Here is a 57,437-nt window from a genome sequence, read left to right as displayed (position 1 = left end):
CGCCCTGCCCGGCACGGCAATCCACGAGGCCTGCCTGATGTCCATGATCCGCACCATGCGCATTGTCGCTCCGGTCATGCGCAGGCAGAAACACGGCGCTATCGTGAACATGTCCCCGCCGCCGATGCCAGACTTCATGTCCTCGGGCGAAGACGCCTTCACCGCCAGTTTCATAACCGTCACACAGCGCTTTGCGGCCGATAATGCGGTGCATAACATCCGGATCAACAATGTCTTTCCCGGATGGCTCGAATATCTGCCCGAAGACGAGGTGATCTGCAGCGAAATACCGCTGGGGCGCTATGGCGAGATCGATGAGGTCGCCGCAACCGTGGCCTTTCTGCTTTCGGATGGCGCCGGGTATATTACCGGCCAGAATATTCATGTCGACGGCGGTATTTCCCGACCGACCCAAAACACCCCGAAGGCCGGGTTTGCATTTCTTCCGGAGGCGTAAGCGCAAACAGCGATGGACAGTCGGCCACCGGTGGACACCCACAGGACGGGGAAACCATAGATCTGGCCGCCGCGAACTTGCGGGTCTACTATCGCGCGCAAACGGACCTATAATCGCCGGGATGATGGCGAACCGTGTCGTGATCCATCGTCATCCATCGATGCACGGTTTGAATGAAGGCCTGCCTGGGGCTATGTGAGGTAATGGTCGTGATCGCCGGCTTCACCGTTGACGCTGCACCGGAGCCGAAAATCACGCCCAGAAACGCCGTGGCGCCTGTGACGCAAGGAGATGAATGATGGACAATAAAGCGGCTGTGCGCCGGGGCCGCCCCCGCAATTTTGACCGGGATGAAGCGTTGCAGCGGGCCATGCAGGTCTTCTGGGCGCATGGTTATGAGGGAACCTCGATGACCCAGCTGATCGAGGCCATGGGGATAGCTTCGCCCAGCATTTACGCGGCATTCGGCTCCAAGGAACAGCTGTTTCGTGAGGCGGTGGATCTTTACGTCACATCGGAAGCCGAACCCTCATGGGGGGCGCTGGACCGGATCGGCGATGTGCGCCAGGCGCTTCGCACAATGCTGTTCGCCTCGATCGACCTGTTCGTCGCCACCGACGCGCCGCGCGGCTGCCTCGTCATCCTCGGCGCGACCCATCTTGGCACTTCCAATATGACGGTCCGCACTATTCTGCGCAATCAGCGCGGACGCTTCCGTGACCGTCTCGTGAAACGCCTGACGCGGGCCATCGAAGACGGTGACCTATCCGGAGACACCGACCTGACCGCACTTGCCGATGCCATACTGGCATTTTTCAGCGGACTTGCGATCGAAGCCGTGGACGGGGCGACAAAGGCCAAACTGCGCGCTGCGGCCGATCTGTTTTGCCAGCGGCTGCTCGGCTGAGAACGATATTTATGTATTAATCGACAAATAATTCATTGCAGGCGCTCGATCGGCTATTTATATGTTGAGCATTACAGAATCCAGCATACAAAGGACAGCCATATGACGAGCGCCTCCAAGCACATCGTTCCACTATCGGGTTTCGGATCCGTCACCGATGTTCCGCGCCTTCCCGAAGGTTTCACCGAGACATTCACGAGCTGGCGTGTCGACACCGGCAAGATCAGGCTGCACGCGGTCATCGGCGGCAGCGGTGAACCGCTGTTGCTGCATTGCGGATGGCCGCAAAGCTGGTTTGCCTGGCGCTATCTGATGCTGCCGCTGAGCAGGCATTTCACGGTGATCGCCGTCGACCCGCGCGGGCTCGGCATTTCCGACAAACCCGCCGACGGCTTTGATGTCGATACGCTGGCCGATGACATGTTCAACCTGATGGACGTCCTCGGCCATCAACGTTTTGCGGTCGCAGGCCACGATATCGGCGTTATGGTCGGCTATGCGATGGCCGCCGCCCGTCCCGAAAGGATCACGCGCATGGCCCTTGGCGAAGGCACGATCCCCGGCGCCTCGCCCTCGCCGGAACTGGTTCCCGACGAACGCTGGATAAGCGACTTCCTCTGGCACTTCAATTTCAACCGCGCGCTCGATGTCAATGAACGGCTGGTCGAAGGTCGGGAAGACATCTACTTCAACTATCAGTTCGCATCCAAGGCGGCGTCGGAAGATGCCGTGCCGAAATATGCGCGCGACTTTTACATTGAAATGCTGCGCCGTGTGCCGGGCACGCTGAAGGCGAGTTTCGACTATTACCGCGCGATTGACGACACCATTCCGCAGGTTCGCCGTCATGCGGAGAAAAAGCATGACGTGCCCATGCTGGCCTTTTCCGGGGCGCTGGCCTGCGGCCCGATGGTGGAAAACGAACAGCGAACCCTCGCGACCAATGTTGAATCGCTGATCATCCCCGACTGCGGCCATTTTCCCGCCGAGGAAAAGCCGGAAGCCTTGCTTGCCGGGCTGCTGGAATTTTTCACGAAATAACGGGGCGTCTGCCACCGTTCGGCACGCGTTCCGGTTTGAATGCGTGCCGGCCAGGACCGGCTGAAACAACCGGTCTGCAACGACTTCAACACCTGAAGGAGGAAACGATGTCGAACCTTGAAAGCAAAGTACTGATCGTTACGGGAGCAGCGAGCGGGATCGGCCGCGCCGCCGCAAGACATTTCGCCAGAAGCGGCGCGAGCGTCGTTCTTGCCGACCTGGCCGATGGCGGCGAGGCCATCGCCGAGGAGATCCGCAATGACGGCGGCAAAAGCCTTTTCGTGAAAACCAATGTGGCAAAGGAGGCCGATGTCGAAAATCTGGTCGCCAGCGCCATCGAGACATTCGGGCAGCTTGACGGCGCCTTCAACAATGCCGGCATCGAACAGGCCATCAAGCCGCTGCACGAACTGGACGAAGCCCAGTGGGACAAGGTCATCAACATCGACCTGAAGGGCGTGTTCCTGTGCATGAAACACGAAATCGCGGCAATGCTCGCCTCGGGTCGCGGCGGCGCCATCGTCAACACCTCGTCAACCACGGCCATGGCGGCAATTCCCTTTGCATCCGAATATATCGCGGCCAAGGCCGGCGTGCTCGGCATGAGCCGAGCTGCCGCCGTCGACTATGCGCTAAAGGGCATTCGCGTGAATGCAGTGATGCCCGGCATGACCCAGACGGCGATGACAAGCCGGATGCCCGAAGACCCTGAACTGATCAAGATCTTCACCGCGATCCAGGCCGCCGTGCCGATGCAACGCTTCGGTCAGGCCGATGAAATCGCGCAAGCCGCGGGCTGGCTGCTTTCCGATGACGCAAGTTTCGTCACCGGCGCAGCGCTTCCCGTCGACGGCGGAACCATGGCCGTCTGAGTACGGACGACGGAACGGCGTTTGAAGAACAGGACCAGCGCATCAACTGCGCTGGTTCCCCCTATCGCATGGTTCGAATGAACCGATCGACCATCACTTCAGCCGACGGATAAGGCTCGACGTATCCCAACGGCCGCCGCCGGCTTTCTGGATATCCGAATAGAACTGATCGACCACGGCCGTGACAGGCAGCGAGGCGCCGTTGCGGCGCGCTTCGGCCAGGCAGATGTTCAGGTCCTTGCGCATCAGGTCGACGGCGAATCCGAAATCGAACTGATCGTCATTCATGGTCTTTCCGCGGTTTTCCATCTGCCATGAGCCGGCAGCACCCTTGGTGATGATTTCAAGCACCAGCTCGACATCGAGCTCAGCTTTCTGGGCAAAATGAATACCTTCGGAAAGCGCCTGCACCAGCCCGCCAATGCAGATCTGGTTGACCATCTTGGCAAGCTGGCCGCTGCCGGCCGCACCGACGAGCCGCACGGACTGGCCGTAGCACTCCATCACCGGCTGCGCGCGCGAAAAGGCGTCCTCATCGCCGCCGCACATCACCGTCAGAACGCCGTTCACCGCACCGGCCTCGCCGCCTGAAACCGGCGCGTCGATGAATGCAATCCCGCGTTCGGCGGCAGCGGCGTAGAGTTCGCGGGCGACTTCGGCGGAGGCGGTCGTATGATCCACGAACACCGATCCGGAAGACATGGTCGAAAATGCGCCGTCCTCGCCGAGCGTTACGGCGCGCAGGTCATCGTCATTGCCGACGCAGCAGAAAACGATTTCCTTGTCCGATGCGGCAGCAGCCGGTGTCGGCGCCGAGGCCCCGCCCTTTTCCTCCGACCATTTTCGGGCTTTCGCAGCGGTCCGGTTATAGACCGTCACGTCATGTCCCTTCGAGGCCAGATGCCCCGCCATCGGGTATCCCATGACCCCCAGACCGAGAAATGCAACATTCGCCATTGTTTTCGCCTTTCACTCTAAAACATTTGAAATCCGATGGTCCCGACCGGCGCCAGCCATCCCGCAATCAGCTTTGTGACGCGATCGAAACCGCTTCGAAAGCCCCGACCGGCCCCAGACGGTACCATAAGTATCCGTCTTCATCGGCCTGAGGGGAAAGCGGCTGCAATACGCTGCCTTCGCAAAGTGTCTTCGCATCTCCGGTCATTGAAATCAGGTATAGCGAATACGCGGATCGAGCCAGGCCAGAAGAATATCGGAAAGCAGGGTTCCGATTACAGTCAGGGCGCTCATCATCATGATGAAACTTCCGGCAAGATACATATCCTGGGTCAACAGCGAGTTCAGCAGCAAGGGCCCGGTCAATGGCAGGTTCAGGACGACCGCCGTAATCGTTGCGCCGGAAATCAGCGTCGGCAGAACCCACCCCACGGTCGAAATCAGCGGATTGAGCGCCACGCGCACCGGATACTTCCACAGCAGAGCCCGCTCGGTCAGGCCGTAGGCACGGGCCGTCACCACATAGGGACGGTTCAGTTCATCCAGCAGATTGGCCCTCAGGATACGGATCAGAGCCGCCGTTCCCGCCGAACCAAGAACGATTACCGGGATGATCATGTGCTGGAGGAAATCGGCAAGCTTGCCCATGCTCCATGCCGCGCGGGCATATTGCTGCGAATAAAGTCCACCGATATCCGCACCGAAATACTTGAACGAAATGAACAGCAGGATCAGCGCAAACAGGAAATTCGGTATTGCCAGCCCGAGAACCCCCAGAAACGTGACGAGGTAATCGCCCCAGGTATTGCGACGCACCGCCGAATAAATCCCGATCGGCACCGCGACAAGCCACATGAAGCCGAGCGTCAGGGCGGCAAGCACGAAGGTCAGGCCGAGGCGGTTCCACATCAGGTCGGCCACGGGCTGCCGCCATTCGAGCGAATAGCCGAAATCGCCGTGCAGCAGGATGTTCGATATCCATTTCCAGTATTGCACCCAGATCGGATCATCCAGTCCGTAACGTGCGCGAAATGCCTCCATCACGGCCGGATCGACGGTCTGCCCCTGAAGACTGAGCTGGGCGACCATCGATGTGACGAAATCGCCGGGCGGAAGCTGGATGATCGCAAACGACATCATCGAAATCGCGATCAGCGTAAAAATCATGTAGATGAGGCGACGTGTCAGAAAGGCCAGCATTGCAGAACTCCGATGGAAGCCGGGCACCCCGCCCGATAGTCCCGGCGGGGTGCACCTGACTGTTATTCGTCGGTGAAGTAGTACTGTTCGGGATTGGATGCGCCGGGATGCGCATACATTGTTGACGCCATCAGCACGTCCGGAACGTTCCGCAATCTGATATTGCGGATACCATAGTCTGCTGTGGGCTGCATGATCCCCAGCGTCCAGAACGACTCCTTGGCGATATCCATGATTTCATGAAACATTTCGATGCGTTTCTGCTGGTCCGGCTCTGCGAGAACCGCCCGGAAGAGTTCCTGCTGTCGCAGCGCATTCTCATCCGTCGGCTTTTCGCCGCCAGGCGCACCGTCAAAATACTGCCCCCAGGGAACCGCATAGAAGGCCTCCCAGCGGCTGGGCAGATAGTATTTCGGCGTAAAGAACGTATCGGCGCCCCCTGAAGCAGACCAGATCGCCGCGTCATGCTGGTTGGCCTGCACCCGTTCCCAAAGCGCTGTGCGCTCCATGGTATTGATAACCAGGTCGATACCGACATCGCGCCAGTAACCGCGGATCAGCTCGGCCGAATCGAGCCATGGCTGACGGACAACCGCGATATCGACAGTGATCTGGATCGGCTCGCCGTCAGGACCGAGGCGGATACCGTCGCCATTGCGCTCCGAATAACCCAGTTCGTCGAGCATATGGTTTGCCAGTTCCGGGTCGTATTCGGTGTACTGGGTTGCCATTTCCTCATCGAAAAGCGGGCTTTCCGGCCGTTCAACCACCTGATAGGGGCGGCCCTGACCGAGATAGACAAGCTCGATGATTTCCTCGCGGTTGATGGCGTGGCTGAGCGCGATACGGAAATCCTTGTTCGAGAATATTTCCCGCTTGACCGGGTCGGGATGGGTGATGTTGAGCGACAGAATGTTCAAACTGGCCCGGTTCGGAAGCACCGTGTAAAATTCATAGCCGCCCGATTCACGGTTATCATAGAAAGTGCCGCGGTTTTCCGGCGTCGCGACAAAGCCGATATAGCTGTCGAGCATGTCATAGGTGCCGTTGGCCGCCCTGAGCAGGGTCACCTCGGGGTCCGTGATGACATCCACGACGATGCGGTCGATATAGGGCAGCTGCCGGCCCTCGGTATCAACCTTGAAGTAATAGGGATTCCGTTCGGCGATGACCTGTTCGCCACTGCCCTCGCCCACCGCCTGGGTCACGACCCATGCATGCAGCGTCGGCAGTTCGGTGTTGCGCCAGGGATCGGCCTTGGCATGAAAGTAATCCACCCACCCTTGAGCACCGGCAGCAAGCGCCTCGGCTTCCGCGTCAGGGTTGAAGTCGGGATGGAACTGTTCGAGATAATGCGCCGGATAGACAATCGGCCGGTTGCGCTGCTCCCAGCTCGGGCTGGATGTCGGCGTGGCCAGCCAGGTGAGCAGCAGGCCGTTCGACGCCGGATAGCTGAACTTCACGGTATACTGGTCGATCTTCTCGGCCGTCAGCGGCCCTTCTTCCGATACGGCCCAGACGGGATAGCTCGGAAAAAGCTCCTCATTGGTGAAGACATGATCGTACCAGAACATGATGTCGTCGGCATCGAGCGCCTCGCCGTCCGACCATTTCATGCCTTCGCGCAGATGAAAGACATATTCCGTGCCGTCTTCATTGACATCGACGCTTTCGGCGACGTTCAACTCGACATCCGGCAGAATGTCATCTCCGGGGTTGTCCGGCTGCCAGTTGACGTATCGCATCAGGTTTTCGTAACCGATGCTGCGCCCCATCGTGCCGGTGTCGGACGGGCCGCGCATGGCGATCGTGAATTCGCCACCATACTGCCCGAGGGATTCGAAAGGTTCGACCACCTTGGGGTTATCTGGCAACCGTTCGACCAGAGGCGGCAATTCTCCCGACTGTACACGAGCCTCCAGCATCGGCGCCTGTTCCTGCGCGATGGCCGGAACGGCAAAAAGCGTCGCAAGCGCCAGCCCGCAAACTGTCTGTCTTATGGTTGAATGTCGTGTCATTCGTGTTTCTCCTCCACGATTTGTTCCTCCCGGATGCTGTTGGCCAGCATTTCTCGCTTATGTTGCGCTGTCGGCGACAATCGCTTCGAAATCACCGATAGCGGGCAGATCCGCCCAGCGCCTGCCGTCCTGATCCGGCGCGGACAGGATGACGGTCTTTCCGGATCGCAACAGCCGCATTGTCTCGCCCGAAGCCCCGAGAATTCCGACTCTCAGGCCATTCAACTCAGGCGGCTCCTCATAAAGATTGTTGCGCTGACCGGTATAGTTGACGATGTGGATCAGGGTGCCGCCTTTCGGCTGACACTGGACCGTGACTTCGATTGCGCCCTTGCCTTCAACGACCACTTCGGGTGCCGAAATGTGCCGTTTGATAACATCGGTCATGATCGTGCGGTGACTCGGCAGACTGTCGCGATAATACTGAAGCTCGGGTTGCCAGGGCAGCCAGACCACGCGCCCCTTGCCATAGGGCGCGATGATCACGCCCGGCAGTTCGCTTTCTTCGTCCGGAAAGCAAAGCTCGGGCGGACCGAAACGCTGCGGCGGCAGAAGCTGCATCAATGTTTCGGTACCCGACTTCAGGTCCGCCTCCCAAAAACGTCCGTCGAGCATGACCAACCGGCTGTCGGGTAATGGCAGCTCCTCTGCCGAGACACGGAAATAAGCGCCCTTCATGTTGGCATGTTCTTTCGGAACACCATTGACGGGCATCGACGCCAGCGCTGATCGAAGCCGGGTTTCACCGCGTGCGTCGAAAAAACCGGTCTCACCGGTGACGACCAGAACGCCACCACCTTCGACATAGGCATCGAGAATGGCGGCCTCTTCATCCGAGAGGCACAGGATCGAAGGCAGAACCAGAGCTTCGTAACCGCTGAGCGCATCGAGGCCCGACGGCCCCGACGCCTTGCCCTCCACCGCTTCGTCGCAGACAAAGTCGAAGGCAAGTCGGTCTTCAAGCAGTGCCCGGAAATAGCCGCGCATCGGCGTGGCGCCCGCCGACAGGAGGGAGGCAATATGGTCGCCCCGCCCGCCATCGGATTTACGCCGGGTGTAACGTGCCGATTTCAGCGAGTGGTAAAGCGCGATTTTAGCACCGGATGTCAGATCGCGATATTCATCTTCCACGCCCGCATGCCAGTGAAACAGCTCTTTGACCCCTGCCATCGGCCTGTTGTCATCCTGTTCGATGACGCCGAGGAGGTAGAGATCGAGCGTCATGCCATTGGCCAGTTGCTGGGCCATGCGCAATGTGTGGCAGGCTGCCGTTTCGGAATGAAACCGCCATGCGAAATCAACGAAATTTGCAGACGTGGCCGAAGCGTTCTTGTCCGGAGCGTAGGCGCGGGCCCAGCGCGCCTGTTCACCCGCCTGATGTGGCCATTCCGGTTGCGGGCGGCTGACGCCGCGCTGCACCTCCATCCGGATCAGATCGCATTTGCCGCGATGACCGGTCATGGCAACGCTCCGCGCAACTTCATGAATGTGGTCGTAGATGCGACCCTGTAGCTCCCGCGCGGTCCGGTCCTGGAATTCGAGATAATCGGCATAGGCGGGGTCCGAAAAATCCTCCTTTGCCGGAAGATCGCGATCATACATCGCGCGAAAACGCCGCTTGCAGGCATCGCAGACGCATATGCCGAAATACTCGCCCGAATAGTTGAAATTGGTGTAGCCGAACATGTTGAAGAAGACGCCGTCCACCTCGTAGCGGCCCAGCGCCTCCTCGATGATGCGGAAGGCATAGTCCTGATACCAGCCGCCGTTCACGCAGGCCTGATAGGTACCGTTATATTCGAGCGCCTTGCCCGCACGGTTATGGACGAACCATTCGGGATGTGCGTCGTAAGCAAGTTTTGTCGCCTTGGACATGTCGAAGCGGCCAACCAGCGCCAGTCCCTCGGCATGAGCCGCCTCGACCGCCTTGCCGAGCGCGTCCCCTTTCATCAACGGATTAACCGCCTGTAGTTCCAGTTTCGTGGGATAAAACGCAAAGATACCGCCGATATTGTAGAGAAGCGCCGTTGCGCCGAGTTCACGCGCTTCGCGCGCCAGGGCATGCTGGTCGTAAAGCGCATCCGGCTGCCGCAGATTGGTTTGGACCATGCGGAACGGCTGTTTCCACCAGTTCCGGGTGCTTGTCGCATTTTTCTTGATGTCATGCATTCGGTCTTACTCCCTCAAGACTCAGTTCATGCGCGTGGTGACACGCGACCTGATGGTCCGCGACGGCGCGCGGCGCCGGGTCCTCCGTGCGGCACAGATCGGTGGCAAACGGGCAACGTGGATGAAAGGCGCAGCCCGTCGGGCGGTTGGCGGGATCGGCAACTTCCCCGGCCAGCCAGTGCCTATTGGACGAACGGGCCGATTTCGGATCCGGGCGCGGCACGGATGCAAGCAGGGCGGCTGTGTAAGGATGGCGCGGCCGCTCGAAAAGCGGTTCGGTTTCCGCCAATTCGACGACACGTCCGGCATACATGACGGCAACGCGGTCGGAGATGTATTCCACCACGCTCATGTCATGGCTGATAAAGACATAGGTCAGTCTGAACTCTTCCTGCAGGTCCTGCAGCAGGTTCAGCGTCTGCGCCTGGATCGAAACATCGAGCGCCGAAATACATTCATCGGCAACGACGAGGCGGGGATCGACGGCCAGAGCCCGGGCGATGCCGATACGCTGGCGCTCGCCACCGGAAAAGGCATAAGGATAGCGCATCAGATATTCCGGACGCAGGCCGACACGGCGCAGAAGCCGCGTGACCTTCTCCCGCACCCGGGCCTCGCTGGTCTCCCCCGCATTACGGATCGATTCACCGATGATATCGATGACCCGGCGTCGCGGATTGAGCGAGGCAAACGGGTCCTGAAAGATCATGCGGATATCGGTGCGATAGTTCCGCAACTGCTTGATCTCCAGCGCCGTCAGGTCGACAATGTCATTGTCTCGGTTGCGAAAATGAATGACTCCGTCCGTCGGCTCGACATTGCGCAGCAGCGCCTGGCCGAGCGTGGATTTGCCGCAGCCGGATTCACCGACCACACTCAGCGTCTCGCCTTCCCTGATCTCGAGATCGATCCCGTCGACGGCCCGCACATGCCCGACTGTCCGTTTCATCACGCCTTTGCGAATGGGAAAGTGGACCTTGAGGCCGCTGGTGCGCATCAGTGGGACGGCTTCCGTTTGCGTGGATTTCTGCGGCATATCCAGCATCACACAGCCTCCCGTGCACGCAGGACTTCCGGATCGCGCATATGGCAATCGGCAACGTGGTTATCGCCGAAGGACACCTGTGCCGGCACGCGCCTGTCGCAAAGGCCGGGCACGGCTTCCGGGCAACGGGTGTGAAACGGACAGCCTTCGGGCCGGTTCAGCGGATGCGGCACCATGCCCTTGATGGCGTAAAGCCGTTCGCCCGCCTGCCGGCGTGCGCCCAGCTTCGGGATCGAGGCAAGCAGCGCTTGCGTATAGGGATGCTGGGGATCGTAGAATATCTGCTCGGTCGAGCCGCGTTCGACCACCCGCCCGAGATACATCACCGCCACATCGTCCGCGATCTCCGCCACGACGCCGAGATCGTGGGTGATGAACATGACCGACATGCCGGTTTCTGCCTGAAGGTCGCGGATCAGGTCGAGAATATTGGCCTGCGTCGAGACATCGAGCGCCGTGGTCGGCTCATCGGCGATCAGCAGGGCGGGACGGCAGGCGAGCGCCATCGCGATCATGACCCGCTGACGCATGCCGCCCGAAAGCTCGAACGGATAGGTCGCAAGCCGCGCCTTCGGGTCTGGAATGCCGACCCGTTCAAGCGCCGCCACCGCCCTGTCTTCAGCGGCCTTGCGGCTCAGCTTGTGATGCAAGCGGATCTTTTCAAGCAACTGATCGCCGATCGTATGGATCGGAGAGAGCGAATTCATCGGCTCCTGAAAGATCATCGCGATATCGCGTCCGCGAATATCGCGAATATTGCGACCGGCAGGATCAAGCGCCGCAAGATCGACCTCGGGCCGGCTGTCGCAGCGCAGCAGGATTTTCCCGTCAACGATCCGGCCCGGTCGGCTGACGATCTGCAGAATGGACCGCGCGGTTATCGATTTTCCCGATCCGCTTTCGCCGACAATGCAGAGCGTGCGGCCACGCCCGATATCGAAATCGACGCCGTCCACGGCGCGGATCAGTCCTTCGCGCGCGCCGAAATGGGTCTTAAGGCCTTGTACGGAAAGGAGAGCATCTGACATGAGCGTTACTCCGTGTAGGGATCGGCGGCATCACGCAGACCATCGCCGAGGAAATTGAGAGCCAGCACTGAAATGATCACCATGACGCCCGGCGCCAGCAGCCAGGGCGCTTCGGCCAGCGACCGGACATTCTGGGCTTCCTTGAGCAGAACGCCCCAGCTGACGACCGGCGGCCTGAGGCCGATGCCCAAAAAGCTGAGCGATGTCTCGGCAATGATCATCACCGGAATGGCCAGGGTGACGGAGGCGATGATGTGACTGGTGAAACCGGGCAGCAGATGTCGCAGGATGATGCGAAACTCACTGGTGCCGTCCAGCCGCGCGGCAATCACGAACTGCTCGTTTCGCCATGACATGAAGCGGCCGCGGATTTCGCGCGCAAGACTGGTCCAGCCGATCAGCGAAATAATGACGGTGATGAAGAAATACACCAGGATCGGCGACCAGGTGACCGGGATGGCCGCCGCAAGGCCCATCCATAGCGGGATCGTCGGGATCGACATGATGAACTCGATCAGCCGCTGGATCACATTATCGGTCACGCCGCCGAAATATCCGGAAATTCCGCCCAGGATGATGCCCAGCACGAGGCTGATCGCGACGCCAACCAGACCGATCGAGGTGGAAATACGCGTGCCGTAGATCAGCCGGCTCAAGACATCCCGTCCCAGCCGGTCGGAGCCGAGCAGATAGAAGGGCTGCGCGGCGTCCACGGGACCGAACAGATGACGGTCCGTCTCGAACAGGCCGAAAAGCGTATAGGTTTCCGCACCGCGGACGAACAGGCCGACAGGAATTCGGGCCTCGGGGTCCTGCTTGTAGACCATGCGTAACGTGTTGGGGTCGCGTTCGGCGGTAAAGCCGCTGACATGCGGCTCGAAGCGAAGATCACCGTCTGCATTGCGATAGGTGAAGTTCAGTTTCTGGGGCGCCAGCATAGCAAAGGCGCTGTCGTAATATTCCGCCGATCGCGGCGCCACGAACGGGGCAAATGCGCCGACGAGATAGATCAGAATGATCAGAACGCCGCTCCAGAAGGCGAGCCTGTGATCACGAAACTTTTCCCAGGTCAGGCGCCATTGGCTGGCGCTGCCGATGGCATGGCCTCCCTCTTCGCCGATCGCGGCTTCGTGGACGTCAATATTCATGTCGACGCTGCTCATGGCGCGTCTCCATGCGAAAAAACCGGCTCCATATACTCCTCCCATATACGGAATATGTTTTTAAATACCTCATATAAAAAGTTATCTGTCAATGTTTTTAATTTTTGTTTTTATTTTTTCCATTTTTGTTATTTTTTCAGATTTCCGGTCATTGACAATTTTAAGCGGTATCAGGATAAAAAGCCTAACAACGGAGACCTGACAATCGATGGCGCGACCAACAGTACAATCGATAGCCAATGAACTTGGCCTCTCCAAATTCGCCGTTTCGCGTGCGTTAAGCGGGAAGTCGGGGGTCAGTGAGGGGACCCGGAAGCTGGTCGAGGACACAGCAAAACGACAGGGATATCAGCCGCGGGTTTTGCGCCAGGCATCGACCAATGAACTCGCCGTCATCGTACGTGATGCACCGACAGCGAACAGGGAGTTGTGGATCGATGTGCGCAACGGCGTCGAGATGCAGGCCATGCGCGAAGGCTTCAGCATTCGCATGGCGGAAAGCGAGGATGCCGAGGAGGTCGCGGAGATGGCCGAAAACAGTCTCGGCGTCATTCTCCTCGGCCCCAACCGGCGTTCCGTCATGGAAGCGGCCTGTGCATCAGGGCGGCCCGTCGTCGCATGCTGCCACAGCATTCCGCCATTGCTGGAAATCGACCAGGTCACCGGTTCGGATGAGGAATCAGGCGCTGTGGTCGGAGAGTTTCTGCTTTCACTTGAGCATCGCGACATTGTCTACGTTCACGGCCAGACGGGGTTTCCCGGGCGTGAAGCACGGCTGCGCGGACTGCTATCGGCGGTTGAAGGCTCGGCACGCGTCAGCGAGCTGGCACTCAGCAAGGATTATGCTTCAAGCGAGTTTGTGCCGGCGATGCGGCGCATTCTTGATGAGGGCGCATCACCCACGGCGTTTTTCTGCGGCTCCGACGGCGTTGCCATAACCTGCCAGTCGGAGATATTGCGGCTCGGGCTCAGTGTCCCCGGCGACGTGACCGTGGTCGGTCACGCGGACTACCCGCTGGCGACCCAGGTTTCGCCCATGCTCACGACAATTCACATGCCGCATCGCGAGATCGGACTGCAGGCAGTGCACATGATCCGTAACAGAATTTCGCAATCAGTCGGGCCCGTGCAGCATCTGAGTATGCGTGTCCAGCTCGTGGCAGAGCTGATCGAGCGGGAATCGAGCGGCCGACCCGGCACGCCGGACTGGGAAGGCTGCCTGAGCCGGGCCGGCGGCGCGGCAACCTGAGCGACCGCGCCTGTCAGCGCCCCGACAAGGCATCCACCGTGCGGATAAGCGCGGCGTGATCCAGCGCGCCGTCACCATGACCGATTGCGGCATTCATCAGCTGCTGAACCGTTTCGACGTCCGGAGCGTCGGGCACTATTAAGATCACCGCATCAACACGTTCAGCGGCCGCCGCCGCCGTCCCCTTCGCGCGACCGCTGCGCTTTACAAGGTGGGCGCTCGCTTCCTTGACGCGATTGAGACGAACCTCATGCCCAACCGCGATGAGATGTTCCGCCATAGGCCTTCCCATGACACCAAGGCCGAGAAATCCGATGCGCATCCTGATCTCCATCTGTTAGCCAATACTGCGGGCATGATTGTTTTTTGTTATGTAAAGTGTTTTCTTTTTACCTGAGAATAAAGCACCAACCTAAAGGCAGGATATCATCCGAACAGAACCGAACCACACGAAGACACCGACTGTCGGGATCCTGAGGGGCCGCGTTCACAACCATAGGAGACAGCCGATTACCCCTGACGCAAAGGACATGCGGTCCGCCAACCCATTGCCGGTTTGTCGCCCAGGCACAAAAAGATCGAAACGTACTCGGTGTACCCGCGACCTTGTGTCGGCATCAGCGCCTGAAGACCATCAGTATCGCGACAAACGCCCTCAAGCCGGTATTTCCTGCTCGCTTTCATAAAACCGGCCATACCGACCGCCGACAAGACCGAAGATCTCTTGTGCTGACAACCTGGTTGACAGCATTCAATTTCCAGTTATACGTATTAGTTATTCGTATAACTGGAAATTCATATGCGCGGACGACCGACCCAGAAAGATGTTGCCGAGAAGGCAGGCGTTTCCCAGGCCACCGTTTCGATGGTGCTGAACAATACCGGCACGCTTACGGTCTCGACAGAAACGGTCGAGCGTATCCGGGCCGTTGCCAAGGCGATCGGCTACACGCCGAATCGCTTTGCTCAGGCCTTGAAAACCCGCAAGACGATGACGGTCGCCTGTATCGTCCCCGACATCACCAATCCGTTCTACCCCCGCCTGATCCGGGGCGTACAGAACGTGGCGCGCGCTCATAACTACGATGTTCTGACAGTGGACACCGACAGCAGCGAGAAACGTGAGCAGCATTTCCTGTCGTGGGCCATGCAGGGCCGGGTCGACGGCGTGATCGGCGTATTCTTTCATCTCAGGGTACCGGACCTCTCCGCCCTGCTCGATACCGGAATTGCGGTGGTGCGCGTCGAATCCTCACACAAGGCCGGCGGCGCACAGCCGATCGACGACATTTTCATCGACAGCAAGGCGGCCAGCATGGCCGTCACCCAACGTCTCTGGCAAGCCGGGCACCGCCGCATTGCCATGGTGGCCGGCGCCGGAGGACCTGAGCGCGTGCGTGTGGAGGGATACCGGGAGCAGCTTTCAGCCTTCGGGGCCGATCCTTACATCATCGTCGACGAAGCCTTTAACGAAGTCGGAGGCCTGCGCGCCGGGGAACGCATTCTTGAAAGCGGCTTCGCGCCGACGGCGATCTTTGCGGCCAACGATCTGATGGCTATCGGCGTGATGCGGGCGCTGAGGGCACGCGGCCTCGATGTTCCCCGCGATGTCGCCGTCTTCGGTTTCGATGACATCCCGGCCGCTCCGCTCGTCTCTCCGCCGCTTTCAACCGTGACCCAGTTTCAGGAAAACCTCGGCGAAAAGGCCGCGACCATCCTTCTTGAACGCCTCACCGGAGAACGCGAAGGCGCCGGAAGCACCCACGAAATGCCCTTTCAGCTCATAGAAAGGGCCTCTGTCTGAAGACGAAAATCAATGTGGAGGAGTACAATGAAAAGACGCGTTTTTCTCGCGACGACCGCCATTCTCATGGCCGGCGCCGCACTGCCCTTCTCGGCGGCCCGCGCCGCCGATACGGTCACCTGGTGGTATGAATCCGCCTCACCCGAACAGCAGCGCGCGGTTGCAAATGGCATCATCAATCCGTTCAACGAAAGTCAGTCGGATTATGATCTGACCATCGATTATCGCGGCAGCGAACTCGACAAGCAGATGCGTGTGGCGCTTCTGTCGGGAAGCGGTCCCGATATCGTTTACACCGCCGGCCCGGCCTATGTCGCGCCGATGGCCGCTGCCGGCCAGTTGATGCCGCTTGACGATTATGCCGTCGAATACGGATGGAACGAACGCATCCTGCCGGTTTTCCTCGAAATGGGCAAATATGACGGCAAGCTCTATGCGCTACCCAAGACCTACGAAACGCTCGGCCTGTTTTTCAACAAGACCCTGTTCGAGGAGCATGGCTGGCAGGTTCCGGCCTCGATCCCGGAGCTTGAGACCGTCGCGGACGCCATGCTTGAGGAAAACATCGTTCCCTTTGCCTCCGGCAATGCCAACTGGCGCCCCGCCAACGAGCATTATGTCTCGCTGGTCCTGAACTCGATCGCCGGGCCGGAAAATGTCTACAAGGCCCTGAAGGGCGATCTGCCGTGGACGGCCGAGCCCTTTGTCGAGGCCATCACCAAGCTGAATGAATGGTGGCGGAAAGGATATTTCGGCCCGAACTACTTCTCGCTTTCCGACGAGCAGGCCTTTTCACAGATGGCTGCGGGCCAGGCGGGCATGATGCCGACCGGGACGTGGCAATTCCAGCGTGTCTCGACCTATTTTCCGCAATACGATGCCGAACCCGGCTTCGTCGGCTTTCCGAGCGCCGACGACATCGGCGAACCGGTCTTCGCGCTGGGCGTCGGCTCCACCTTCTCGATCGCCGCCAAGGCAGAAAACCCGGAAGGCGCGGCAGCGGCTATCGACTACATCTTCTCCGATGATGCCTACGCCAAGATGAACGAGTATTGGCAGGGCGAATGGAACACGCCGATCGCCGACCTCTCCGGCGTCACTGTCGAAAACGTGCCGGAACTCTATTCAGACACGATGAAGACGCTGGCCGATGCCGTCGCCCACAATCAGTACGGCTACACGACCTGGACCTTCCTGCCGCCGGCAACCGATGCCTTTCTCGTCAACGGCATCGAGGAAGTCTGGCTGGATCGCCGCACGGTCGACAGCTTCCTGGAGGAACTGAACAAGAGTTTCCAGAGCGAGCTCGAGCAGGGCAAGGTTCCGGCTATTCCCGCCCGCTGACGGGAACGCGCGGAGAAACCGGTCTTTCCGACGCCTGTAACCGACCAATATCGCTGCCCCGAAGCGCAAATGCCGGGGCTGCGAAGCATCCGGTGCGCGCAGCTTCCCTCATGCGCCAAGGAGAAACGGCATGCACAAACTTTTCCTGGTGCCGACGTTGCTCATCAACGCGGTCATCATTCTCATACCGGCCATACTGACGATGTTGCTGGCCTTTTTTCGCTGGGACGGCATCACGGCGCCGGTCTTTGTCGGCCTTCAGAATTTTGTCGCGCTCTGGCACGACCATGTGTTCTGGCGCGCCCTGAGCAACAATCTCGTCTGGACCGCCATTTTCCTGGTGGTGCCGATCGCGATCGGCCTCGTCGCGGCGACCATGCTCCTGATCACCAGGCGCGGCAGCATGCTGTTCCAGGTCGTCTATTTCCTCCCCATGGTCATCGCCACCGCCATCCTGGCGCGCGTCTGGCAGGGCATGATCTACAGCCCGGTTTCCGGCGTGAACGGTATGCTGCAGCGCATGGGCTTTCCGACCCTCGATCCGCTAACGCAGCCATCGACGGCGCTCTACGGGATTGCCACCGTCGACCTCTGGCACTGGTGGGGCTTTCTCTGCGTCATCTTTTTCGCGGCGCTCAGACAGGTGCCGCAGGAACAGATCGAGGCGGCGCGAATCGAAGGCGCCAGCTTCTGGCAGATGATGCGCTATGTGCTTTTGCCCGGCATCCGTCCGACCATCACACTGATGATGATCATGACGGTGATCTGGTCTTTCCTGGTATTCGACTTCGTCTACATCCTGACCCAGGGCGGTCCGGCCTTTTCATCGGAGGTCCTGTCGACCCTCGCCTACCGCAGCGCCTTCTACGATCTTGCCGTCGGCAAAGCCGCCGCTGTCGCTATCGTCATCAGCCTGTTCGGGCTCGCGGCAACCGCTGTCTACATCCCCGCTCAGTCGAGGGAGTTCCATCAATGAGACTGATCGAAAGCAGGGCAACACTCTACCTGACCTATACCGCTCTGGTGATCTTGCTCGTCATCACGCTGTTTCCGATCGCGCTGCTGGTGATCAATTCGCTGAAGCCGGCCGCCGAGATCGTTCAGAACCCGCTCGCCTGGCCCAACGTCTATCGCTGGGACAACTTCACCCGCGCCTGGCAGGATGCCCGTTTCGGGCGCACCATGCTGAACTCGGCGCTCCTTTCGGTCTCGACCATTGTGCTCGTCTGCACCACCGGCTCGCTGACCGCCTATGTGCTGGCGCGCCGCAAGGTAAAATCCTGGAAGATCGTGACCTTCTACCTGCTCGGCACGACGACAGCGCCGATCCAGCTCTTCCTGTTTCCGCTCTATTTCGGCTTTGCCAAGCTCGGCCTGATCAACAATGTCTTCGCCGTGTCGCTGATCTATACCGCGCTCTATTCACCCTTCGCGGTCATGCTGCTCAGGACCTACTTCCTGGCCGTCCCGCGCGAACTGGAGGAAGCGGCCCTCATCGACGGCGCCAGCAACTGGCAGGTGTTCACCAGGGTCATGCTGCCGATCGTCTCTCCGGGCATTCTGACCGTTGCACTCATTATAGGCCTTTATTCCTGGAACGAATTCCTGATCGCCACGACCTTCCTGCAGAAGGCCGACAACATGACGGCGATCGTGTCCTTCTTCCTTTTGAGCGGCCAGTACACCACCGACTGGGGTGAGATCATGGCGGCCGCCCTCATCATCGTACTGCCCATCGTCATTCTTTTCATTCTTCTTCAGCGCCGCTTCATCGAAGGCATGGCCGGCGGCTCGGTCAAGGGCTGAAGATACGCATCTCATACCAAGGGGGTTCAAGTGACCATTCCCAACGACTACCTCGAACGCGTTTATGCCGGTGTCCTCGGCAAGCTGATCGGTGTTTATCTCGGCCGGCCCTTCGAAGGCTGGACCCACGAACGGATCATCCGGGAACTCGGCCCGATTGATTACTACGTCCACGACCGCCTCGGTGACCCGCTGGTCGTCACCGATGACGATGTATCGGGCACCTTCACCTTCATCCGCGCGCTTGAGGATTACGGCATCTCGGAGGATCTTTCCGCCGCCGATATCGGCCGGGCATGGCTGAACTACATCATCGAGGAGCGCGCCATCCTGTGGTGGGGCGGCAATGGCAACTCGACCGAGCACACGGCATGGCTGAACCTGAAGAAAGGTATCCCCGCGCCGCAATCCGGCTCCATCGCCCAGAACGGCAAGGCGGTGGCCGAACAGATCGGCGCCCAGATCTTCATCGATGGCTGGGCCATGGTCGCTCCCGGAAGGCCGGAACTGGCCGCACGCCTTGCCGAACAGGCCGGCAAGGTCAGCCATGACGGGGAATCCGTTTATGCGGCCAAGCTGTGGGCCGCCATGGAATCGGAAGCCTTTCACTCGAAGGATATCAACCATCTGATCGACACCGGGCTCTCCCAGATTCCCGGCGATTGCCTGATCGCCCAAGTCATTGCCGATGTCCGCGCATGGCACCGCATGCATGCCAACTGGCGCGATGCCCGCGCAAGGATTGCCGAAACCTATGGCTATGACAAGTTTCCCGGCAACTGCCATGTGGTGCCGAACCACGCTATCATGATCATGACCATGCTTTACGCGCCGGACGACTTCCAGAAGGCGCAGTTGATCGTCAACACTTGCGGCTGGGATACCGACTGCAATGCCGGCAATGTCGGTTGCCTGATGGGCCTGATGCACGGCCTTGAAGGACTTGAGGCCGGACCGGACTGGCGCGGGCCGCTTGCCGACCGCATGCTGATTTCAACGGCCGACGGCGGCAACTCCGTCAATGACGCCGTCCGCATGGCCTACTACATCACCAGTCTCGGATATGCGCTTGCAGGTAAAACGCCTCTGAGCCCGCCGAAGAACGGTGCGCGGTTCCATTTTTCATTGCCCGGCAGCGCCCAGGGATTCAGGCCGCTTGTGGGTTTCGACGCCAATGCTGGCACAGATATCACGAATGTCGCCACCGAGGACGGCAGAGCGCTTGCTGTCCGTTATGCAGCACTTGCACCGGGCCAAAAGGCCACAGCGACAACCCCCGTCTTCTCATCGCCTGAACTTTTGAAAATGCGCACCTATGACCTGATGGCGACCCCGCTTGCCTATCCCGGCCAGACCGTTCGGGCCCGGGTCATGGCACCGTCGGAAAACGCCGGCACGGTCACGGTCGCACTGATGATGCGCCATTATGACGGCAACGACCGGCTCGTCGCGGTGGAAGCACCGAGCCACGTGCTTGCCGCCGGCAAGGAGACCATCCTCGAATGGCGCCTGCCCGCAACCGACGGCCAGCCCATCGGCGAACTCGGTCTGGTCGTCCGCGCCGACGGAAGACGCGCCGACGGGACGGTCCTCGTCGACTATCTGCGCATTGACGGCACGCCGGACATGCTGCTTCAGCGGCCGGCCGGCGACGGCGATTTCTGGCGTAAGGCCTGGGTCAACGGCGTCAGTTTCTTCTCCAGGAATTTTCCGGCAAGCTTCCGCATTTCCCAGTCCGAAGGCGAAGGCCTGATCGCGCATGGCACACGCGACTGGAGCGACTATACAGCCGAAACCGAAATTCTCATCCATCTCGGTAACCATGCCGGCCTTGCGCTGCGGGTGCAGGGGCTGCGGCGTTACTACGCGGTGCGCGTCACCCGCGCCGGCAAGATCGAGATCGTGAAAATACGCGACGAGACCGTCACGGTGCTGGCCGAACAGGACTATGACTTCGCCTTCGAACGACCGATCGCGATCGCGGCCAAAGTCGAGGGGCGGACGATCTCGGCCGTCGTCGACGGCATTGCGATCAAGGCAAGCGACGACAGCGCGGAGGCCTTTGCCGACGGCGGCATCGGCCTTGTCATCCACGAAGGCGCGGTTTCGGCGGACAAGGTCAGTGTCAGGCCGGTCTGAGATGATCCTTTTCGCATTTGGTTTTCACATGGACGGCGCGGGTGCGCCCCGCCCTCTCGGGAGGAAGATATGGCTCCGGTTTCGATCAGAAACATCAGAAAAGACTATGGCAGCGTCAACGTCCTGAAGGACATTTCCGTCGAAATTGCGGATGGAGAGTTCGTCGTTCTGGTTGGCCCTTCGGGCTGCGGGAAATCCACGCTTTTGCGGATGATCGCGGGCCTTGAGGATATCAGCGGCGGTGAGATTTCCATTGACGGCAAAGTGGTCAACGATCTTCCGCCGAAACAGCGTGACATCTCCATGGTGTTCCAGAACTACGCGCTCTACCCGCACATGACGGTGTTTGAAAACATGGCATTTTCAATGACACTGGCCGGAGCGCCTGCGGCGGAGAAGGAGAAGAAGGTGACGGAAGCCGCCGATATCCTCGGTCTCACGCCGCTTTTGAAACGCTATCCGCGGCAATTGTCCGGCGGCCAGCGCCAGCGCGTCGCCATGGGCCGTTCGATCGTACGCAACCCGAAAGTCTTCCTGTTCGACGAGCCGCTTTCAAACCTCGACGCCAAACTGCGCGTGCAGATGCGCGCGGAGATCAAGGCACTGCACAAAAGGCTTGGAACAACGATCATCTATGTCACCCACGACCAGGTTGAGGCGATGACCATGGCCGACAAGATCGTGGTTCTCAACGGCGGCGGCATTGAACAGGCGGGCTCGCCGCTCGACCTCTACGACACGCCACGCAATGCCTTTGTCGCCCAATTCATTGGTTCCCCCTCGATGAACCTGCTGGAACTGGAAAACCGCGCCGGGCAGCTTGTTTTCGAAAACGGCGAGCCGAGCGGCCTTGCCGCCCCCGCAAACGTCGATGCCGGACGCACGATTCTCGTCGGCAAGCGGCCGGAAGATCTGGTTGCAGCTGAAGCGGGCGTGAAGGCCGAGGTCGGCGTGGTGGAGCCGACCGGCTCTGAGATTTTTGCCCAGCTCACGATCCACGGACAGGCGGTCTCCGCCGTGTTCCGCGAACGGATCGACATAGAATACGGCACCACGATACAGGTCCGCTTCGATCACGGCGCCACCCACTATTTCGACGCAGACACCGGAAAGGCCCTTTGAACGATGTTTCCATCATTCGGGTGGACACAGCCTCGAGAGGCATTACGAAGTTATCTTCGCTTCTCGGCTGCAGTCTGAAAGAAAACGCCGGGCTTGCCTGGCCTACTCGGAACGCCCATGGTTTTCTCTCGCTTTCGCGTTGGATGATGGCTGCCCTCAATGCGGTATTCAGGCCTTGGTGGACACGGCGAGTGGCTTGCGAGGCCACACTTTCGGCGATCGGGTAGAATCCTCACTTAGACGAAACAACAAACCTCTGGATCGGAGATGTCGGCACCAGCGGTCCCCGGAAATACATTCCTTCCGCGTGGTGCGGTTTAGGCGAAACAATGCGGTATCGTTTGATCCAAAGATGGCACCATGCAGCTCAAAACATCATTTCAGCCGACGAATGAGGCTCGACGTATCCCAGCGGCCGCCGCCGGCTTTCTGGATGTCCGAATAGAATTGATCGACCACGGCCGTGACAGGCAGCGAGGCCCCGTTGCGGCGCGCTTCGGCCAGGCAGATATTCAGGTCCTTGCGCATCAGGTCGACGGCGAAGCCGAAGTCGAACTGATCGTCATTCATGGTCTTTCCGCGGTTTTCCATCTGCCAGGAACCGGCAGCGCCCTTGGTGATGATTTCAAGCACCAGCTCGACATCGAGCCCGGCCTTCTGGGCAAAATGAATCCCCTCGGACAGCGCCTGTACCAGCCCGCCAATGCAGATCTGGTTGACCATCTTGGCAAGCTGGCCGCTGCCGGCCGCACCGACGAGCCGCACGGACTGGCCGTAGCATTCCATCACCGGCTGCGCGCGCGAAAAGGCGTCCTCATCGCCGCCGCACATCACCGTCAGAACCCCGTTCACCGCACCGGCCTCGCCGCCAGAAACCGGCGCGTCGATGAATGCAATCCCGCGTTCGGCGGCAGCGGCGTAGAGTTCGCGGGCGACTTCGGCGGAGGCGGTCGTATGATCCACGAACACCGAACCGGAAGACATGGTCGAAAACGCGCCGTCCTCGCCGAGCGTTACGGCGCGCAGGTCATCGTCATTGCCGACGCAGCAGAAAACGATTTCCTTGTCCGATGCGGCAGCAGCCGGTGTCGGCGCCGAGGCCCCTCCCTTTTCCTCTGACCATTTTCGGGCTTTCGCAGCGGTCCGGTTATAGACCGTCACGTCATGTCCCTTCGAGGCCAGATGCCCCGCCATCGGGTATCCCATGACCCCCAGACCGAGAAATGCAACATTCGCCATTGTTTTCGCCTTTCACTCTAAAACATTTGAAATCCGATGGTCCCGGCCAGCGCCGGCCATCCCGCAATCAGCTTTGTGACGCGATCGAAACCGCTTCGAAAGCCCCGACCGGCCCCAGACGGTACCATAAGTATCCGTCTTCATCGGCCTGAGGGGAAAGCGGCTGCAACACGCTGCCTTCGCGAAGTGCCTTCGCATCTCCGGCCGCGCCGCGAACGCCCAGCAGCAATCCGTGCAGTTCGGCAGGTTTTTCGTAGAGATTATTGCGCTGCCCGGAATAATTGACCAGGTGCACGAGGAGACGTCCCGTCTCAGGCTGTTTCTGCAACGTCACCTCGACAGCGCCAGCACCCCTGACCACGACCGGTCTTGCAACCGCATCGCCAATCAGACCGGTGACAAGCCGCCTCATGTCCGGCAGGCTGTCGCGGTAATACTGCCAGTCAGGAAACCACGGCAGGTAGATTGCCCTGCCCTGACCGTGCCGGCGCGACAGAATACCCGGCAGGTCGGAATCAACGTCGGGATAGCAGAGTTCCGGTGGCCCGAACCGCTGCGGCGGCAGCAATGCCAAAACGCGTCCGGCATCTTCCGCCGGCTCGCAATGAAGGTAGTACCCATCCAGCATGATGAGCCCGGCATCGGGCAAGCCCGCCTCGCCTCCCTCATTGCGGAAATAGGCGCCGCGCATATCCGGGCGCACCAGCTTCAGCTGCCGGACCGGCAGAGAGGAAAGGGCCTGAAGCGAACGCGGCCTGCCTTCCTCATCGTAAAACCCGGTTTCTCCCGTCGCAATCAGCGTCCCGCCTGCGGCAACCCAGTCATCCAGCCGCCGCGCTTCGTCATCCGACAGGCAGGCCGCATTGGAGACAAGCAGAACGTCATAGCCTTCGAGCGGACCGGGATTGCCGTCATCCGCCGCGGTTTCATCACAGACAAAGTCAAAAGGTGTCCGGTCCTCGATCAATGCACGGTAGGCGCCGCGAAAGGGATGCCCCTTGAGGTCAGCCGTCCGCGTGCGCGCCCGGAATTTTCCGGTCTTTCGCGAGTGATACATGGCCACGCGCGCGCCCGAACGAAGGCCGGAATAGTAGCCCTCGTGTTTCCGGTGCCATTCAAACAGTTCGGTTATCGGGCCAAAAGCCTTCCGGTCGGCCTGGTCGGGCGTGCCCAGAAGATAGTAGTCGAGCGATGCACCGCTGGCGAGCTGCTGGGCGAAGCGCAGGATATGGCAATCCGGCGTTTCGGCGGCGAACCGCCAGGGGTAATCGACGAAATTGGTCGAGGTCGAAGAGGCATTCTTCCCCTGGCCGAAAGCCCGGGCCCAGCGCGCCTGCTCCCCCGGCTGATATGGCCATTCCGGCGGCTCTCGGAAAATGAAACGCTGTATTTCCAGCCGGATCAGATCGGATTTTCCGCGCCCGCCGGTGACGCCGATCTCGGGCTTGAGCTGTTTGATATGATCGTAGATCCTTGCGCTGAGATCCATTGCGCTGCGATCCTGAAACTTGAGATAGTCGGCATAGGCAGGATCGGAAAAGTCCTCCCGCTCCGGCAGTTCGCGCCCACTGAAGGCGCGAAAACGCGCGCGGCAGTTATCGCATACGCAAATCCCGAAATAATCTCCCGAATAGGTATGGTTCATGTAACCGAACATATTGAAGAATATGCCGTCGATATCGTAACCGCGCAGCAGTTCCGAAATGATATCCAGCGCATGATCCTGGTACCAGCCGCCGTTGACGCAGGCCTGATAGGTTCCGTTATAGCTGAGAGCCTGCCCCCTGACATTGTGCACGAACCAGTCCGGATGTGCTTCATAGGCTTTTCGCGTGGCCTTGCTCAGATCGAGCCGGCCGACGAGCGACAGGCCTTCCGCATGGGTCGCTTCGACGGCCGCGCCGAGCGCATCGCCGGCCATCATCGGATTTTCAGCCTGAAGCGGCAGCGCCGTCGGATAAAAGGCGTAGATGCCGCCCATATTGTAAAGCAGGACGTCGGCGCCCATTGCACGCACCTCGCGCGCCAGAAGGCGCTGGTCATACTGCGCGTCCGGCATTCTGAGGTTGGTCTGAACCATGCGATAGGGCCGTTTCCACCAGTCCCTGAAATGCGATGAAGCGATATGCCGCGCGTTCTTGTCCTGCACGCTTTGACTCCCGTCTTTGTTTTCTGCGCCGGGGCATATTCTGACACTGTCGGCAGGCCGCGCCCCAATTAAGCGCAACAAACATTTTAAAAAACGTTTTGTCAACAAGTCAAAAACGTATATAAATTGATTATTGCAAGGCCCGTCCTTGCCCGAAATCGGCCAGATGCTGCGCGACAAACCAGCGCGCGCCTGGAAATGCGTTTCAAGAAAGCAAAGGAGAGACCTCATGGAGGGAAATCAGAACAGGACCGGTGTCATGAAACCCGACAGGAGGCGATTTCTGCAGGGCGCGGCAGCGCTCGGCATCGGACTGGGCGCAGCCGCCTCGCCGTTTGGCGGCACGGCGTTCGCCCAGACCCCGCGGCGCGGCGGCCTGCTGCGCGCAGGCATGAATGGCGGCTCCAGCACGGACAGTCTGGACCCCGCGACAACGGCCAGTGCCGTCATGTTCCAGTTCAGCCACCTTTGGGGCGAGCAGATCGTCCAGCTTTCGCCGGAAGGCGAACTCCAGCCCGCGCTGGCGGAGGAATGGAATTCTTCCGAGGATGCGAAAACGTGGTGGTTCCGGATCCGCAAGGGCGTCGAATTTCACAACGGCAAAAAGCTCACCCCAGAAGACGTCGCCGCCACCATCCGGCGCCATTCCGACGAAAAGTCGCAGTCCGGCGCGCTCGGCCTGCTGGAAAACATCGTTTCCGTCGCCGTTGACGGCGACAATGTCGTCGTCAAACTCGCCGAGCCCAATGTCGAACTGCCCTATCTTCTGGAAGACTACCACCTGATGGTCCAGCCCAACGGTGGCATTGACGATCCGACAGCCGGTATCGGCACCGGGCCTTACCGCATTTCGTTTTTCGAACCCGGCGTTCGGGTGGGCGGCGAGCGCTTCGAGAATTACTGGCGCGACGACCGCGGCTTTGCCGATCAGGTGGAAATCATCGTCATCAACGACAATACGGCCCGCACGGCAGCGCTGCGCAGCGGCCAGGTCGATATCATCAACCATATCGAACCGAAAACCGTCTCCCTGCTCGAACGTGTCAACGGTGTCACCATCAAGTCGACCACCGGGCGGGGACATCAGGTCTTCCCGATGCATTGCAACACGCCGCCCTTCGACAATAACGATCTGCGACTGGCCCTGAAATATGCCGTCGACCGCCAGCAAATGCTGGATATGGTGCTGATGGGCTTCGGCTCGCTCGGCAATGACTTTCCGATCAACGCTGCCTATCCGCTGTTCACCGAAATCGAACAGCGCCCCTACGATCCCGACAGGGCGCGCTATCACTACAAGAAATCGGGCAGCGACCAGCCTATCGTCTTCCATACATCCGAAAGCGTTTTCTCCGGCGCGATTTCGGCTGCCGAGCTTTTCCAACAGACGGCACAGGCCGCCGGTATTCCCTTCCAGATCAAGCGCGAACCGGCGGACGGCTACTGGACCTCGGTCTGGAACGAGATGCCTTTCTGCGCGTCCTACTGGGGCGGCCGCTCGACACAGGACCAGATGTACACCACAGCTTACATGTCCGGCGCAAACTGGAACGACACCCGCTTTTCCAACCCCAAATTCGACCGGATGCTGCTGGAAGCGCGGGCGCAACCCGACCCGGAGCTGCGCAAGGAGCTCTATTTTGAGATGGGAAGCATCGTCCGGGACGAGGGCGGCGCGCTGATCCCGCTGTTCAACGACTTTATCGATGCCATCGGGCCAAGGGTCGCCGGCTGGGCGCCTGATCCGGCGCAATCGATGATGGGCGGCTATGCGCTTGCCAAATGCTGGGTCGCAGAATAGCAACCGCGCTCAAAAACATGGCCCGGATCTGCTCCGGGCCATGTCCGGCTCAATACCCGCCAGCACTCAAAAGTGCGCGCCAGTCGGTGCTCCGCGCAGGGCCGGAAGATTCGCGCTCGACGACCTCGGCGACCAGCCCGAGCCGCGTCGGCGACTGGGGAATTTCCGTCGAACCATTCAGCCGGTTTGCCAGCAGGCGTATCGCTTCGATACCCATTTTCCGGTTCGGCATGTCAATCGTCGTCAGCGTTGGCGAAACCTGTGTTGCCAGCGGATAGTTCCCGTGTCCCACGATCGTGCAGTCCTGCGGCACGGATATGCCGATGCGCGTGATTTCTGAGAGGGCCGTGGCGGCAACGCCGTCGCTGCCGCAAAAAATCGCCGTCGGTTCAAACCCGCTGTCGACGAGCTTGCGCAAGCCCGGCAACAGACCGGCCCCCTTGTAGTCATCGGGCAGCGTCATTTCGCGGATATCGGCGTCGGGCTCATCCCGCAGCGCCACTCGCAGCCCCTGCAAGCGCGCCTCCCGCCCCGGAAATCCGGCCTGTCCGTAAAGATAGAGCACCTTGCGATGGCCCTCAGCCAACAGGAATTCTCCGATGGCGCTGCCGGATTCCGCGTCGGTCGTCGTGACCTGGTCAACCTTTGCCAGAGGACGAACATCATGGCCGACCACAACAACCCGTGTGCCCGAGGCGATCACGGCATCCATCACAGCGCGCCGGACCGGACCGATCAGGAGAAAGGCAATCGCCCCCTGCCCCATGCGGGCGATCTCGGCGGTATCCTCAGACATAAGGAAATCGATATCGAGATTCTCGCGGACAGCCTGCATTTCCATGCCGTGGCGCACATCGAGCCACAGCTCACGGTTCGCCTCGGCCTCGCTGCGCATGATGGCCAGCACACGGCCACCGGAGCGCATGCGATAGCCGGCACGCTCGGCCGCTTCGATGATCAGGGCGCGGGTCTTGTCGCTGACGCCGGGCTTGTTGTTCAGAGCCCGGGATACGGCAAACTTGGAGACACCCAGTTGCTCGGCAAGCATCTGAACCGTGATTTTCGCCATTTCGGCCTCTTTTCAAAATCGTTTGTTTTTTCGTTAGGTGATCCGGCGAAACCTGTCAAACCAAACGATAGAACCTGTCATCGCAAGCGGCCAGGTCATCATTTCCAACGGCACTCGACCATCTCGAGCCTTTCGATCGGCGGCAATCGCAATTCGACCCTTCCATCATGAACGGGACGCTCGAATGTCTGCCCGCCGATCACCGTGCGCACCGTTACGGTCCGGCATTCCGGCGGCACGGCAAGCGACACAAGCTGTTCGGGCAAGGCAATCGTTTCGCGCACAGGCCCCTTCATCATCATCGGGTTTGTCAGGTTCAGCAATGAAAGTGCAAGACCACCGTCGAAGCGGCGCAATCCGAGATCGACCACGCCGCTGCCCTCCACGATCACCGAAGGCGCGCGCGCAAGGCACCACCGCACGGCGTTGGCGATCAGGCGGGCGTGATCGAGGGCCAGCACATTCCAGAAAACCTCGCCGATATTCCACGGAAAATAAACCGTGCGGCCGCCGCCCTCGCTTTCACGCGCGATCATCGCGGGGTCGCTCGGGGCTTGCCGGGCATAGACTTCCTCCATCGGCAAATCGGGAAAATCCGGTATGTGGCGCAGCGGCACGATTGCATCGCCCGCCGCCTCGACCCGGATCTGCCGCGTGCCGCCAATCATCCGCCCGGCACCGGCATAGCCATCGATCAGTTCATGCGCACCATCCAGCGCCAGATAGGTATTGCGCGACATCTGCCGCACATGTTCGCGCAATTTCACGCCGAATGTATCAGCCAGCCCGAAATCGGGGCGCAATTCCCCCTGCTCGTCCCTGAGCGAGGTTTCATATGCGCCGACGACACTGCCGCCGCGTTCGACATAACGGCGGATCATCCCGCACTGGCGATCGGTCAGAAACGCCGCATTCGCCAGAACCACCACCCTGAACTGATCCAGCGCTTCATCCGTCATCGTCTCGTCGCACAGCATCTCGAAGGGGATCCGGGCTTCAACCAGAGCCTGATAGAACCCCATTTCGTGGTGTTCGGCCAGGTAACGCTCTTCCGGCGCCCAATGGCGAAGCATCATCGATGGATCGACAAGCGCGACGTCTGCGGCCGGCACACTTTTGCGCAGCACCGGCTCCATACGGGCATGCAGCCCGAAGGCATCCTCCACCGGCGCAATCCAGCGGCGGTCGGAAACGACGCCGTTGAACTTGGTAAACCAGGCGCGCAGCCCCTGGGTGCTGCCGGAATTGATCCAGAGCTGGATTTCCTCGGGCGTGTTCACCGAGTCCTTCCAGCGAAACTCGTCTTCCGGTCCGACCGAGGAAATCAGCGCCACCGGACGATCCGGAAAATTGGCCCGCAACCGCTTGCCGTCCCGCCCGGCCGACCATGCCGGCTCGACACCCCGCCGGCCCTGATGGTCGATAACAAAGAAAGGGCAGAAGCGGCGAATGACGGAAAGATCGAATTCCATCAGCGAGCTTCCCTCCATATTCGGTATGAAGCTCGCATGCGGCCGCTCGTTTTTCACCGCCTTGTCCCACAGCGCAATCAGTTCGGTCAGCACACCCTTGCGCCACTCCAGCCATTTTCGCCATGCCGGGTCGGCGGCATCCTGGGCGCGCGGAAGATCCAGCCCGGAAAAATCGCGGAACCGGCGCGCGCTGTCCTCGCTGTAATCAACGCCATGCCCCTGCCAGCGATTGGCAAATACGGCATCCACGTCATAGTCGCGCACGATCTCACGGATGATTTCGGGCATCTGCTCGAAGGCATAGCTGCCGAAGGGATTGACGACCATGGCATCGGCGTAGGCCCAGTGTTCGAAAAGACTGCCGTCGGCACGGCGCTGCACCCAATCGGGCCGCCTTTCAGCAATCGACTTGCGGATGGCATGGGGATCGACACGGGCCATGACGTGCATGTCCAGACGGCGCGCGCCGTCGACAAGCGCACCGAAGATATCCCGATCCTCAAGGCGGTTGCTGATGTAGTGATCGGGCACCTTGCTCGGATAAAAGGCCATGTAGCCGCCAGCACTCAGGCAGACAGCATTGGACCCGGTGCGACGGAAAATATCGATCCAGAACGCCGGATCGAAGTGATCGGGGTCGTTTTCGACAAAGGTCAATTGTGTCCAGCGGGTCGCAGTCTGAAACCAGTCGGCGGAACGAAGATGGCTGGCGGCGGGCGTTTGGCTCATTTTCAGGGCTCCGGGTACGGGGGCATTCGGTCATGCGGCGCGCCGTGAAACAGATCACTTCACGGCGTGCGGTTGACACTTTCATATTTTTTACTAACCTTAGCCAAACTTTTAGTCAAACAAATGCTCATCGTGCCGGATTGGAGATTTTCCTCCATGGCCGCTGCGCTCCATGCCGAGCAGGCGAGCGCGCGAAATTTTTCATCAGGGGGCGAAAATGGACACGCCAGTCACCCGGGGCAGACGGCAGGCTCGTCATGCCGGAATGCAGGAACAGCGCGGCGGGCTGCGTCATGACGGCCCGTTCAGGAGGGGATCGGAAGTCAGATGAATACAAGTCTCTTATATCAGGCCTTCAGGCGTATCCTCCTCAGCCTGCTGCTCATGCTTGCGGCATCCGTGCTGATCTTCGCCGGGACACAGCTTCTACCCGGTGACGTGGCCCAGAGCATTCTGGGCCAAGGCGCCACGCCGGCGGCGCTGGCCAATCTGCGCACGGAACTGGGGCTGAACGAACCCGCCGTCGCACGCTACTTCCATTGGCTGACCGGCATGCTGCACGGCGATCTGGGCCACGCCCTGACAAATGGTCAGGATATCGCAGACGCCCTTGGCCACCGGCTGAAAAATACGCTGTTTCTGGCCGGCACCGCAGCGATCATTGCCGTTCCGCTGGCCCTCTTTCTCGGACTTCTGTCCGTTCTTTACGTGGGCAGATGGCCGGACAAGCTGATTTCGGGCCTGACGCTGGCCACCATTTCGGTTCCGGAATTCCTGCTGGGCTACATCGCCATGTTCCTGCTCGCGGTTCGTTTTCAGCTGTTTCCGTCCGTCTCGACCGTCTATGACAGCATGAGCCTGATTGATAAGCTGCACACCATAGCGCTGCCCGTGCTTGTCATGGTGCTGGTCGTGCTCGGCCACATGATGCGCATGACCCGGGCGGCGATCCTCAACGTGTTGCAGTCGGCCTATATCGAAACAGCGGAGCTGAAGGGCCTGCGCCACTTCACCATTATCGCCCGTCACGCCCTGCCCAACGCCATTGCCCCGATCGCCAATGTCGTCATGCTCAACCTGGCCTATCTCGTCGTCGGGGTCGTGGTCGTCGAGGTGGTCTTTGTCTATCCCGGCCTCGGCCAGTATCTCGTCGACCACGTTTCGAAACGCGATGTTCCTGTGGTGCAGGCCTGTGGCCTGATCTTCGCGGCCGTCTACATCGGGCTCAACATGATAACCGATGTCATCGCCCTTTTCGCCAATCCAAGGCTGAGGCACCCGAAATGAGCAAGGTTCCGTTTTCCGCCCTTCTGGGAATAATCGTCACCATTCTGTTCTTCGCAGCCGCGATCTTCGCGCCGCTGCTTTCGCCATACGGCATGGCCGAAGTCGTCGGCTCTGTCTGGGAGCCGGCGTCTGCGGCCCACTGGCTGGGCACGGATTCGATCGGTCGCGACATGCTCTCGCGCATGATCTGGGGTGGTCGCTTCACCATCTTCATCGCCGCCTCCGCCACGCTCCTCGCCTTCGTCACCGGCAGCCTGACGGGCTTCCTCGCCGCCGTGGCGGGCGGCTGGGTCGATCAGGCGCTGTCGCGGCTCGTCGACCTGCTGATGAGCGTGCCGTCTCTCATTCTGGCGCTCGTCATTCTCTCGGTCATGCCCACCACATTGCCGGTGCTCATCGTGGTCATGGGGCTGATCGAATCGACCCGTGTCTTTCGTCTCGCGCGCTCCGTTGCCGCCGATATCGTCGTCATGGACTATGTCGAGGCTGCACGGTTGCGCGGCGAAGGCAGCGTCTGGATCATCTTCCGCGAGATCCTCCCCAATGCCTTAAGCCCGCTGGTTGCTGAGGCCGGCCTGCGCTTCATCTTCATGGTTCTGTTCATTTCCACGCTGTCGTTTCTCGGCCTTGGCGTGCAGCCGCCGCTGGCGGACTGGGGCGGCATTGTGAAGGAAAACCGCGACGGGCTTGTCTATGGCATCACGGCAGCCCTGACGCCGGCCATCGCCATTGCCGCGCTCGCCATCTCGGTCAACCTCGTCGCCGACTGGATTCTGGATCGCACGACAAGCCTGAAAGGAGGCCGGGGATGAGCCAGCCCGTTCTTGAAATCAACAATCTGAAGATCGAGGCGACCAGTTACCCGCCGGGCGAAAAGCCCCGTGATGTTGTCCTCGTTGACGATATTTCCCTGACGCTGGAAAAAGGCAGGGTCATGGGGCTCATCGGCGAATCGGGAGCCGGAAAATCGACCATCGGCCTTTCCGCCATGGCCTATGGCCGCGGTGGCATTCGCATCGCCTCGGGAGAAGTGAAGCTCAACGGCGTTGATATTCTGAAGGCCGGCCATGCGATGCAGCGCCGGCTGCGCGGCAAAACCGTCACCTATGTCTCCCAGTCCGCGGCCGCGAGTTTCAACCCCTCCCGCAAGCTTATCGATCAGGTCGTCGAGACATCTGTCAAATCGGGAACCCCGCGGCGCAGCGCCGAAAGAGACGCCATCGCCCTGTTTGAAAAACTGGGCCTGCCCGAACCGGAAAAAATCGGCAATCGCTACCCGCATCAGGTTTCTGGCGGCCAGCTTCAGCGCGCCATGACCGCGATGGCGCTGTGCCCGCGCCCCGAGCTGGTGATCTTCGACGAGCCGACGACGGCGCTGGACGTCACGACCCAGATCGGTGTTCTGGCGGCCATCAAGGAGGTGATCCGCGACACCCATGTCGCCGCGCTCTACATCACGCATGACCTTGCGGTCGTCTCGCAGGTAGCCGACAGCATCATGGTGCTGCGCCACGGCAAAATGGTCGAGCACGGCGACACAAGCCAGATCATAGGATCACCGCAACGGCAATATACAAAAGACCTCATCTCGATCCGGCAGGTTCAGCATGCCGTCACGCCCTCCAGGGGCGCGCCGCTGTTGCGCGTCAGCAATCTCGCCGCGCGTTACCGGGGGCAGGAAACCGACACCCTGAAGGACATCAATCTGGAGATGACGTCCGGCCAGACCCTGGCCGTGGTCGGTGAAAGCGGGTCGGGAAAGTCGACGCTGGCCCGTGCCATCACCGGCATGCTGCCGCCCCGACGCGGCGATATCACATTCGATGAGCGTGCGCTGTCACCCAGGATCGGGCAACGCAGCCGTGACGATCTACGCGAATTGCAGATGATCTACCAGAGTGCCGACACGGCCATGAACCCACGCCAGACTGTCAGTGCCATCATCGGCAGGCCGCTCGAATTCTATCATGGCCTCAAGGGTGCTGAAAAACGCAGGCGGGTCGAGGCGCTGCTCGATGAAACCGAGCTCAGCCGCGGTTTCGCCGATCGCTATCCGGCCGAGCTTTCGGGTGGCCAGAAACAACGTGTCTGCATCGCCCGCGCACTGGCGGCCAAACCGCGCCTCATCCTTTGCGACGAGGTCACGTCGGCGCTCGACCCGCTTGTGGCCGATGGAATTCTCAAACTGCTTCTCGACCTGCAGAAAGAGGAAGGCGTGGCCTATCTGTTCATCACCCACGACCTTGCCGTTGTGCGCGCCATCGCCGACAAGATTGCCGTGATGCGCCATGGCGAGATCATACGTTACGGCATGCGTGACGAGGTTCTTTCTCCCCCCTTTGACGACTATACCGACCTTCTGCTCGCCTCCGTCCCGGAAATGCGCCCCGGATGGCTAGAAGACGTCACACAACATCATCCCGTGCGCGAAGGTGACGGGTGACGGGTGACGGGTGACGGGTGACGGGTGACGGGTGACGGGTGACGGGTTCGGAAAACCGAATATTTGGACTCGTCAATCGACACTCAAGGAAGCCCTATTTTGTTGGCCTTCTTTCACAAGCGCACTTGTTTGTTTCATGGTTGGCAACCTCCTCGGTTTTCAGGACCCTCTTCACCTTCAGCCCAGTGGATTGGGCGCGGCGAAATGGCAGGCCACTTCGGACCCGCCGTTCTTACGGGCCAGGTCCGGACGCGTGGTCCGACAAATATTCTGTGCGATCGGGCAGCGAGGATGGAAGCTACAACCCGACGGCACCTTGACCGGGCTTGGCACATCACCGCCCAGCACGATCCGTTTGCGCCGCCGCGTCGGCGAGGCCTCGGGCACCGCGGAGAGCAGCGCTTGCGTGTAGGGATGCTGCGGCGCGGTGTAGATCTGATCCTTGCTGCCGATCTCGACGATCCGGCCCAGATACATCACCGCCACCCGGTCGGCGATGTGACGCACCACAGCCAGATCATGAGCGATGAAGAGCATTGCAAAGCCGCTGTCTTCCTGCAGATCCTGCAGTAGATTGATGATCTGCGCCTGTACGGAGACATCAAGCGCGGAGACGGGCTCATCCGCGATGATCACCCGCGGCGAGACCGAGATTGCCCGGGCGATGCAGATGCGCTGACGCTGCCCCCCCGAAAAGTGCCGGGGCTTGCGGTCCATAACCGCGGTGGGCAGGCCGACCTGTGTCAACAGCTCCGCCACCCGCTCGCGGCGGGCGCGGGCCGTAGCTTCGGTTCCGAACGATTCCATTGGCTCCGAAATGATGCGGGCGATCGTACGGCGTGGCGACAGCGACCCGAAAGGATCCTGGAATACCATCTGCGCATGGCGGCGAAACTGCCGCATCTCGCCCCCCGAAAGAGACGAGACATCGGTTCCGTCGATGCTCACCTCACCCTCGGTGGGCTCAATCAGCCGCAGCAACAGACGGCCCAGCGTGGACTTGCCGCAACCGGATTCGCCCACCACTGCCAGCGTCTCACCGGCATTCATGCTGAGGCTTACGCCGTCGACCGCCCGCACGCCTTTGCTGCGTCCGGCCGAGGCGAGGCCGCTGCGGCCCGGGAATGTCTTGCCAAGGCCCTCGGCCCTCAGGACTGTGGTGTTCATGACGTGCCTTCCATGGCCTTGAGTTGTTTCGCCGGCGCGCTAGCCAAATCCTCGGTCGCCCAGCAGGCGGCCTGATGGCCATCGCCGCGGGTCGTGAGCGCCGGCATCTGCCGTTCGCAAACCGCCATGCGCATTTCGCAACGGGGTGCGAAGGGACAGCCAGCCTTGATGGTTCCAGGCGGCGGCACCGATCCGGGTATCTGGTAGAGCCGCTTCTCCTGCCCATCGAGCGAGGGCACCGCGCGCAGCAGACCCTGCGTATAGGGGTGCTGCGGATCGGAGAACAGCGTCTCGACGCCGGCATTCTCGACCACATGGCCCGAATACATGACGACCACACGGTCACAAACCTCGGCCACCACGCCGAGATCATGCGAGATCAGCAGCACCGCCGTCCCGGTTTCCTCGCGCACGTCACGCAGAAGGTCGAGCACCTGTGCCTGGATCGTGACATCAAGCGCGGTGGTGGGCTCGTCGGCAATGAGCAGACGCGGATTGCAGGCGATGGCGATGGCGATCATCACGCGCTGCCGCATGCCGCCGGAAAACTGGTGCGGATAAGCGCCCAGTCGCGCCTCCGGGTCGGGAATGCCCACGAGGCGCAGGATTTCGAGCACACGGGCCCGGCGCTCGGCCTTGCTCTTGTTCTGGTGAAGCATGATCGCCTCGGATATCTGCGCCTCGATCGTCATCACCGGATTGAGCGAACTCATCGGTTCCTGGAAGATCATCGAAATATCGCGCCCGCGCACGTCCGGCATCGCCTTGTCAGGCAGGCTCAGAAGGTCACGTCCGTCGAGCATTATGCGCCCTGAGGCGATCCGTGCGGCGGCGGGTAACAGCCGCATCGTCGCAAGCGAGGTCAACGACTTGCCGGAGCCGGATTCGCCCACGAGCCCGACCGCCTCGCCCTGCCCCACCGTCAGGTCGACTCCGTGCAGGATGCGGATCGGGTTGGTTTTCGGTCCGAACTCGACCGAGAGATCCGAGATATCGAGAAGCGGATCAGTCATGCTTTCACCTCCGGATCCAGCGCGTCGCGAACGGCATCGCCCACCACGGAGATGGCCAGCACAACCACGGTGATTGCCATGCCCCCGGCAAGGATCGGCCAGGAGGTGGCGAACATGTTGCCCAGCCCTTCGCGAATGATATTTCCCCAGGAGGGTTGAGGGGGCTGGGTCCCGATGCCGAGAAAGCTCAGCGTTGCCTCGAGCCGGATGGCCGAGGCCATCCACAAGGTCATCAACACCACGATCGGGGCCGAGATGTTGGGCACCACATGGCGCAGGATGATCACCGGCGTGCGCACGCCCGAGGCCACCGCAGCCTCGATATATGGTTCCTGCCGCACCGCCATGGTCGAGGCCCGGGCCACCCGGGCAAAGCCCGGCGTAAAGGCGATGGCCAGCACCGCGACCACGTTCCAGAACCCGCCGCCGAGGGCCGCGGCCACGACGATGGCCAGCAGCAGTTCGGGAAAAGCCATGAACATGTCGATCACGCGGCTGATGACGCGGTCGGCGATACCGCCGTAAAAGCCGGCAATGACGCCGAGGCCGCCGCCTACGACGGCGGCAATGACCGGCGACACGAAGCCGAAAATCAGTGAATTGCGCGACCCGTAGATCAGCCGGGACAGCACATCGCGCCCGAACTGGTCCGTGCCGAGCAGGTGCTTGGCAGAGGGTTGCGCGTTCACGGCAAGGAAGCTCTGCTGCATGGGGTCGTACGGTGCGATCCAGGGGGCCAGAACAGCCACTGCAACGAAGAGGAGGACGACGGCCAGCGCAATGATCGCGCCGGGCCGGCCTGCGAAGATATCCTGCAGCGTTTCCCGGAAACCGGGCGCGTCGCCGAGCGGTATCGTTTCGGTCGTGGAGGTCATTACTGTACTCGCAGACGAGGATCGATAAGGACGTAAACCAGCTCCATCAGCAGGTTCACGATGACGACGAAGGCGGCGAACATGATCACTCCGGCCTGCACGACCGGGTAATCGCGCTCGGTGATCGCGGTGATCAGCAGTCGGCCGAGACCGGGGCGGTTGAACACCATCTCCACCGCGACCGCCCCCGACAGCGTTGACAGCAGCGACAGTCCAAGCCCTGTGGACAACGGCAGCAACGCATTGCGCAGGGCGTGACGGTAGATCACCCGCCGTTCGCGGGCGCCCTTGCTGCGGGCGGTGCGCACGAAATCGCGTCCGAGCATCTCGAGCAGCGATGTCCGTGTAAGCCGGCCGATAAAGGCGATTTTGATCAGGGCGAGAGTTACCGCCGGCAGGATCAGATGATGCAGCCGGTCAAGAAAGCCCTCCCCCGCTCCGCTGATCGGAAACCAGCCCAACCCCAGCGAAAACACGATAAGCAGCAGCGCCCCGAGATAGAAGTCGGGGATCGCATAGCCCAGCAGCGAGAACAGCCGGAAGCCGTTATCGGGGGCCCGGTTTCGGTTCACCGCCGCCATGACACCGGCCGGCACGCCCAAGAGAACGCCGATCAGCACTGCCGCCGCCGTCAGTTCGAGCGTGTAGCCCAGATTGGTGAGGATCAGTTCGGACACCTGGTGCCCCGAAGCCAGCGAGGTGCCAAGGTCCAGCGTCAGCATGTCGGTGACGAAGGTCCAATACTGCACCGGAAGCGGATCATTGAGCCCGAACCGTTCGCGGAAGGCAGCAAGCGCCTCGGGCTGTGCCATGTCGCCCAGGATCGCAACCGCCGGATCGCCCGGCAGGATGCGCAGGGCGAGGAAGACCAGGGTCAGGACCAGAAAAACGGTGGGCACCGCGTCGAGGACGCGCAGCATGAAATAGCGGGCCATGCAAGGACCTCCTTACGGATGCTCAGTTGCGCACGGCGCGCGCCAACGGCCACCGGGCGTAGCCGCTGCTGACCTCGTAACCGAGGCTTATGGCCGGGTCCCGAATGACTGCGTAGCCGAGATTGACCACGTTGCTGACAGGCATGTCATCCTGCGCCTTCAGCTCGACCTTGCGGCCGATGGCTACATACTCATCGTAATCGGCTGTCTGCGACATGGCAGCGAGCAAATCGTCAACGCCCGGGGTCACGACACCGTAATGGCTGAAATTGTAGCCCCCCGACCCATCAGACTTCACCTCGGAGGAACTCGCGAGATAGCGGCTGAGATAGTCGAGCGGCACCGGCGGCAGGCTCTGCGAATTGAGCGCCAGCGTATTGCCGTCGGTCCGGTTGGCCTGGTGATAGGCCGCGTGGTCCATAATGTTGAGCTGCATGTCGATGCCGGCGGGCCGCATGAGTTCCTGCAGCACCAGCATGATCGATCGATAGTCCTCGCGCTGGCTGATATTGGCCTCGAAACGGATGCCGTTCGGATGTCCCGCATCGGCCAGCATCTGTCGCGCCAGATCGGGATTATACTCGTAACGCAGATCCTCCGGCAGTTCGTCCACGGACCAGCCGGTCGGGTAATGCGCAGGGGAGATCGTCGCCACCGGTTGTCCCAGCGGCGTCAGGGCCTGGGCAAGCTGGTTCTTGTCGATGGCCGTCATCACCGCCTTGCGCACCATCACGTCCTGGAAGAGCGGGAAGTGCATGTTGAAACTCAGGGTGTTGAACGACCCCGGATCGGTGGCGTCGACCACAAGGTCGCTGCGCTGCTGCATGATCTGCGGGATCCAGCCGGGCGCGCGCACCGCCTCGATCATGTCCACCTCGCCCGACATCAGCGACAGAGTGCGCGATGTGGTGTCGGCCACGTAGAGGATCTCGACCCGCGCGGTTCTTGCCGGCGTATCCCAGTAATCATCGAAGCGCGACAGGAAGACCCCCTTTTGCACGTCGACCCTGTCGACCTCGTAGGCGCCGGTGCCCACCGGCTCGCGTGCAAAGGTCTCGGCTCCCTTTTCCTCGAATGCCTTTTTCGAGATGATCGGCGAGGTTGGCTGCGATATGGAGGTGGCGAGAAACAGCGGATCCGGCCCCTTCAGGTGGAAGGTAACCTCGTGGGTGCCGCTGGCCTCGACCCGGTCGATATTCTTGTAGGCGAAGGTCGCCACGCCCGCCGTCGCGGCGCGCTCCATCGAGAACACCACGTCCTCGGCGGTCATCTCACCATAGCCCTTATGGAACTGCACACCCTTGCGCAGACGAAAAGTCCAGGTCTTCGAGTCCTCCGAAACATCATAGGATTCTGCCAGCTTCGGCTCATAGTCGTCCTGCGACGTGCTGAACCTGCCGGCAGGTGAATCGACCAGCATGTCGTAGATCTGCACGGCAACCCAGTAATCCGCACCCAACGTCATCTGCGACGGATCGAGCGTGCGGCTTGCCGTGGCGGCCACCGCGAAACGGATCGGCCTGTCGCTGCCCTGCGCCCGGATAATGCCCGGCGCGCCGATGACGGCAAGGGCGCTGCCCGCAGACATGCGCAGTATCGATCTTCTGGAAAATTTCATGGTTTTCTCCTCCCTGATTGTCGGGGTGTGGTCCTTGACCAATCCCCGTGACTTATGACGGCCCCGCCTCCAATCGGGCTCCGCCTGTCGGTCGCCGTCAGCCTGAATTGACACCTCTTCGTTTTGGGCAACCTTTCACGAAACGGTCTCTCGACCGCAGAATGTGTTCGGACATCGCAGCATGCGCTGCGCTGGAATCCCTGGCCTGGATCGCGGCGAGGATCCCTTCGTGTTCGAGATTGGCATGATCCGTCGCCGTCGCCTGAAAGCTGCTGCGGAACAGATGAACGTGGATGTGCAGCCGCGTCAGCGTCTCATGAATCACGTCGTTGCCGCTGCCGCGCGCGATAAGATCGTGAAACCGGCCATCGAGCTCTGCAAACTCGGCATAGCTTTGCAGATCCTCGGCAGTTCCTGTCCGCATCTCGACATCGAGTTCCACGAGCCGCTCGACATCGTCGGGGGACATGTTCTGCGCCGCCTCGGCAGCGACATGCGGCTCGAGCAGCAGGCGCAAGTCATAGAGCTGACGCAACCGCTTCTCGTCGAGCTGCGGCGCAGCGCTGTAGCCGACGAGATGTGTCTTCACCACCAGCCCCTGCACTTCGAGCCGTGAGAGCGCTTCGCGCAGGGGGGTCTGGGAAACCCCCAGGTCGCGCGCCAGCGCATCGACGGAAATCCGCGCACCCGGCGCGATCTCGAGCTTCATGATCATCCCGTAAAGCGCTTCATACACCTCGTCGCTCAGCCCCTGCCGTCGACGCAGACGTCCCGTGGCGGTTTGTTTCTGCACTGTCCTCGAAGTCTTCATCGACGTTTTCCAAATGCTGCACTTGACGAGCCGTTGATAGCACTCTACCAAATCAATTGCAATCCAATATCGTATATGATCGGATATAGGAAATGATTATTGACCTGGAAACATTGAGAAAAACCTCTGTTTCTGCGCTCTTGAATCTGACTGGACCAGATCATGCAGCGCAACAGATCGACCTGCTCCTCGACGCCGACCTGAGAGGAATCTCGTCGCACGGCGTGCTGCGCCTGCCCCGAATCGCGCAACGGATTCGCAATGGCGTGACCGACCCGTCGCAAACCGGATGCCACAACTGGCGCGGCGAGGGTTTTCTGCAGGTCGACGGCAAACGGGGGCTTGGCCCCGTGGTCGCAAATGCCGCCATTGCCGCACTCGAAGACCGGGTGCGCCGCACCGGCGTCGCCATGGCGGCAATCGCCAATTCCAACCACATCGGCATGCTGGGCTATTACTGCGAGGCCGCCGCAAAAAAGGGACTGACCATGATCGCACTGTCCACCAGTGAAGCACTGGTGCATCCCTGGGGCGGGCGACGGGCGATGATCGGCACCAATCCCGTTGCCATCGGTCTGCCGGTGGGCGGCGGAGACATCTTCATGATGGACACTGCCACCGGTCTGGTTTCCATGGGGGAGATCCACGATCACGCCAACCGCAGCGTTCCGATCCCCGAGGGCTGGGCGCTGGATGGCGAAGGCCGCCCCACGACCGATGCCGAGGCGGCGAAATCCGGCGCCATCGCACCGTTTGGCGGCCCCAAGGGCTATGCGTTCGGTCTTGCCTTCGAACTTCTGGTCAGCAGTCTTGCCGGCGCCGCCATCGGTCGCGCCGTAACCGGCACGCTCGACGACGACACGATCTGCAACAAGGGCGATGTCTTCATCCTTGCCGACGGGCCGGTCGCCGACATGCGTCCATATCTCGACGCGATCCGCTCCGAGACGCCGGCGGAAGGCTTCGACCGGGTCCTGATACCCGGCGAGCGCGGTCGCGCCAGTCGGAAAATCCGCGCAGCCGCCGGGATCGACCTGCCCGAAACGCTCTGGAAAGACATCAGAAACCTGGCCGGCTGAGGCCGGCCGACAATTTTCAACGGGAGGACTTCTGAAATGCTGTCGAATCTCAACTTCGGGCTGACGCGGGCGCCAGCCTGCATCATCTTCGGTCCGGGCCAACGCGATGCCGCAGCGCTCCACGCGGCCCGGCTCGGGCGCCGGGCGCTGCTGGTCACCGATGCACGATTATCGGCGAATCCGGACTTTGCCGCTCTGCGCGATGCCCTGGCTGGCGCCGGTCTGGAAACGGCCACCTTCGACGGGGTGGAGGCGGAACTGCCGGTGGCCTGCATCGAGGCCGGCGCCCGTGCGGGCCGCGATCACGAAGCCGACATGGTGCTGGCCATCGGCGGCGGCAGTTGCCTCGACGCGGCCAAGGTCATCGCCCTGCTGCTGAGCCATGGCGGCCGACCGCAGGATTACTACGGCGAGAACAAGGTCCCCGGCCCGGTGCTGCCGCTGATCGCGCTGCCGACTACCGCCGGCACCGGGTCCGAAGTGACGCCGGTCGCGGTCCTGGCCGATCCCGAACGCGCAATGAAGATCGGCATTGCCAGCCCATACCTGATCCCAACAATATCAATCTGTGACCCGGAACTGACGTTGAGCTGCCCTCCGGGCCTCACGGCGGTCTCGGGCGCGGACGCGCTGACCCACGCCATCGAGGCCTTCACCACCCTGCGTCGCGATGCCAATCCGGACCTTTCGACCGATCACGTTTTCACCGGTAAAAATGCCATGTCCGACCTCTTCGCGCTGGAAGCCATCCGGCTGATTGCCGGAAGCCTCGAACAGGCGGTGCGCGCGGGCAACGATCTGGAAGCCCGCGCCGCCATGTCCCGCGGCGCCCTTCTGGCCGGGCTTGCTTTCGGCGTCGCCGGCACTGCCGCCGCCCACGCCATCCAGTACCCCGTAGGGGCCCTGACCCACACGCCGCACGGCGCGGGGGTGGCGACACTCATGCCCTATGTCATGGCCTGGAACCACGCTTACTGCGAAGCGGAACTCGCGCAGATCGGCTCGGCCATGGGCCTTGATGCCACAGGCGACACGCACGCCGACGCGCTGGCCGCCATCCGTGAGGTGGCCCGGCTGTTCAAGGCGATCGCCATACCCGAAACGCTGGAGGAACTGGGGCTGGCCGACAGCCTGCTCGATCAGGTGGCGCGCGATTCCCTCGGCGCGGAACGATTGGTCAAGAACAACCCCCGCCCGCTCGATCTGGACGGCATGTCGCGCATCGTGGCGGCGGCGCAGACCGGAAACCTCGACAACCTGCTTGCCCAGAACGAAATCTCGAACCAGAAGGTGGCCATGCCATGACCATGTCACAGACCTTTCCGTCCATCCTCGGCTTCGACCCCGCCGACATTCCGACCGATCTGTGGATCGGCGGCCGCTGGATCAAGGGCCGGGGCGGCGACCCCATCGCGGTGACCGACCCATCCACCGGACAGGAAATCTCGAGAGTCCAGAACGCCTCGGTCGAGGATGCGCTGGACGCGGTGACCGCCGCGCAGGACGCCCTGCCCGGCTGGTCCGCCACCCCGCCCCGCAAGCGCAGCGAAATCCTGCGCCGCTGCTATGAACTGATGACCGAGCGGGCCGCCATGTTGGCCAGCCTTATCAGCCTCGAGAACGGCAAGTCGCTTGGAGATGCGAAGGGAGAGGTCGCTTATGCGGCGGAATTTTTCCGCTGGTTTGCGGAAGAAGCGGTGCGCCTCAACGGCGAACTCTATAACGCGCCATCGGGCGCCAACCGCATTCTCGTGGGGCACAAGCCCATGGGCGTCTCGGTATTGGTAACGCCGTGGAATTTCCCCGCCGCCATGGCCACGCGCAAGATCGCACCGGCCCTCGCCGCCGGCTGCACCTGCGTGCTGAAACCCGCCACCGAGACCCCCCTGACCGCCTATGCGCTGGCCGAAATCTACGCCGAGGCCGGGGTGCCCGACGGCGTGGTCAACGTGCTGACAACAGGCCGTTCGGGCACCGCCGTCAGCGCCATGCTGCACGATCCGCGCGTCCGCAAGCTGAGCTTCACCGGCTCGACGGAGGTGGGGCGGGTGCTGTTGCGCGAAGCCTCGGACTGTGTGGTGTCGTGCTCCATGGAGCTTGGCGGCAACGCGCCCTTCCTGGTCTTCGAGGACGCCGATCTGGATGCAGCCATCGACGGCGCCATGGTCGCCAAGATGCGCAATGGCGGCGAGGCCTGCACCGCGGCCAACCGTTTCCTCGTGCACAGTGACATCGCCGATGCGTTTGCCGAAGGGCTGGCCAAACGCATGGACGCGCTGAAGATCGACGTCGGTTATGATGCGACCACCGGCTGCGGTCCGCTCATCAACCGCGACGCCATGGACCGCATTGGCGGACTTGTCGAGGACGCAGTCGCGAGGGGCGCGCATTGCCTTGCCGGCGGCAAGCCGCTGGACCGGCCCGGCTTCTACTTCCCGCCCACCGTGCTGGCCAACGTACCCGATGGGGCCGAGATCACCAGCGCCGAAATCTTCGGCCCCGTTGCCGCCATCTCGACTTTCCGCACCGAGGAGGAGGCCATCGCCCGTGCCAACAGCACGGAATACGGCCTGATCTCCTATGTCTACACGCGCGATCTGGCACGCGGCCTGCGTGTCTCCGAAGCGATGGACAGTGGCATGGTCGGGCTCAACCGCGGTGTGGTGTCGGACCCGGCCGCGCCCTTCGGCGGCAGCAAGCAAAGCGGTCTCGGCCGTGAAGGATCGCATCACGGAATCCTGGAATTCTGCGAGGTACAGTATATCGCAGCCGAGTGGTAGGACGACGCAACACGGACAATATCGGCGACCGGGACCGGTCGCGGCACGGCATAGCGCAGGAGGAGGCGACGCCATGAAAATCAGCAAGGTTGAGGCATTTCAGGTGGAAATGGGCGATGGCACGGGATGGATGCCCCGCAGTGCCTTTGTGAAAATTACAGCCGAGGACGGCACCGTCGGCTGGGGTGAGGCATCACCCATGATGGGCGGGCGCCCGGCGCTCGACATCATGGCCCGCCACATCGCTCCGGCGCTCGTCGGGCAGCAGGTGTTCGAGCGCAACGTGCTGTTGGGCACCCTGTTCCACCGTCTGGTGAAGCTCGGCCCGGAAGGGATCGCAACATCGGCGCTGGCCGCCTGCGACATCGCGCTCTGGGATCTGGCGGGCAAGCTTCTGGGCCAACCTGTCTATGCACTCCTGGGCGGTGCCTGGCGCACGGAATTCCCGCTTTATGCTTCCATCGGCGGCAATGCGGCACGCAGCGTCGACGAGGTTGTCCGCGAGGTCGCCCGCCGGGTCGAGGCCGAATCTCCGGCCGCGGTAAAGATCCGCTGGGACGGCGACCGCACCCGGCTCGACGTCGACATAAAGGGCGATATCGCCAAGGCCCGAGCGGTGCGCGAGCTTCTCGGCCCCGACGCGGTGATCGGATTCGATGCGAACAACGGCTACTCCGTGGGCGGCGCCATGCGTGTGGGCCGGGCGCTCGAAGAGCTGGGATATGCCTGGTTCGAGGAGCCTGTGCAACATTACCACGTCGCCGCCATGGGCGAAGTGGCGCAGCGTCTGTCGATCACCGTGTCTGCCGGGGAACAGACCTATACGCTGCAGGCCCTTAAAGATCTGATCGGCGCCGGCGTGCGAATGGTCCAGCCCGACATCGTCAAGATGGGCGGCATCACCGGCCTGACAGAGTGCGGCGCCCTGGCCTTTGCCCACGGCGTCGAACTGGTGCCGCATCAGACGCAGCCGGCGGTCGGGCATTTTGCCAACCTGCACGTACTGGCCGCACAGATGAACATGACCCGACCCGTGGAACTAGCCGACATGTGGGAACGCGGGCGCCCAGTATTTCGCAACTCCGCCAGCCCCGTAAACGGCAAACTCGTGCTCGACGACACGCCCGGCCTCGGGATCGAGGTCGACGCGACGGCTTTCGAAGACCGCGCTACTCTGATCGCTCCATGAACCCTCGCCCCTGGACACGCCCAGCGCCTGTCCGGGGCCGTCCCCGGCGCCTCTGCGGTTTCTGGCGATAGCGCCCTGGATGCAGGCCATGCGGCGCGGTTCGAAAACGCGCAGAAAAGGGAGATTGCACCGGAGCGTCTGGAGCACATCGAGATCACAAAATCGGCTGCCGGACAGACGTCAATCCTGTTCGAGGATCTGCGGGCGCGGCGCATTGTTCAGATGCGGAGTGATCTGCGTTTCGATCTCACGCCGCAGGTGGCGGCGGCAATTGGCGGCCAGATTCGAGGGAATATCGGCGAATCTGCCCGGCCGCGTGACGAGGTTGATGCGTCGAACCGGCCCAGGTGGCGGAAGTGTAAACACGTCGATAGTAGCAGGATCGAACAGCGAATCGAGCAGCATGAACGGCGAGACAATGGCAAAGCCCTGACGCTCCTTGAGCGAAACCAGAACTGATGTCGACTGATCGGTCTCAATGCTGCGGCTTGCCGTGATCCCACGTTTCAAGAGATAGTCATCGGCAAGTTTGCGCATTGGCCGGCGGGCATTGGCAAACCGAATCATCGGCAGCCGGCTGGCAAGGTCTTCGAGGTCGACATTGTTTCTGTTCTGGACAGATCCCTTGGGTGCCAACAGCACCAGTGGTTCATCGACCAACGGATAGACATCATACTCGGCAGGGTCGAACGTGTAGGCCGTGATCATGACGTCAACGGTTCCGTTGTGCAGTTCCTCGATATGATTGTAGTTGACCGAAGCGCGGATCTGGATTTGTTCCACCAACGGTTCCAGTGTCTGGACCAGGGTGCTCATCAGGTTCTTTCCGAGCGTGTCGAGAATGCCGACCGAGATCACCGGATAGCTGATATTGGCGAATGTATGCATGGCGCGTTCGCATTCGCGCAACTCATCGATGACGCGGCGGGCATGAAAACGCAGGCTGCGCCCCGCAGGCGTCAACTGGAGATGCCGGCCATGCCGTTCAAGCAACGAAAGCGACAGCATGTTTTCCAGCCTGGCGATCTGCTGGGAGATTGCGCCTTGCGACAGGCCAAGGCGTTTGGCGGCCGCCGTCATGCTGCCGCTATCGCAGACGGCCAGATAGGTTTCCAGGAGACGGGAATCGAGATTGCCCGTGGGATCCGACATAGCGTCATGTGCCTTTCGATGCGCATATTGAGCACTGCCATCAAAGCGCGTTTTGCTGCGTTGCACAATCACCTGTCGGTGAAACCGGGCCACCGGCCGTCGCTCGCAAGGCCGGTGGCGACGTTTGTCAGCCGAAATTCTCGATGATCCAGCCTGCATGGGCAAAGAGGCCGGCATCCTCGTTCACCTTGCCGATCAACTGCAATCCGAGAGGCATGCCTTCATCCTCAAGCAGAGGCAGGGAAAGGGCGGGAACGCCGAGGACCGAAGCAGGAATATTGAAACCGGGATCGCCGGTGCTGTCCAGGCCCTTCGGCGCCGCGCCGGTTGCAGCCAGTGTGACGACGGCGTCGGCATTTTCGATCATGGCCGCATAGCGTTCGCGCAGGGCGCTTCGGGTTTCAAGCGCCGCCTTGTAATCATCAAGCGTCAGTGATTTGTTGCGTTCGATACGTTCAAGAGCGAGAGGATGCAGTTTGCCGGAATCAATCCTGGCGTAGCCGTTGAGGGGCCAGCGTCCTTCCCAACCGAGTATCACCTCGGAGAGCTTGGCGATGTCCTTGATCGCCGCATCCATGGCAGCGATACGATCGTTTTCCTTGCCCGTAATGATTTCGCAGCCTTCGGCCTTGAGCTTTGCACAGGCCGCCTCGAATGCGGCTCTGGCACCGGGCGTGGCGCGCTCCCAGCCATCCGTCTCCAGGAACAGCAGCGTTTTCGGCTGGTGCGCTGCCGGAATCTCTGTCGGCCCGGTGACACCGCTATAGCCGGGATCGCCGCCGGTGCGTTCCACAAGTGCTTTCGCTGTTGCCCAGATGTCTTCAAGCGCCGCTCCGATCAACCCTGTGCAACTATGGCTCAGGTAGTCATAAGAGCCGCCGCGGTTGAAGCCGCCAATGCTCGGCTTGTAGCCGATAACGCCGCAATAGCTCGAAGGTCTCAGCGTCGAACCAACCACCTGGGTTCCAAGCGCCAGCGGAACAAAACCGGCACCGACGGCGGCGCAGGAGCCCGAACTCGATCCACCCGGCGTGCGCGTTGGATCGTGGGGATTGGTCGTGTCGGCAAATTGCGGGCGCGAGGCAAACTCGGTCGTCGTCGTCTTGCCGAGGATGAGCGCTCCGGCGTCACGAAGCGCCTGAACCGAAGCGCAGTCGCGGCGGGTCTCGAAGCCTTCCCAGAGCGGAGACCCCTGACCTGTCGGCATGTCCGCCGTTTCGAGAATATCCTTGATGCCGAAGGGCATGCCGTCAATCGGCGAGAGCGGCGTACCGGCCTTCCAGCGGGCCTGCGATGCCGCCGCCTCCTTGCGGGCACGTTCGATCGCCATCGCCTTGAAGGCCTTTACAGCCGGTTCACGCGCCTCGATCGTCGCGAGGTACTCTTCCAGTACGGCGACGGGCGAACTGCTACCGGCCCTGAAGGCTTCCGCCTTCGAGATATATGACGCGACCTCTTTCATGTCTTCTTCCTTTGCTTCAGTTCAGGCCCGCTTGCGGGCATAGGATGTTTCTTCGATGGGTTTGCGGATGACCGGTTCGTTGATCGGCGATGCGCTGCGACCGATCATGAGAAGTGCAATTCCTGCCACGGTCATCAGAAGGCTGTTGGCGACAATCCCTCCGTGCGGTCCGATACCTCCGGCATCGGCAAGTGTTCCGACCACGATAGGACCTGTGACAAAGCCGGCATCGCCCCAGGTTCGCAACAGGCCCATCGCCGGCCCGTAGCTTTGCGACGGTGCGATATCGGCAGCATAGGAGACGATGGAAGGGGCGTTGATTCCGCCGCCGATACCAAGGATCACCATGCCCGCCCAAAGCCAGGCGGGACTCGGACCAAACCCCACCATCAGCAGGCTTGCCGCAATGATGAGCGCGGAAATAATGGTCAGCGGGCGCGCGCCAAACCTGTCAACCATGCTGCCCGTGATCGGCAAAACCAGGAAATTCGAAAGCGACTGAACCGTCAGCAGAAGGCCAATCATTCCGATATTCATGTCGTATCGCGTGGCGGCGATCAGTGGAACAAGCGTCCACTGCGATGCGGTTCGGGTAAAGAATATACCAAAACTGACAAGGCCGATAAAAAAGAAAGTCCGGTCCATGAAAAGCTTGCGGTTTACGCCGGCCTTGCGTTGCCGTTCGCCGGGCTGGCCGGCATTTTCCATCGCGACATCTTTGGGTTCGACCAGAAAAAAGGCAAGAATTGCAGCGCCGGTACAGACAACGGCATAGGCCCAGAAAGGAGCCGAGAGGCCGAAATGACCGGCCAGCATGCCGCCCACCATCGGGCCGATACCCGTGCCGATGAGAATGGCGCTCTGGTAGAGCGCCATGGTGCGTCCGCGTTCTTCGGGAGCCGCGATCTGGGCCATCATGGCCTGCGCAATGGTCATGTAGATGCCGGAGCCGATCCCCTGAACGAAACGGCTCACCACCAGCATTGTCAGCGTTTGGGCCAGTGCCGCGCCGATAGCGCCAATCACGAGAATGATCGTACCGGCAATCAGCAATGCACGCTTGCCGCACCATTGCGACATGAGACCGGCCGGCAGATTGATGATCAGCCGTCCAACGCCGAAGAGGGTAATGATCATGCCGGCGAGGGTGGCAGAGGCCGAGAAGGTATTGGCGTAAACCGAAAGGATCGGTGCGACAAGGCCAACGCCCGACATGACGAAGACACTCATTGCGCAAACGATAATGAGCTGCGGATTCCTGGCAAAGGGATCAAAGTAACGGGAAAGCAGTCGCATGCAGTCAGGCCTTGAAAACGGATGTTGCTGCGCGCCGGGGCGAGGCGAAAGAACAATGGGACATGGTAATGATACTGACTTGAGGCCGGACGGGTTGCGGCGGGCAATGGTATCTGGTTGCCGGAAGGCCGGCGACCGTTTGAAGGCTTTCCCGGCGGTTATTCCGCCGGGGTCAGGTTCGGCGCCTTGACGGCTGCGCCCTTCGGCAGATCGAACTGCCCCTTCTCGATCGTGTCGAAGAAGGCGAGAACCTCGGCCGTTTTGACGACATCGGCATATTTTGCGTTCATGTCGCACAGGTTGATGGCATGGCTGGCCTGGCTGCGGTCGAAGCAACCTTCCTCGGCAAGGGCAACACGATAGTTCAGGCTGAAGGCGTCGAGGACGGTTGCGCGCACACAACCGGATGTCGTCGTGCCGGTAACGATGACACTGTCGCATCCCAGAAGCGTCAGATAGGAAGCGAGATTGGTGCCGAAGAAGCCGGAGGGCTTCTGCTTGTAAACGACTATATCCTGGGGCGCCGGGGCGATCTCAGAAACGATTTCGTTACCGTCGAGATTGGTTTCGACGGGCTTTTTCGTGTCTTCCGCCGAGCGGCCGTTCTTCCACGACCAGGAGCCGCTATCCCAGTTGTCGTCGCGTCTCACACCGGTGGTATAGATCACCGGAATGCCACGGTCGTGCGCTTTCCCGATCAGGGATTTGAGATAGGGCATGGCTTCCCAGGCATCTTCGCCGCACGAATTGCGCCATTTCCTGATTGCCTTGAGGATCGGCTCAGGCGCCTCGCTGCAGAAGGCCCAGTTGACGTCGACCACAAGCAGGGCCGGCCGTTTTCCGAAGCCGCCGCGTGCACCATATCCGGAGGCGGCAAAGACGTCCTTGTCGCGTTCCGTCAGGAACCTGTCCCAGATTTTCTCACTCATATGCCTGTCTTTCTCAAAGGTGGTTTCGGTTTTCGGGCGCGCGCAGAACAGCTCCGGTGCCTGAGGAAGGCCGGCTGAAACACTCTGAATGTCCTGAAATCGGTCTGTGACCGGGGCGGTATGCCCCGCGCGCGCTAGTGATCAGTTCTGGAGATCTTCCCAGAAGCTCAGATCGATGATGTCTTCATAGGGCACGTCCTGCTTGAGGATATCCGCTCCCATGACCACGGCCTTGCCGGTCTCCCAGGCTTGTGGCGCGATGTCGCCGTCGGCACTCCACAGGTCATCGGCAAAGGCGCGGTCCAGCGTGGACTTCAGCGCTTCGGGGTCCATGGTCGGAAATTCGATTGCCGCGATTTCGGCCGCCTGTTCCGGATTATCGTGGGTAAAGGCCAGCCCACGTGAGATCGCCCGAACGAAACGTTCCACCAGTTCGGGATCGTTTTCGATCGATTCCTGACGGATGTTGAGGGTTGAATAGGTGTATGGGCCGAGCTCCCTGGGTACATTGTAGAAAGGTTCTTTCCAAAGACCTTCTTCGATACCGGCCGTCAGCATCGGTTCCGTCAGGACGCCGATATCGGCCTGCTTTGTCTTGAGGGCAGCCATGATGCCGGCTGTCGCGAGTTCGCGCATGACCACGTCCGATTGCGGGTCGAGTTCATTCGTTGCCAGAATGTAGCGGGTAATCGAGTTGGGCGTGCCGCCATAGGCGCCGGTGGCAATGGTCTTGCCCTTCAGGTAATCGCTCATGCTTTCTCCCTCGGCCGGGTCCGGCACATCGGCACGGGCGACCAGATAGACATTGCCGCGATTGACGACATTGACAACGGCGCGAAGCTCGGCGCCCTTGGCTTTGGCGAAGGCGTTGTGTTCCGGGCCGCCGATGAAGGCGAAGGCCTGTTTGGTGAGCACTGCATTGGTATGTGCGCCACCGCCTTCCGATGTCATGATCGTCGGCTCGATGTCTTCCTCGGCAAAGTAACCATTGTGGACCGCAACATACATCGGCAGATAGCCGATGCTGTGGACAGGCTCGGCAATCACCATTTCCTCTGCAACGGCAGCTCCGGACAGAGCGGATGTCACCAGTGCGACAGCCGCGAATGTGGTTTTGAGAAGCTTCTTCATGTTTGTCTCCGGTTTCGGGAGTTGTTGTGGGTATTCTGCCACGCCGGCATGCCTTCTGTCGGACACGCTTCACCGGCGGGCTTGTTCAGGCGTTTTCCTGCCGTCGGCAGACGGCGCCTAGTGCACCACGCCCTTTCTCAGCCAGCTCTCAAGCCAGGACACGGCGATGTACATGACGATCGAGAGCGCGGAGAGAACGGCGACCGCGACCCATACGAGCGCGATTTCATAGGTCTGGCCGGCGTAAAGGATCGTGCGACCGAGACCGTATTGGGAGGAGATGAATTCGCCAACGATGGAGCCGGTCAGCGCCAGGCCGATATTGACCCTGAGCACCGAGATGATCCACGGAAGGCAGGACGGGACGACGAATTTGGTAAAGACCTGCCAACGGCTGGCGCCGAGCGAATAAAACAACCGTTCGGAATCCCGATCGAGCGTCTTGACCCCGGAATAGGTGGTCAGTGTCGATACGACGACAGTGAGCGCGATGGCGATCGCGACCTTGGAAGCAAGGCCCATGCCGAAAATCAACACCACCAACGGTGCCAGCGCCAGTTTTGGCAGCGATTCAAAGCAGATGATGTAGGGTTGGGCGATGGCGGCATAATTCTTCGACCACCAGAAGGACAGGCCAATGGCAGATCCAATCAACGTCCCGAAGAAAAAGCCGAGCAGGGTCGAGCGGAAGGTGAAGCTGATGTCGATGAAGGCTGTGCCGCTGGTGAAGAAGGTCTTTGCCGTGGCCCAGATGGCCGAGGGCTGCGACCAGAAGAAGGCATCGACAAAGCCGGTGCGCGCGCCGACCTCCCATAAAGCGATCAGGACGATTACAATACCGACCTGAGCGAGAGCGATGGCCCAGCTTGGCCAAACCCTTGCAACCGGAAGCTTGCGATAGCCGCGTCTGGGCGTGGCGCCGGGCTGAAGTTTCGAAATGGTTTGTGTGATGGCTTGTATCATTCTCGTGGGCCTTTCTGTGCTCACTCGGCGGCTTCGAGGGCGCTGTCCTCGGGTCTGGTATCGAGCAGGTCGAGGCAATGGTGTTTAAGGTCAATGAATGCCGGCTCGACAACGATCGAACGTTTGCGGGGGCGTTCGAGCGGCGTTTCCATGCGTTTGACGACGCGGCCGGGGCGCGTTCCCATGACGCAGATCTCGTCGGAGAGGTAGATGGCCTCGTCGATATCGTGAGTGACGAAAAGCACGGTTTTGTTGAAGTCCGACCAGATCTGCAACAGCCATTCCTGCATTTGCCGCTTGGTCTGCGCATCAAGCGCGCCAAAGGGTTCGTCAAGCAGCACGACGTCATTGTCGAGCAGCAGGGTACGCAGCAGCGCAGCGCGCTGGCGCATGCCGCCCGAAAGCGAATTCGGATACTGGTTTTCGAAGCCACCGAGCCCATAGCGCGCAAGATAGGGATGGGCACGTTCGCGGGCTTCGCGGATCGGCATCCCCTGGATTTCCATGCCAAGCGCCACATTGTCGAGCACCGTGCGCCAAGGCAAGAGCAGGTCCTTCTGCAGCATATAACCGACACGGCCAATCTGGCCGGTCGCATCTTCGCCGTCGATCAGCACCCGCCCCGTTGTGGGCGGCTGAAGTCCGGCGACAATGTTGAAGATTGTACTCTTGCCGCAACCGGACGGCCCGATGAGGCTGATGAAACGACCGGCAGAAACATCGAGGTTCACTGGCGCCAAAGCCTGAAACGGGCCGTCCTTGGTCTCGAAGACCATCGATAGATTTTCCAAACTCAGTTTAACATTGGGGTACATTTCAATCTCCGTGAACGGATGCGGCCTAACCGAATTATCAGCCTTGCTATTTGCGAAACAATCTGCTGCCACCAACCTTGCAAGTCCTGTGCCAAACTAAAATTTACTTTATTTTCATATACTTAATAGATTAACCGTGTATCGCAGCACATCATGATCGCGACGACGGTCACCAAGCCGGAAGGATGGGGCGGCAGAAGGCTGATCTTTTTTGAGGGGTGACTATCGTCTAAGCATAGGTACCGGCAGGAGGTGCCGACGATTTGCACGTGTTTGCAACACGTTAGAATATGAAATTAGCTGCGCTAATGGCTATTTTTTATGCTTGCCGAAAAATTAGACGGCGCCATAGGCAGATGATTGCGGAAGGCGTTGTCACACGGCGCCGCGCCTTCCGCAATTTTTCATCCTGCCTTTATCTCGACGATCGCGTCGACTTCCACCAATGCATTGGCAGGCAGGCTTGAAACGCAGACGGCCGTGCGGGCATGGCGACCGCTTTCACCAAAGAGATTGATGAACAGCTCCGATGCCCCATCGGCAATTTTCGGGCCATCCGGAAAGCCGGAAGGTGCTGAAACAAAGGCGCCGAGACGCAGGACGGATACGACATTATCGAGGGAACCGGCAGCCTGCCTGATGTTGAACAGTAGGTTGAGGGCACACATTTCGGCAGCCTTCTTGGCCTCCGTGAGATCGTAACCGTCTTTCACCGGCCCGAAAAACTGCGGCACGCCATTCCATTCGCAGATTTGTCCGGCAAGAAAGAGCAAACTGCCGCTTTGCTTGTACGGCAGAAAATTGGCCCGAGACGGAGACGACGTTGGCAGCTCGAGGCCAATTGACTGCAGCTTGTGTTCAATTCCGGAAGTTTCCACATTGTTCTCCTTGTATCAGCGGATCTCATGATCAAAAGCGATCGCGCTGAAACGAGCAAGAAGCGTGCCGACATTTGCGGCAAGGGAGCCCGGCAAGGAGAAGGCATCGCGCGACGCCCGTTTTTTGACCAACAGGCACTGTTTTTTCCGGCGCTGCTTACGATCGCGTGTTGGTAACACCGCCGGACTTATGCAGCAGGCGTCGCAGTGAACTCCTGAGATTTGGTCCGTCGAAGTCTGACGCCGGATGGCAATTTCTTCCCACCTTTGAAATCATGAGAAGAATGATGCCCGTGGACGTTTGGCGCTCCGAATGAACACCCACAAGAACGCCCGACTGGTCCGTTGCGTCGAGAGCAAATGGTCGTCGCCGTTCTTGAGATCGGCTCCCGAAGACGCATGCCGGTTTCTTCGGCATATTTTACAACACTCAGGTTGCGAAAAGCTTCTCGTCTGCGCTTCAGCATGATAGTCATGGAGTAAGTCTCGGGAGAGCATATGGAAGAACAGTTTTTCGATACATCACACGGCAGAATAGCTTTTTACGATAGTCGCGCCGATGGTCTCGCGGTGGTGATGTTGCACGCCAACTCTATTTGCAAAGAGAGCTTTGCGCCTCAGATCGCGGCATTCGGGAATACACATCGGACCATCGCCATCGACTTTCCCGGCCATGGTGCGTCATCGGATGCGAAAGACCCACGCCGAAGCTACAGCATGAGCGGCTATGCATCCGCCGTGTCCGAACTGCTGGCCGAAATCGGCGTAACCCGATACATGCTTCTCGGTCACTCGCTCGGCGGTCATGTCGCGCTGGAACTGTTGGCGCGCGACGAGACTTCAATTGCCGGCACCGCTATTTTTGGCACGCCACCGGTCGAAAACAGCGTCGAGGGACTGATCGCCGGTTTCGTGCCGAGCCCCGACATGGCCTATACCGGCAGCCTGGAGATTACCGAAGAACAGGTCGGAATGATTGCCAGGATGGCGCTCGGCGCAAAGGACGAGAAAGATGAAACATTCCTGGCCGCGATCCGCCGCACCGACGGCCGGGCGCGGCAATACATGATGGAAGACACACAGGCCGGTAACCCCAGCGACCAGCGTAAGCTGGCCGAAACGACGGCAATCCCCCTGCTGATCGTAAATGGCGCTGACGATCCCGTCGTCAATCTCGATTATATCGACAGTCTCTCTTACCGAAATATCTGGACGGGCAAGCCGATCCGGCTCGCCGGGACAGGACATGCCGCCCATCGCGAGGAGACGCAGACGTTCAACAGACTGCTGGCCGAATTCCTCGAAGCGATCTCCTGATCCGCCAGGATCAAGTGGCGATCTTTCAATCACGATCCCGGCGGGTCGATTTGCGCCAACAAACCGCACCGAAAGACATCCGGGGTTGGTTGCTTTTCAGGATCGTATTCCTTTTTTGGTTCCGGCGATGCGTTACCGGCCTGACAGGTCCTTGAGGGTTCGGATCAGGGCGGCGTGATCGAGGTCGCCTTCGCCGCGTCCGACCGCCGCGTTCATGAGGTGTTGCACCGTGGCGGTGTTGGGCAATGCCAGGTCCAGCGCCCGGGCCGCGTCGACGGCCAGAGACATGTCCTTGCGGTGGAGGCCAATTCGGAAACCGGGCTCGAAAGCCTTGTCGATCATCCGCTTGCCGTGGACGTTCAGAATGGTGCTGTCGGCAAAGCCGCCCATCAGGGCCTCGCGCACCATTGCGGGATCGGCGCCGGCGGCCTCGGCGAGGGTCAGCGCCTCGGCAACCGCCTGGATCGTGAGGCCGACGATGATCTGGTTGCAGACCTTGGCGGTCTGCCCTGCCCCGACGCCGCCGACAAGGGTGATGCGTTTTCCCATTGTCTCGAGGAGAGGTTTTGCCATGGCGAAGGCCTCGTCCGAGCCGCCGCACATGATCGTCAGGGCGGCCTTTTCGGCCCCCGCCTGGCCACCTGAAACAGGCGCGTCCAGCCATAGCCCTCCGGCGGCCTCGATCCGCTTGGCGAAGTCCTTGGTCGCCACGGGTGAAATCGAGCTCATGTCGATCACCAACGCGCCCCTGGGCAGCCCCTCGGCCACGCCACCTTCGCCGAAAAGCACGGCTTCGACATCGGGCGTATCCGGCAGCATCAGGATGACAGCATCCGCGCCTTCGACTGCCGCTCTTGCACTGGCAGCCTCCGCACCGCCTTTTTCGACGAGGAAACGGCTGACATCCTTTACGCGATGAAGCGAAACCTCGTGGCCCGCTTCGATCAGATGTCCCGCCATGGGGCGCCCCATGACGCCCAATCCGATGAAACCAATTTTCATGTTCAGATGCCTTTCATCCATTCAGGTTCTTGGGCGTTCCGGCGGCGGGCCTGTTCCGCAACAAGCGCCGGCGCGCAGCACCCCGCCAACGACCAGAAACCGTCTTCGTCAGACGGAAACGGTCTCAAAAACCGGTCTTTCGATGACGTCGCCATCCGCGTCGAAGATATGGACCGCCTCCAGTTTCGGCCCGACCCGAATTGTCGAGCCGGGGTCGGGCATGACCCGATCCTTGAGCACGGCGACGACCGGGAAGTCACCGATCCGGCCATGGATCTGCACCTCGGAGCCGATTGGCTCGACCACCGTGACCGTCATTTCCACGCCGTCATCGTCCAGTTGCAGATGTTCGGGTCGCACGCCGTAAATGGCGCCGTTTCCGGCCGCAAACGGCACGGGTAACAACACGCCGCCGGTCGTTCGAAACCCGTCGGCCGTCGTTTCACCCGGGATCAGATTCATGGAAGGGCTGCCGATGAAGGATGCCACGAAGGTGTTCAGGGGCTGATCGTAAA

The 57,437-nt window shown here is 60.8% G+C and carries 48 protein-coding genes (2 of these 48 only partly in view); 20 read left to right on the top strand and 28 right to left on the bottom strand.

Going from position 1 to position 57,437, the window contains the following annotated elements; translation table 11 throughout:
* The 4 genes from ACHZCU_RS09665 to ACHZCU_RS09650 form a co-directional block, all read left to right on the top strand.
* On the top strand, positions 1-457 hold the 3' portion of the coding sequence (locus ACHZCU_RS09665) for an SDR family oxidoreductase (protein ID WP_319518616.1). Its footprint begins 272 nt before the window's first position; the window shows 457 of its 729 coding nt (coding positions 273-729); its start codon lies off the left edge, out of view; the stop codon is at positions 455-457.
* Between the two features lie 298 nt (positions 458-755).
* Positions 756-1,364: a TetR/AcrR family transcriptional regulator gene (locus ACHZCU_RS09660; protein WP_319518615.1), complete on the top strand. Its 609-nt coding sequence runs from the start codon at positions 756-758 to the stop codon at positions 1,362-1,364.
* A gap of 102 nt (positions 1,365-1,466) precedes the next feature.
* On the top strand, positions 1,467-2,405 hold the full coding sequence (locus tag ACHZCU_RS09655) for an alpha/beta hydrolase (protein WP_319518614.1): 939 nt from the start codon (positions 1,467-1,469) through the stop codon (positions 2,403-2,405).
* A gap of 107 nt (positions 2,406-2,512) precedes the next feature.
* Positions 2,513-3,277, top strand: a complete 765-nt coding sequence (locus ACHZCU_RS09650; protein ID WP_319518613.1) for a glucose 1-dehydrogenase — start codon at positions 2,513-2,515, stop codon at positions 3,275-3,277.
* Between the two features lie 93 nt (positions 3,278-3,370).
* Here the strand turns inward: ACHZCU_RS09650 and ACHZCU_RS09645 are convergent, their stop codons facing one another.
* From ACHZCU_RS09645 to ACHZCU_RS09615, 7 genes are all read right to left on the bottom strand, one after another.
* The gene (locus tag ACHZCU_RS09645) at positions 3,371-4,234 is read right to left on the bottom strand and encodes an NAD(P)-dependent oxidoreductase (protein WP_319518612.1); all 864 of its coding nucleotides are present in this window, start codon (positions 4,232-4,234) and stop codon (positions 3,371-3,373) included.
* Positions 4,235-4,447: 213 nt separating this feature from the next.
* On the bottom strand, positions 4,448-5,434 hold the full coding sequence (locus ACHZCU_RS09640; protein ID WP_106313003.1) for an ABC transporter permease: 987 nt from the start codon (positions 5,432-5,434) through the stop codon (positions 4,448-4,450).
* A 62-nt stretch (positions 5,435-5,496) separates the two neighbouring features.
* On the bottom strand, positions 5,497-7,452 hold the full coding sequence (locus tag ACHZCU_RS09635; protein ID WP_319518611.1) for an ABC transporter substrate-binding protein: 1,956 nt from the start codon (positions 7,450-7,452) through the stop codon (positions 5,497-5,499).
* A 57-nt stretch (positions 7,453-7,509) separates the two neighbouring features.
* A complete protein-coding gene (locus ACHZCU_RS09630; RefSeq protein ID WP_319518610.1) occupies positions 7,510-9,621 on the bottom strand; it encodes an alpha-amylase family protein in 2,112 nt (703 codons plus the stop codon).
* Positions 9,614-10,666 carry an ABC transporter ATP-binding protein gene (locus ACHZCU_RS09625; protein WP_394706042.1) on the bottom strand — a complete coding sequence of 351 codons (1,053 nt, stop codon included), beginning with the start codon at positions 10,664-10,666 and terminating at the stop codon, positions 9,614-9,616. Before ACHZCU_RS09625 ends, ACHZCU_RS09630 begins: the two co-directional genes overlap by 8 nt.
* Positions 10,666-11,694: an ABC transporter ATP-binding protein gene (locus tag ACHZCU_RS09620; RefSeq protein ID WP_319518609.1), complete on the bottom strand. Its 1,029-nt coding sequence runs from the start codon at positions 11,692-11,694 to the stop codon at positions 10,666-10,668. The genes ACHZCU_RS09625 and ACHZCU_RS09620 overlap by 1 nt, the downstream gene beginning before the upstream one ends.
* A gap of 5 nt (positions 11,695-11,699) precedes the next feature.
* Positions 11,700-12,842 (bottom strand): ABC transporter permease, encoded by a 1,143-nt coding sequence (locus ACHZCU_RS09615; RefSeq protein WP_394706105.1) that lies wholly within the window; start codon positions 12,840-12,842, stop codon positions 11,700-11,702.
* Between the two features lie 223 nt (positions 12,843-13,065).
* Between ACHZCU_RS09615 and ACHZCU_RS09610 the strand changes: the two genes are divergently transcribed.
* Positions 13,066-14,106, top strand: coding sequence for a LacI family DNA-binding transcriptional regulator (locus ACHZCU_RS09610; RefSeq protein ID WP_319518607.1), 1,041 nt, complete (start codon positions 13,066-13,068; stop codon positions 14,104-14,106).
* A gap of 13 nt (positions 14,107-14,119) precedes the next feature.
* Here the strand turns inward: ACHZCU_RS09610 and ACHZCU_RS09605 are convergent, their stop codons facing one another.
* On the bottom strand, positions 14,120-14,428 hold the full coding sequence (locus ACHZCU_RS09605) for an NAD(P)-binding domain-containing protein (RefSeq protein ID WP_319518606.1): 309 nt from the start codon (positions 14,426-14,428) through the stop codon (positions 14,120-14,122).
* A 477-nt stretch (positions 14,429-14,905) separates the two neighbouring features.
* Between ACHZCU_RS09605 and ACHZCU_RS09600 the strand changes: the two genes are divergently transcribed.
* From ACHZCU_RS09600 to ACHZCU_RS09575, 6 genes are all read left to right on the top strand, one after another.
* On the top strand, positions 14,906-15,910 hold the full coding sequence (locus ACHZCU_RS09600; protein ID WP_319518605.1) for a LacI family DNA-binding transcriptional regulator: 1,005 nt from the start codon (positions 14,906-14,908) through the stop codon (positions 15,908-15,910).
* 27 nt (positions 15,911-15,937) lie between these two features.
* Entirely contained in the window at positions 15,938-17,254 is a 1,317-nt protein-coding gene (locus ACHZCU_RS09595; RefSeq protein WP_319518604.1) for an ABC transporter substrate-binding protein, read from the top strand.
* A gap of 130 nt (positions 17,255-17,384) precedes the next feature.
* The gene (locus ACHZCU_RS09590) at positions 17,385-18,230 is read left to right on the top strand and encodes a sugar ABC transporter permease (protein WP_319518603.1); all 846 of its coding nucleotides are present in this window, start codon (positions 17,385-17,387) and stop codon (positions 18,228-18,230) included.
* The gene (locus tag ACHZCU_RS09585) at positions 18,227-19,060 is read left to right on the top strand and encodes a carbohydrate ABC transporter permease (RefSeq protein ID WP_319518602.1); all 834 of its coding nucleotides are present in this window, start codon (positions 18,227-18,229) and stop codon (positions 19,058-19,060) included. Before ACHZCU_RS09590 ends, ACHZCU_RS09585 begins: the two co-directional genes overlap by 4 nt.
* Before the next feature lie 30 nt (positions 19,061-19,090).
* On the top strand, positions 19,091-21,199 hold the full coding sequence (locus ACHZCU_RS09580) for an ADP-ribosylglycohydrolase family protein (RefSeq protein WP_319518601.1): 2,109 nt from the start codon (positions 19,091-19,093) through the stop codon (positions 21,197-21,199).
* A gap of 69 nt (positions 21,200-21,268) precedes the next feature.
* Positions 21,269-22,321: a sn-glycerol-3-phosphate ABC transporter ATP-binding protein UgpC gene (locus ACHZCU_RS09575; RefSeq protein ID WP_319518600.1), complete on the top strand. Its 1,053-nt coding sequence runs from the start codon at positions 21,269-21,271 to the stop codon at positions 22,319-22,321.
* A gap of 375 nt (positions 22,322-22,696) precedes the next feature.
* Here ACHZCU_RS09575 and ACHZCU_RS09570 read toward each other — a convergent pair whose 3' ends face one another.
* Positions 22,697-23,560, bottom strand: a complete 864-nt coding sequence (locus ACHZCU_RS09570) for an NAD(P)-dependent oxidoreductase (RefSeq protein WP_319518599.1) — start codon at positions 23,558-23,560, stop codon at positions 22,697-22,699.
* A gap of 67 nt (positions 23,561-23,627) precedes the next feature.
* On the bottom strand, positions 23,628-25,709 hold the full coding sequence (locus ACHZCU_RS09565; protein WP_319518598.1) for an alpha-amylase family protein: 2,082 nt from the start codon (positions 25,707-25,709) through the stop codon (positions 23,628-23,630).
* Between the two features lie 259 nt (positions 25,710-25,968).
* Between ACHZCU_RS09565 and ACHZCU_RS09560 the strand changes: the two genes are divergently transcribed.
* The gene (locus ACHZCU_RS09560) at positions 25,969-27,510 is read left to right on the top strand and encodes an ABC transporter substrate-binding protein (RefSeq protein WP_319518597.1); all 1,542 of its coding nucleotides are present in this window, start codon (positions 25,969-25,971) and stop codon (positions 27,508-27,510) included.
* 49 nt (positions 27,511-27,559) lie between these two features.
* Here ACHZCU_RS09560 and ACHZCU_RS09555 read toward each other — a convergent pair whose 3' ends face one another.
* Positions 27,560-28,579, bottom strand: a complete 1,020-nt coding sequence (locus tag ACHZCU_RS09555) for a LacI family DNA-binding transcriptional regulator (protein ID WP_106311613.1) — start codon at positions 28,577-28,579, stop codon at positions 27,560-27,562.
* Between the two features lie 98 nt (positions 28,580-28,677).
* On the bottom strand, positions 28,678-30,780 hold the full coding sequence (locus ACHZCU_RS09550) for an alpha-amylase family protein (RefSeq protein WP_106311610.1): 2,103 nt from the start codon (positions 30,778-30,780) through the stop codon (positions 28,678-28,680).
* 327 nt (positions 30,781-31,107) lie between these two features.
* Between ACHZCU_RS09550 and ACHZCU_RS09545 the strand changes: the two genes are divergently transcribed.
* The 3 genes from ACHZCU_RS09545 to ACHZCU_RS09535 are packed head-to-tail and all read left to right on the top strand — an operon-like array spanning position 31,108 to position 34,510.
* On the top strand, positions 31,108-32,067 hold the full coding sequence (locus ACHZCU_RS09545; protein ID WP_319518596.1) for an ABC transporter permease: 960 nt from the start codon (positions 31,108-31,110) through the stop codon (positions 32,065-32,067).
* On the top strand, positions 32,064-32,879 hold the full coding sequence (locus tag ACHZCU_RS09540; protein WP_106311604.1) for an ABC transporter permease: 816 nt from the start codon (positions 32,064-32,066) through the stop codon (positions 32,877-32,879). Before ACHZCU_RS09545 ends, ACHZCU_RS09540 begins: the two co-directional genes overlap by 4 nt.
* Entirely contained in the window at positions 32,876-34,510 is a 1,635-nt protein-coding gene (locus ACHZCU_RS09535) for an ABC transporter ATP-binding protein (RefSeq protein WP_319518595.1), read from the top strand. Before ACHZCU_RS09540 ends, ACHZCU_RS09535 begins: the two co-directional genes overlap by 4 nt.
* A 177-nt stretch (positions 34,511-34,687) precedes the next feature.
* Here ACHZCU_RS09535 and ACHZCU_RS09530 read toward each other — a convergent pair whose 3' ends face one another.
* The 6 genes from ACHZCU_RS09530 to ACHZCU_RS09505 form a co-directional block, all read right to left on the bottom strand.
* Positions 34,688-35,677, bottom strand: coding sequence for a dipeptide ABC transporter ATP-binding protein (locus ACHZCU_RS09530; RefSeq protein ID WP_319518594.1), 990 nt, complete (start codon positions 35,675-35,677; stop codon positions 34,688-34,690).
* Positions 35,674-36,690, bottom strand: coding sequence for an ABC transporter ATP-binding protein (locus ACHZCU_RS09525; protein WP_319518593.1), 1,017 nt, complete (start codon positions 36,688-36,690; stop codon positions 35,674-35,676). Before ACHZCU_RS09525 ends, ACHZCU_RS09530 begins: the two co-directional genes overlap by 4 nt.
* On the bottom strand, positions 36,687-37,565 hold the full coding sequence (locus ACHZCU_RS09520; protein WP_106311591.1) for an ABC transporter permease: 879 nt from the start codon (positions 37,563-37,565) through the stop codon (positions 36,687-36,689). The genes ACHZCU_RS09525 and ACHZCU_RS09520 overlap by 4 nt, the downstream gene beginning before the upstream one ends.
* Positions 37,565-38,500 (bottom strand): ABC transporter permease, encoded by a 936-nt coding sequence (locus ACHZCU_RS09515; protein WP_319518592.1) that lies wholly within the window; start codon positions 38,498-38,500, stop codon positions 37,565-37,567. Before ACHZCU_RS09515 ends, ACHZCU_RS09520 begins: the two co-directional genes overlap by 1 nt.
* Positions 38,501-38,522: 22 nt before the next feature.
* Positions 38,523-40,118 carry an ABC transporter substrate-binding protein gene (locus ACHZCU_RS09510; protein ID WP_319518591.1) on the bottom strand — a complete coding sequence of 532 codons (1,596 nt, stop codon included), beginning with the start codon at positions 40,116-40,118 and terminating at the stop codon, positions 38,523-38,525.
* A gap of 97 nt (positions 40,119-40,215) precedes the next feature.
* The gene (locus tag ACHZCU_RS09505) at positions 40,216-40,929 is read right to left on the bottom strand and encodes a GntR family transcriptional regulator (protein WP_319518590.1); all 714 of its coding nucleotides are present in this window, start codon (positions 40,927-40,929) and stop codon (positions 40,216-40,218) included.
* 92 nt (positions 40,930-41,021) lie between these two features.
* Here ACHZCU_RS09505 and ACHZCU_RS09500 point away from each other — a divergent pair, with 92 nt between their 5' ends.
* The 4 genes from ACHZCU_RS09500 to ACHZCU_RS09485 all read left to right on the top strand — a co-directional run bounded on the left by ACHZCU_RS09500 (position 41,022) and on the right by ACHZCU_RS09485 (position 45,977).
* Entirely contained in the window at positions 41,022-42,008 is a 987-nt protein-coding gene (locus tag ACHZCU_RS09500) for an Ldh family oxidoreductase (protein ID WP_319518589.1), read from the top strand.
* A gap of 36 nt (positions 42,009-42,044) precedes the next feature.
* On the top strand, positions 42,045-43,313 hold the full coding sequence (locus ACHZCU_RS09495; protein ID WP_319518588.1) for an iron-containing alcohol dehydrogenase: 1,269 nt from the start codon (positions 42,045-42,047) through the stop codon (positions 43,311-43,313).
* A 2-nt stretch (positions 43,314-43,315) separates the two neighbouring features.
* A complete protein-coding gene (locus ACHZCU_RS09490) occupies positions 43,316-44,788 on the top strand; it encodes an NAD-dependent succinate-semialdehyde dehydrogenase (RefSeq protein WP_319519772.1) in 1,473 nt (490 codons plus the stop codon).
* A 73-nt stretch (positions 44,789-44,861) separates the two neighbouring features.
* Positions 44,862-45,977 (top strand): mandelate racemase/muconate lactonizing enzyme family protein, encoded by a 1,116-nt coding sequence (locus ACHZCU_RS09485; RefSeq protein ID WP_319518587.1) that lies wholly within the window; start codon positions 44,862-44,864, stop codon positions 45,975-45,977.
* 180 nt (positions 45,978-46,157) lie between these two features.
* Here the strand turns inward: ACHZCU_RS09485 and ACHZCU_RS09480 are convergent, their stop codons facing one another.
* From ACHZCU_RS09480 to ACHZCU_RS09445, 8 genes are all read right to left on the bottom strand, one after another.
* A complete protein-coding gene (locus tag ACHZCU_RS09480; RefSeq protein WP_319518586.1) occupies positions 46,158-47,129 on the bottom strand; it encodes a LysR family transcriptional regulator in 972 nt (323 codons plus the stop codon).
* Between the two features lie 127 nt (positions 47,130-47,256).
* A complete protein-coding gene (locus tag ACHZCU_RS09475; protein ID WP_319518585.1) occupies positions 47,257-48,591 on the bottom strand; it encodes an amidase in 1,335 nt (444 codons plus the stop codon).
* 21 nt (positions 48,592-48,612) lie between these two features.
* Positions 48,613-49,887: an MFS transporter gene (locus ACHZCU_RS09470; RefSeq protein ID WP_319518584.1), complete on the bottom strand. Its 1,275-nt coding sequence runs from the start codon at positions 49,885-49,887 to the stop codon at positions 48,613-48,615.
* 158 nt (positions 49,888-50,045) lie between these two features.
* Positions 50,046-50,816: an isochorismatase family protein gene (locus tag ACHZCU_RS09465; protein ID WP_319518583.1), complete on the bottom strand. Its 771-nt coding sequence runs from the start codon at positions 50,814-50,816 to the stop codon at positions 50,046-50,048.
* A 141-nt stretch (positions 50,817-50,957) separates the two neighbouring features.
* A complete protein-coding gene (locus ACHZCU_RS09460; protein ID WP_319518582.1) occupies positions 50,958-51,947 on the bottom strand; it encodes an ABC transporter substrate-binding protein in 990 nt (329 codons plus the stop codon).
* A gap of 117 nt (positions 51,948-52,064) precedes the next feature.
* On the bottom strand, positions 52,065-52,910 hold the full coding sequence (locus ACHZCU_RS09455) for an ABC transporter permease (RefSeq protein ID WP_106311550.1): 846 nt from the start codon (positions 52,908-52,910) through the stop codon (positions 52,065-52,067).
* A gap of 20 nt (positions 52,911-52,930) precedes the next feature.
* Positions 52,931-53,686: an ABC transporter ATP-binding protein gene (locus ACHZCU_RS09450; protein WP_319518581.1), complete on the bottom strand. Its 756-nt coding sequence runs from the start codon at positions 53,684-53,686 to the stop codon at positions 52,931-52,933.
* Between the two features lie 443 nt (positions 53,687-54,129).
* On the bottom strand, positions 54,130-54,603 hold the full coding sequence (locus ACHZCU_RS09445) for a RidA family protein (protein WP_319518580.1): 474 nt from the start codon (positions 54,601-54,603) through the stop codon (positions 54,130-54,132).
* Positions 54,604-55,101: 498 nt separating this feature from the next.
* On the opposite strand from ACHZCU_RS09445, the gene ACHZCU_RS09440 reads away from it, so the two are divergent.
* Complete coding sequence (locus ACHZCU_RS09440) at positions 55,102-55,920, top strand: alpha/beta hydrolase (RefSeq protein WP_319518579.1); 819 nt, start codon at positions 55,102-55,104, stop codon at positions 55,918-55,920.
* A gap of 132 nt (positions 55,921-56,052) precedes the next feature.
* Here the strand turns inward: ACHZCU_RS09440 and ACHZCU_RS09435 are convergent, their stop codons facing one another.
* Positions 56,053-56,922, bottom strand: a complete 870-nt coding sequence (locus ACHZCU_RS09435; protein ID WP_319518578.1) for a 2-hydroxy-3-oxopropionate reductase — start codon at positions 56,920-56,922, stop codon at positions 56,053-56,055.
* 108 nt (positions 56,923-57,030) lie between these two features.
* Positions 57,031-57,437: the end of a sn-glycerol-3-phosphate ABC transporter ATP-binding protein UgpC gene (locus ACHZCU_RS09430; RefSeq protein ID WP_319518577.1), read on the bottom strand. Its footprint extends 661 nt past the window's final position; only the last 407 of its 1,068 coding nucleotides appear in the window; the start codon falls outside the window, past its right edge; its stop codon occupies positions 57,031-57,033.

The organism is uncultured Martelella sp. (genome assembly GCF_963677965.2).
In the GTDB taxonomy this organism is placed as follows: Bacteria; Pseudomonadota; Alphaproteobacteria; order Rhizobiales; family Rhizobiaceae; genus Martelella; species Martelella mangrovi.
The sequence above is the reverse complement of the archived record's forward strand: the minus strand, read 5'-3'. Positions and strand labels throughout refer to the sequence as shown.

What these genes read in the sequence shown, in the direction of transcription:
- ACHZCU_RS09660 (WP_319518615.1), top strand. Translation starts at nt 756, where the DNA reads ATGGACAATAAAGCGGCTGTGCGCCGGGGCCGCCCCCGCAATTTTGAC.
- ACHZCU_RS09655 (WP_319518614.1), top strand. Translation starts at nt 1,467, where the DNA reads ATGACGAGCGCCTCCAAGCACATCGTTCCACTATCGGGTTTCGGATCC.
- ACHZCU_RS09650 (WP_319518613.1), top strand. Translation starts at nt 2,513, where the DNA reads ATGTCGAACCTTGAAAGCAAAGTACTGATCGTTACGGGAGCAGCGAGC.
- ACHZCU_RS09645 (WP_319518612.1), bottom strand. Translation starts at nt 4,234, where the DNA reads ATGGCGAATGTTGCATTTCTCGGTCTGGGGGTCATGGGATACCCGATG.
- ACHZCU_RS09640 (WP_106313003.1), bottom strand. Translation starts at nt 5,434, where the DNA reads ATGCTGGCCTTTCTGACACGTCGCCTCATCTACATGATTTTTACGCTG.
- ACHZCU_RS09635 (WP_319518611.1), bottom strand. Translation starts at nt 7,452, where the DNA reads ATGACACGACATTCAACCATAAGACAGACAGTTTGCGGGCTGGCGCTT.
- ACHZCU_RS09630 (WP_319518610.1), bottom strand. Translation starts at nt 9,621, where the DNA reads ATGCATGACATCAAGAAAAATGCGACAAGCACCCGGAACTGGTGGAAA.
- ACHZCU_RS09625 (WP_394706042.1), bottom strand. Translation starts at nt 10,666, where the DNA reads ATGCTGGATATGCCGCAGAAATCCACGCAAACGGAAGCCGTCCCACTG.
- ACHZCU_RS09620 (WP_319518609.1), bottom strand. Translation starts at nt 11,694, where the DNA reads ATGTCAGATGCTCTCCTTTCCGTACAAGGCCTTAAGACCCATTTCGGC.
- ACHZCU_RS09615 (WP_394706105.1), bottom strand. Translation starts at nt 12,842, where the DNA reads ATGAATATTGACGTCCACGAAGCCGCGATCGGCGAAGAGGGAGGCCAT.
- ACHZCU_RS09610 (WP_319518607.1), top strand. Translation starts at nt 13,066, where the DNA reads ATGGCGCGACCAACAGTACAATCGATAGCCAATGAACTTGGCCTCTCC.
- ACHZCU_RS09605 (WP_319518606.1), bottom strand. Translation starts at nt 14,428, where the DNA reads ATGCGCATCGGATTTCTCGGCCTTGGTGTCATGGGAAGGCCTATGGCG.
- ACHZCU_RS09600 (WP_319518605.1), top strand. Translation starts at nt 14,906, where the DNA reads ATGCGCGGACGACCGACCCAGAAAGATGTTGCCGAGAAGGCAGGCGTT.
- ACHZCU_RS09595 (WP_319518604.1), top strand. Translation starts at nt 15,938, where the DNA reads ATGAAAAGACGCGTTTTTCTCGCGACGACCGCCATTCTCATGGCCGGC.
- ACHZCU_RS09590 (WP_319518603.1), top strand. Translation starts at nt 17,385, where the DNA reads ATGCACAAACTTTTCCTGGTGCCGACGTTGCTCATCAACGCGGTCATC.
- ACHZCU_RS09585 (WP_319518602.1), top strand. Translation starts at nt 18,227, where the DNA reads ATGAGACTGATCGAAAGCAGGGCAACACTCTACCTGACCTATACCGCT.
- ACHZCU_RS09575 (WP_319518600.1), top strand. Translation starts at nt 21,269, where the DNA reads ATGGCTCCGGTTTCGATCAGAAACATCAGAAAAGACTATGGCAGCGTC.
- ACHZCU_RS09570 (WP_319518599.1), bottom strand. Translation starts at nt 23,560, where the DNA reads ATGGCGAATGTTGCATTTCTCGGTCTGGGGGTCATGGGATACCCGATG.
- ACHZCU_RS09560 (WP_319518597.1), top strand. Translation starts at nt 25,969, where the DNA reads ATGAAACCCGACAGGAGGCGATTTCTGCAGGGCGCGGCAGCGCTCGGC.
- ACHZCU_RS09555 (WP_106311613.1), bottom strand. Translation starts at nt 28,579, where the DNA reads ATGGCGAAAATCACGGTTCAGATGCTTGCCGAGCAACTGGGTGTCTCC.
- ACHZCU_RS09550 (WP_106311610.1), bottom strand. Translation starts at nt 30,780, where the DNA reads ATGAGCCAAACGCCCGCCGCCAGCCATCTTCGTTCCGCCGACTGGTTT.
- ACHZCU_RS09545 (WP_319518596.1), top strand. Translation starts at nt 31,108, where the DNA reads ATGAATACAAGTCTCTTATATCAGGCCTTCAGGCGTATCCTCCTCAGC.
- ACHZCU_RS09540 (WP_106311604.1), top strand. Translation starts at nt 32,064, where the DNA reads ATGAGCAAGGTTCCGTTTTCCGCCCTTCTGGGAATAATCGTCACCATT.
- ACHZCU_RS09535 (WP_319518595.1), top strand. Translation starts at nt 32,876, where the DNA reads ATGAGCCAGCCCGTTCTTGAAATCAACAATCTGAAGATCGAGGCGACC.
- ACHZCU_RS09530 (WP_319518594.1), bottom strand. Translation starts at nt 35,677, where the DNA reads ATGAACACCACAGTCCTGAGGGCCGAGGGCCTTGGCAAGACATTCCCG.
- ACHZCU_RS09525 (WP_319518593.1), bottom strand. Translation starts at nt 36,690, where the DNA reads ATGACTGATCCGCTTCTCGATATCTCGGATCTCTCGGTCGAGTTCGGA.
- ACHZCU_RS09520 (WP_106311591.1), bottom strand. Translation starts at nt 37,565, where the DNA reads ATGACCTCCACGACCGAAACGATACCGCTCGGCGACGCGCCCGGTTTC.
- ACHZCU_RS09515 (WP_319518592.1), bottom strand. Translation starts at nt 38,500, where the DNA reads ATGGCCCGCTATTTCATGCTGCGCGTCCTCGACGCGGTGCCCACCGTT.
- ACHZCU_RS09510 (WP_319518591.1), bottom strand. Translation starts at nt 40,118, where the DNA reads ATGAAATTTTCCAGAAGATCGATACTGCGCATGTCTGCGGGCAGCGCC.
- ACHZCU_RS09505 (WP_319518590.1), bottom strand. Translation starts at nt 40,929, where the DNA reads ATGAAGACTTCGAGGACAGTGCAGAAACAAACCGCCACGGGACGTCTG.
- ACHZCU_RS09500 (WP_319518589.1), top strand. Translation starts at nt 41,022, where the DNA reads ATGATTATTGACCTGGAAACATTGAGAAAAACCTCTGTTTCTGCGCTC.
- ACHZCU_RS09495 (WP_319518588.1), top strand. Translation starts at nt 42,045, where the DNA reads ATGCTGTCGAATCTCAACTTCGGGCTGACGCGGGCGCCAGCCTGCATC.
- ACHZCU_RS09490 (WP_319519772.1), top strand. Translation starts at nt 43,316, where the DNA reads ATGTCACAGACCTTTCCGTCCATCCTCGGCTTCGACCCCGCCGACATT.
- ACHZCU_RS09485 (WP_319518587.1), top strand. Translation starts at nt 44,862, where the DNA reads ATGAAAATCAGCAAGGTTGAGGCATTTCAGGTGGAAATGGGCGATGGC.
- ACHZCU_RS09480 (WP_319518586.1), bottom strand. Translation starts at nt 47,129, where the DNA reads ATGTCGGATCCCACGGGCAATCTCGATTCCCGTCTCCTGGAAACCTAT.
- ACHZCU_RS09475 (WP_319518585.1), bottom strand. Translation starts at nt 48,591, where the DNA reads ATGAAAGAGGTCGCGTCATATATCTCGAAGGCGGAAGCCTTCAGGGCC.
- ACHZCU_RS09470 (WP_319518584.1), bottom strand. Translation starts at nt 49,887, where the DNA reads ATGCGACTGCTTTCCCGTTACTTTGATCCCTTTGCCAGGAATCCGCAG.
- ACHZCU_RS09465 (WP_319518583.1), bottom strand. Translation starts at nt 50,816, where the DNA reads ATGAGTGAGAAAATCTGGGACAGGTTCCTGACGGAACGCGACAAGGAC.
- ACHZCU_RS09460 (WP_319518582.1), bottom strand. Translation starts at nt 51,947, where the DNA reads ATGAAGAAGCTTCTCAAAACCACATTCGCGGCTGTCGCACTGGTGACA.
- ACHZCU_RS09455 (WP_106311550.1), bottom strand. Translation starts at nt 52,910, where the DNA reads ATGATACAAGCCATCACACAAACCATTTCGAAACTTCAGCCCGGCGCC.
- ACHZCU_RS09450 (WP_319518581.1), bottom strand. Translation starts at nt 53,686, where the DNA reads ATGGTCTTCGAGACCAAGGACGGCCCGTTTCAGGCTTTGGCGCCAGTG.
- ACHZCU_RS09440 (WP_319518579.1), top strand. Translation starts at nt 55,102, where the DNA reads ATGGAAGAACAGTTTTTCGATACATCACACGGCAGAATAGCTTTTTAC.
- ACHZCU_RS09435 (WP_319518578.1), bottom strand. Translation starts at nt 56,922, where the DNA reads ATGAAAATTGGTTTCATCGGATTGGGCGTCATGGGGCGCCCCATGGCG.